Raw genomic sequence first — 57,671 nt, forward strand, 5'->3', positions numbered from 1 at the left:
GATCTGCTGCAGGATTACCGTCACCTGGGTCTGACCCTGGGCCGGCACCCCATGGCCCTGGTCCGCCATCTGCCCCGCTTTCGCGGCTGCCGCCGGGCACGGGAATTGAAGCGGGGCCGGCCGGGGCAACTGATCCGGGTCGCCGGGCTGGTGACCAATCGGCAAAGACCCGGCTCCGCCAAAGGCGCGCTGTTCATGACACTGGAGGATGAGACCGGCAACACCAACGTGGTGATCTGGAATGCCATTCAGGAGCGGTTCCGCAAAACCCTGCTGCGCAGCCCTCTGGTGATCGTCAAAGGCACTCTGGAAATCAGTCCGGAAGGCATCGTGCACCTGATGGCGGGAGCCTTGATCGACGCCGGTGATGCGCTGCGGGAATTGAATATCAAGTCGCGGGATTTTCGCTAAGGAGGCAGCAAGAGTATCCGCCCCAAAGCAAAAACCCCCGCTCAATGAGCGAGGGTTTTTGTAGTGGCGTCCCCTAGGGGAGTCGAACCCCTGTTACCGCCGTGAAAGGGCGGTGTCCTAGGCCACTAGACGAAGGGGACGTATTTGGTGGAGCTAGGCGGGATCGAACCGCCGACCTCTACAATGCCATTGTAGCGCTCTCCCAGCTGAGCTATAGCCCCAGATTGTGACCACCGGTATGTGCGTCCCGTGTGGTGCGGCGTATTCTACCCAGGGGCCCTATCCTGTCAAGCACTTAGCGGCGGTTTTTCACGGTTTTTGCCCCGTCTGTTCATCCCTTGGTCAAATTGCCGGAATCTTAATCGGCCTGGGATAACAGCCCCGCATAGGCTTTCTCCAGCTTCTTGGTTTGCTTCTTGGAGACCCCGCCCAGCACCTCCACCGCGTGCCGCAATCGCGCCCGGCTGATATCCGCGCCCAGCAACCCCATGCTGTCCACCACCGAGAAACTGGCACTGGTGCCGGCGATGGCCACGAACACCGGAAACAGGAAGTCACGGATTTTCACATCCAGGGCATCCGCCAGGACTTTGGCGTCGGCGAACAGATTATCCCGGTTCCAGCTGCGCTGGGCCTCGCAGGACCAGAGGAAAAACTGCAGCCATTCCTTCATATCCTCGGTGCTGTACTGCTTATGCTCGAAATCCTGTTCACTGATGGTGAGCATCCCGGAAAAACAGAAGCCGGCCTTGTCCACCACGTCACTCAGCGTTTCCACCCGCTGCTTGATGTGCGGCAGCACCTGCATCACGTAGTCCCGATTGAAAGCCCAGCCCATCAGTTGTTGCAGAAACTGTTCATCGGACAGGTCCCGCAGCCACTGGCCGTTGAGCCAGCTCAGTTTCTCCACGTCGAACACCGGCCCGCCCAGGGACACGCGGTTGATGTCGAAAGCCGCTTCCATCTCACTCAGAGAGAAGCGCTCACGTTCATCGGGCATGGACCAGCCCATGCGACCGAGGTAGTTCACCAGCGCTTCCGGCAGGAAGCCCATGCGACGATAGAAATTGATACTGGTCGGGTTCTTGCGCTTGCTGAGCTTGGATTTGTCCGGATTACGCAGTAGCGGCATGTGGCACAGCACCGGCATATCCCAGCCGAAATACTCATACAGCAGCTTGTGTTTCGGCGCGGAGTTCAGCCATTCCTCACCACGCAGCACATGAGTGATGCCCATCAGATGGTCATCCACCACATTGGCCAGATGATAGGTGGGCAGGCCATCGGATTTCAGCAGGACCTGCGCGTCGGCCAGGGCCCAATCCAGTTCCACGGTGCCGCGCAGCATGTCCTCGATGGCGCAGCGGCCATCCTCCGGCACCCGCATGCGAATCACGTAAGGCGCCCCTTCCGTTTCACGGCGGGACTGTTCGGCTTCATCCAGCTCCAGATCACGGGGTTTCAATGCCCGGTTTTCACCGCTCTCCTTGATCCGGGCACGTAACGTGTCCAGTTCCTCGGCGCTGCGGTAGCACTTGAAGGCGTGGCCGGCCTGAACCAATTGCTCGGCGTACTGACGATAGATATCGCCGCGCTCACTTTGGCGGTAAGGCGCGTGAGGGCCACCGACGTCCGGCCCCTCGTCCCAATCCAGCCCCAGCCAGCGCAGGGAATCCAGGATCGCCTGCTCCGACTCCGCGGTGGAGCGCACCTGGTCGGTGTCCTCGATCCTGAGAATGAACTGACCACCGTGCTGACGGGCAAAGCAACGATTGAACAAAGCAATGTAGGCGGTGCCCACATGGGGATCGCCGGTGGGGGACGGGGCTACCCGGGTACGAACGGTCATGACAACTCCACGGCCGGAAAAAGGCGGCATTATACGGCATTTGCCGGCACGCCGACATGCTATTCACCCGCCGCGGGCCGCTCGAACAGCGCCTTCCCCATTTGACAAAAAACGGCAACAGGAGGACCTTTTTGTATCCGGTCCGTCTGATAATCAATCCATACTGGCCGGCTTTGACGCTGTTACTTTCTTCGCCGTAATCAAGGAGGGCCTGAAATGAAAGTACTACTGACCGCCGCGCTGCTGGTGCTGGCACCGTTCGCCACCGCCATCGAGCGCACTCCCGCGCCGCCCGAAGCCGAAGTGTATTTCATCACGCCGCAGGACGGCGACACCGTCTCCGGGCCGGTCACCGTGAAATTCGGTCTCAAAGGCATGGGCGTGGCCCCCGCCGGCGTCACCCAGGACAACACCGGGCACCACCACCTCCTGGTGGATCTGAAGGAGGCGGTGAACGAGGATCAACCTCTGCCCAGCAATGACAACGTGCGCCATTTCGGCGGCGGCCAGACCGAAACCACGCTGGATCTGCCACCGGGCGAACATACCCTGCAACTGATCATGGGCGATGCCCGACACGTGCCGTTCGAGCCTTCCATCACCAGCGAGGAAATCACCATCACGGTGAAATAAATCGCTGCCGCGGCGGGGCATTCCACCTCGCCGCAGTATTCCTTTCTCCGGGGTCAGCGCAACAGCAGGTGCGGCACCCTCGCCTCTCGCAGCATTTCATTGGTGGTACTGCCCAGCAGGAATTCCCGGATACGGGAATGGCCGTAAGCCCCCATCACCAGCAGCTCGATACCATGCTCCTGTTGATAACGATGTAATGCCGGCTCCACCTCGCCTTCCAGGATGGAAGTGAAGACCTGATGACCGCCGGCGGACAAGCGTTCCCCGGCCCAGGCCAGTTCTTCGTGACGGGCATGCTGGCCATCATCAACGGTCACCAGATGACAATCCAGACCACGGAACAGCGGACTGGCGGCCAGCATTTCCACCCCCTTGCGGCAAGTATCACTGCCATCGAACGCCAGCATGATCACCTCGGGTTCGGCGAACGTCTCGGGCACTACCAGTATCGGCCGGTAGACCGCTCGAACCACCCGCTCCACGTTGTCCCCCACTTTGGCGGACGCCCCCTGATGCTCGGTGCCCTGCCGCCCGATCACCAGCAGACGGGTCTCGTCCTGAAGCGCCAGCAGGCTTTCCAACAAGTCCCCATGGCGTTGCTGCAACTCCGGATCGTCGATGCCTTTGTCCATCGCCCGGGCCTTGGCCGCGTCCAGCATCAATTTTCCCTGCTCCATGGCCACCCGGTTACGGCGGGCATCCAGATCGGCCAGCTCTTCCATCAAATGTTCACGGGCGCCCAGGCTCAAGGACCCGCTCAAGTCCGTGGGCGTGCTCGGATAACGTTGCTGGTCAAGCACATGCAGCAGCTTCAGCGGCGCGTCCAGGCGCCGGCTGGCCCAAACCCCGGCATCGCATACCGCGCTGGCGGCCACTGACCCATCAATACAGGCAACGACTTTGCTCATGTTGTTTTCCTCAATGTCCGCCCATCAGTTTTTCCACGGCGTCCGGCTTATCGTGTACCGCGTATTTGTCCACCAGAGTGGCACTGGCCTCATTAAGGCCGATCAGCTCCACATCGGTGCCTTCCCGGCGGAATTTGATGATCGCCTTGTCCAGAGCACCAATGGCGGTGATATCCCAAAAGTGGGCCCGATGTACATCGATAACCACTTTCTCCAGGGCCTCACGAAAATCGAAAGCGTCCAGGAACTGTTCCGATGAGGTGAAAAACACCTGCCCCACCACATGATAGGTACGTTCGCCAGGAGCGTCCTGTTCCGAACGCACATAAAACACCCGCCCGACTTTATTGGCGTAGAGCAGCGCGCTCAGCACCACGCCAACGGCAACACCCAGGGCCAGGTTATGAGTGAGCACGGTGACCACCACGGTGGCCAGCATGACGATGGTGCTGCTGGGCGGATGGCGGCGCAGGTTCACCAGCGATTCCCAACTGAATGTACCAATGGACACCATGATCATCACCGCCACCAGCGCGGCCATCGGAATCCGTGACACATGATCGCCAAGAAACACCACCAGGATCAGCAACACCACACCGGCCACCAGCGTGGACAAGCGGGTACGGCCACCGGATTTCACATTGATCATGGACTGGCCAATCATCGCGCAGCCGGCCATGCCGCCAAAGAAGCCGGCGACGATATTGGCGATGCCCTGCCCCTTGCACTCGCGGTTTTTATTGCTCTCGGTGTCGGTCAGTTCATCGATGATGGCGGCGGTCATCATCGACTCCAGCAGCCCCACTATCGCCAACGTCAGGGATACCGGGAAAATGATCTTCAGGGTCTCCAGGGTCAACGGGATATCCGGTAGCAGGAATACCGGCAGGCTATCCGGCAGGTCGCCCTTATCCCCCACGGTGGGGACGTCCCAGCCCAGCGCCACGCACAACACGGTAAGACCGATGATGCAGATCAAGGGCGAAGGCACCGATTTGGTCAACAACGGAAACAGATAAATAATCCCCAGGCCGCCGATGACCAACGGGTAGACCAGCCACGGCACGTCCACCAGTTCCTTGAGCTGGGCCATGAAGATCAGGATCGCCAGAGCGTTGACGAAGCCGGTGATCACCGACCGGGACACGAATCGCATCAATTGTCCCAGCTTCAGAAAGCCAGCAACGATTTGCAGCACCCCGGCCAGAATCGTCGCCGCCAGCAGATACTGCAGGCCATGCTCCTTGACCAGGGTCACCATCACCAGCGCCATGGCGCCGGTAGCGGCGGAAATCATGCCGGGCCGGCCACCGGCGAAGGCGGTGACCACGGCAATACAGAACGATGCGTAAAGACCCACTTTGGGGTCTACCTCGGCGATGATGGAAAAGGCGATGGCCTCGGGGATCAGCGCCAGCGCCACGACAATGCCGGCGAGCACGTCCGCGCGAACATTGCTGAACCAATGCTCTTTAAGGGAAGCAATCATTAACGGAAAACCCCATGTACGTATGCAAAAAACAACACCACAAAAGGCGGCAACAAAAATTGCCTGAAGCAATTTGGGCATAAAAACAGGCGATAAATCGCGAATACGGGACAACGGTCCCGCGGGAACCAGGAAGTTCCGGGGATGAACACCGTCGGGCCGGCGCGAGAAGCACCTGCCGGGTGTCGGAAGATCCGCGCGCTAGGGCGGAGTCAGGCCATCAAGGATGGCGGAGGAATGCGAATGAAACATGAAAATCAGACATTACCCGTCATGGAAGGCGGCGCAGTCTACCAGCCCGGGCCGGTTATTCCCACCTCGGATCCGGTTTTGTCTCACACCGGCACCGTGCGATAATGCGTGCCCTGCTGTCGTTGTTACCGTCCCATGCTCCCATCCCAACGCCTCGCCCCCGGTCCCGACCGGCGCCTTTCGGTGGCGCCGATGATGGACTACACCACTCGCGACTACCGCTATCTGGCGCGGCTGATCAGTCGTCACACGCTGCTGTACACGGAAATGGTGGTGGCCCAGGCGGTGATCCATGGTGATCGCGAGCGGCTGCTGGGCTTCGATGACGCCGAGCACCCGGTGGCGGTGCAACTGGGCGGCAGCGATCCGGCGCAGCTGGCGGAAGCCGCGCGTATCTGTGCCGACTATGGCTACGACGAGATCAATCTGAATGTGGGCTGCCCCTCGGACCGGGTGCAGCAGGGCAAGATCGGCGCGGTGCTGATGGCGGAGCCGGATCTGGTGGCCCGCTGCGTGGAGGCCATGGCCCGGGTCAGCCCGGTGCCGGTCACGGTGAAGACCCGCATCGGTATCGATGATCAGGACGACTATCCGTTCCTGCAACGCTTCGTCGCCCGCATGGATTCCGCCGGCTGCCGCAGTCTGACCATTCACGCCCGCAAGGCCATCCTCAATGGCCTGTCGCCGAAGGAGAACCGGGAAATTCCCCCGTTGATCTATGAGCGGGCCTACGCCATCAAGCAGGCCTTCCCGCATCTTGAGGTCATTCTCAACGGCGGCCTGCGCGATCTGCCCTCGGTGCTGCATCATCTGGATCAGGTGGACGGCCTGATGGTGGGACGGGAAGCCTACGGCAACCCCTGGTGCCTGGCCGGTCTGGACGCCACCGTGTTCGGTGATCCCGCACCACAACCGGATCGCCATCAGGTGGCACGGGCCTTCCTCCCCTATCTGGAGCAGCGCTACGCTGGCGGCTGTCATCCCAAACATGTGCTGCGCCACGCCCTGAATCTGTTTCAGGGCCTGCCCGGAGCCCGCGCCTACCGCCGTCATCTGAGCGAGAACATGCACAAAGCGGACACCACCCCGAAGGTGTTCGAGGATGCGCTGGCGCTGGTAGGCTAGGTCGGACGCCGGACGATGAACAACCTACACCCTCCGCTCTCGCCAGCATAAAAAACGGTTATCCATATCCGCCAGGGTCCGAGACACGGTGTTCCAAGCAACCTCTAAAAAATACCTCGTCATCCCGGGCTTGACCCGTACGTCATCCCGGGCTTGACCCGGGATCTCCCTCTGGAGGGCGCACCACTTCGTAGCGGGAGATGCCGGATCGAGTCCGGCATGACGTTTTTCAGAGGTTCCCTAAAGCGTCAGGCGTCCGGCCGTTTTCCTACTGGCAAGAACCTTCCCGGGTTCTTATGCTCTAATGCTCACTCACTTTTTTGGTTAACGGGACGGATCATGGCGAATCAGCGGCAGCAACTGGAGCAATGGACCACCGTGGTGGCGGACACCGGCGATATGGAGATGATCGCCGCTCTCGCCCCCTGTGACGCCACCACCAATCCCTCTTTGCTGTTGGCGGCGGCGCGGGACAGCCGCTACCAGTCCCTGCTGACCCAGGCCCGGAGCCTGGCCACGGAAATGGGCCGCGGCCACGACCTGACCTGGTGCAGCGACGCCTACGCCTGCCTCGCCGGGCAAGCGGTGCTGGAGCATGTTCCAGGCCTGGTTTCCACCGAGGTCGACGCCCGCCTGTCCTTTGACACCCGCGCCACGGTGGAGCGGGCTCGGCGGCTGATGGCGCTGTACCGGGAACTGGATGTGGATCCGGATCGCATCCTGATCAAAATCGCCGCCACCTGGGAAGGCATCGAGGCCGCCCGTATCCTCGAAGAGGAAGGTACCCGCTGCAACCTGACCCTGGTGTTCTCCCTGGCCCAGGCCCTGGCCGCCGCCGAGGCCGGCACCACACTGATATCCCCGTTCGTCGGCCGGATCCAGGACTGGCACGTCAAACGCGGCCTCGACATCCAGCACATCGACGACGATCCTGGCGTGCAGTCGGTATGCGGCATTTTCCGCACGCTCAAGGCACGGGGACTGGAAACCATCGTCATGGGCGCCAGCTTCCGCAACGCTGATCAGATCCGCGCCCTGGCCGGATGCGACCGTCTCACCATCAGCCCGGCCCTGCTGGAAACCCTGGCCGCCGATGAGAATCCGCTGACCCAGGCTCTGGACGCCGCCGACGTGGAACCGGATGAAGACTGGACACCGATCAGCGAGTCGGGTTTCCGCTGGGCAATGAATCAGGATCCCATGGCCAACGACCTGCTCAGCGATGGCATCCGCCGCTTCGCCGCGGATCAGGTCGCGCTGGAAACTTTGTTAAGCGAGGAGGAACGTGCCGCGTGAATTGGATTGCCCGCCTGTTCGAACCCCAGACCACCCGGGAACCGGTAACGGAGCTGGATTTGCACCGGGCCGCCGCCGCCCTGCTGCTGGAAGTGGCGCGCACCGACGGCCGCATTGATGATCGCGAAAAACAAAGCCTGTTCAAGGCGGTGCGCCAGCGCTGGCAATTGGACAGCGACGAACTGGAAGAGATTGTCGCCGAGCTGCATGAACGGGTGGAAGGCGCCACCGATCTGTATGAATTCACCAGTCCGTTGCGCGAACATTGGGGCCCGGAACCCCGTGCCCGTTTGATCGAGGACATGTGGGCCGTGGCCGCCGCCGACGGCAAGGTGGACGTGTACGAAGAGCATCTGATCCGCCGGGTGGCGGACCTGCTCTACGTGTCTCACGGCGATTATATTCGAGCCAAACTCGCCGCCACCGGCGAACAGTGATCCGCGCGGATCACCATTGCGGTTCCGATTCCGCTCCCTGCTCTTCTGACGGCGCCGCTTGCCCTTCGGCTTTCGGCGCCGGTCCCGGCACCCGGCTCAGTCCTTCCCCCTTCATGCGCTGGTTAATGTAGAAATTACGGATGAAGGTGTAACGGTCACCGATGATGTTACCTTCCAGATCCAGCAGATCGGCGCGCAGGTCCACCGCGTACAGGGCGGCGATTGCCAGACGATGGGTGTCGTCTTCCACCATGTAACGGATCGGGTTCAGGTAAGTTTCCGGCCAGATACTGACCCCATCCCGCACCGTGGACGGCCCGAAGAAAGGCAAGACCAGATAAGGGCCCGAATTCACTCCCCAGCGCGCCAGCGTCAGCCCCAGATCAGTCTTGTGTTTGGGGATATCCAGCTCCGAAGCCACATCGAACAAACCGGCCAGACCGAGCGTGGTATTGACCGCGAAGCGGCCAAAATTGTCCCTTGCCTGCCCCCAACGCCACTGCAGAATATTATTCAAACCACTGGTGGCATCACCGAGGTTGGAAAACACGCGGGTAATAGCATCGTCCATCCACTGCGGGGTCACGAAACGATAGCTCTTGGCCGCCGGTTTCAAAGCGTAGCGGTCAACGAACTCATTGAATCCGAACATCTTGCGGTTGAAGCCCTCCCAGGGATCAACCTCTTCCCAGTCCATGGTGGGACCGGCAAAGGGATCATCCAGGTCACCAGAACCGGGGCCGGCCCAGTCATCACTGCCTTCACCCCAGCCATCATCCGCGGCCGGGGCGCTTCCCCCCCAATCCTCCCCGCCATCAGTGGCAGGCTCGGCGGGCAAGGCGTCCGGAGCGTCATCAACGGCGCTTTCCACCGTGCTTTCCACATTACCGCGTTCGGCGTCGGTGGCACTCACCGCTTCCGGCGGCGCCAACGGCGCCCGGGCTTCGCTGTTATCCCGTGGCGTCTGCGCACACCCAACCACCAGGCCAGCGAAAGCCAGCAGAATCCATTTACGCACAAGCAATCCTCTGTTCGTTGGTGAGCGCATTATAGGCACGTCGGTGCCATCACTCCCAGGATCGGATCACAGCCCCTGTCAAACCGGACAAGAGCCAAACCGGACAAGAGCGCGATTCAGCGTGCTCCCAGGATCATGTCCTTGCCGCGCAGCTGCTCCAGCAACTCAACGGCGAAACCATGCAGCGCACTCTGGTCGGCAAAGTTCAACTCTTCCGCCAGTCTTGTCAACACAGCCTCGCCCTGCTCTTCAGGACAGGCGGCCATCAATTGCAGCATGCGGGCGGTGGCGGGGTTCAATTCGGTGAAGCGGACCCGATCGTCCCGATCCCGGTGAATAAGCAGCCACACCGGCTCGACCAAGGGCTGATCAGGACGATAATCCGGACCAATCCGGTGGACCGGGAAGCGATATCCCTGCAGTACATGCAGAGGATTGAGCACCGGCACCCCCGCGAGCAGATCGCCATCGGGATCATAGCCTCGCTGGGGAATCTCCTCGGTGGCGGTATCGAGGACCACCTCCATCCACTCGTAATGGGCCAGTTCCGCCAGATAAGGCGGGTCCTGGGGATCGGGCTGATACTCCCCGGCCAGGAAAGCAACGAATTCGCCGGGGATTTGCAGAAAATAGGGGGAATGGCTGCGGTGGCGATGAAAAAAAGCGCGCACCAGAGCCCGCCAGCGGTCTTCCGGCAAGACGCCGTGCAGGACCGGAAAGCCCTGGCTCAGGATGCCCTGCACATTATTGAAAAAGAGGTCGCGGTATACCGCGAGCCGGCGATCCTCCAGCCCCTCCGGTGCCGCGTGCCGGTCCGGGTCGCGCAGATGGGCGGCAAAACGCCGCTGCACGGCAACAAAATCCGGCTCGCTCATGCGGAGCTCCTGTCCGGCTTCCGGGCCTGATCTTCCACCTGCCGCTGGGTATCGCCGATACGGCTCAACTCCGCGAACAGGGTATCGTTGTCGGGAAAGTTGAAATCCCGCTCCAGCAACGTCGGCAGCACCCCAAAGCGTCGATAAGCGTGTTCCAGCAATGACCACACCGGCTCGATCACGGCGCTGCCGTGGGTATCCACCTTGAGATCCTCGGCCTCGTCGTAGTGACCGGCGATATGCACATAGCAGATCCGCTCGCCGGGCAGGCCATCGATGAAGCTGTACGGGTCGTAACCGTGATTGATGCCGTTCACATAGGCGTTGTTGACGTCCAGCAACAGACCGCAATCGGCCTCCTCGAGCACCGCGCGAATGAACTCCAGCTCGGTCATTTCCGCGGGACCGCCGGGGGGCGTGTAATAACTGACGTGTTCAATACCAATCGGGCGTTCAAGAAAGTCCTGCACCCGCCGGATACGATCGGCGACGTAACGCACCGCCTCACCGGTAAACGGTATCGGCATCAGATCATAAAGATGGCCACCGTCACTGCAGTAGCTCAAATGTTCGGTATAACAGCGGATTTGATGTTCATCGAGAAACCGTTTGATCGCGGCCAGCAGCTCGAAATCCAGCGGATGGGGTCCACCCAGGGACAGGCTCAGACCGTGGCAGACGAACGGGAAGCGTTCGGTGAAACGACGGAATTCCCGGCCCAGGCGACCGCCCATGGGGATCCAGTTTTCCGGCGCCACCTCCATGAACTGGAACGGCACGGTCTCGCATTGGGAAAGCGGGCCCATCAGGGCCCGCCGCAATCCCAGGCCGATCCCGTGGACCGGGGCAAGGGCTGTCATCATGGCACTCTTATATGAGGGGATTGGGGATCAGGCGGCTCCGCCGCACTTCCCTTCGCCGCATTTGCCTTCGGCGCCTTTCTCGCCTCTGTCTCCCTTGTCACCGCCACAGCTGCCCTCGCCTTTCTTGTCGCCGCCACAACGGCCTTCGGCGCCTTTTTCGCCGTGCTTGTCGGCCAGCTGATAGCCCGCTCCGAGATCGGAGGCGGCGAACGGATTTTCAACCGCCTGGGCGGTCACCGGCAGGGACATCGCCGATGCGACAAAAGCGGCGCCAACGGTGGCCGCCAGAGGACTGAGTTTATTGGCTTTAGCCATGTCATCTTCTCCTGATTCGCTGATGGGGTCGAAACACCACCGAGACCCGGAATGGCCCGGTTCATGATTTCGACACTATAGTGATGCACGGCGGGAGTAAACGTTACATGAAGATATGATATCCGGGAGCAAACGAGGGCCGGCCACCTTGGGGAAAGCGCTCCTGCATCGGGTACTGGCACCGAGGAGCCGGCCGGCGACGAAGCCCGGTGCCCGTCAAAGCTCGGATTTCAGACTGTCGAAAGCGTCCCGCAAAAAACTGGCCGCCGGCTTTCTCTGCCCGCTCTGCTCCCTCCAGGCCTGCAGCGCGAGTCTCATCGCACCGATGGAAACCATTGCCACCATGCGCAGTGCCGCCCGGCGCTCGGGTTGCCGCCAGACTTCGCACAACGTATCGAAAAGCACTTGTTCCTGTTGCGCGTAATAGGCCTGTTTACGCGTGAGAAGCGCCTCGCTTGAGCGCATCAGATTGTCGACGGCCGTCATCTGCTCAGTGGTATAACGCTCAATGTGCTTCACCATCACATCGCGGACAGCATCAAGCGGCGGCACATCGGGGGATGTTCTTAGCAGATCGGCATACAGGCTGGCGGAATCGACGTCACGCCAGAACAAGATGATGTCATCCTTCGATTTGAAGTACGAAAAAAAGGTACGGCGCGAGATGCCGGCTTCCGCCGCGATAGCGTCCAGCGTCGTGCCCTCGTAACCATTGGCGAGGAACAGGCGTTGTGCGGCTTCGGCGATGCGCTGACGGGTTTCTCGGCGTTTGCGTTCCCGCGGGCTCTCCGTGGGCACGGGTTTCACGGCAGGAGTATTTGCTGACATTTCGATGGCCTGTTGCAAAAATGCACCAAGTGCATTATAAGTTGCACTAAGTGCATAAATTAATGCACCCAGTTTATCTTTCCCACTCTCAGCCAGGCAAGCGCCATGACCCATTGGACAGTCTCCGACATTCCCTCTCAACGCGGCCGCACGGCGGTCGTCACAGGAACAGGCGGCCTGGGATTCCAGGATGCGCTGGCACTGGCCCGTGCTGGCGCCAACGTCATCATAGCAGGCCGAAACCCCTCGAAAGGGCGCGCGGCCGTGGATCAGATTCGGCAAAGCGTTCCCGGCGCGAGCGTGCTTTTCCAGGCACTGGATCTCGCCAGTCTCGACTCCATCGAGGCCTTCGCCGACGAACTGCGAAACTCACGCGACAGTCTGGAGCTGCTGATCAATAACGCGGGGGTAATGATGCCACCGAAACGACAGCAAACCGAGGATGGGTTCGAACTGCAATTCGGCACTAACTATCTCGGGCACTTTGCCTTGACCGTCCGGCTTCTGCCGTTGCTGTGCAAAGGCAACGAGCCGCGTGTCGTCAGCCTCTCAAGCGTCGCTGCCCGCAGCGGCACGATCAGCTTCGAGGATCTGCAAGCGCAGCGGAACTACAAGCCAATGCCCGTTTACAGCCAATCGAAACTGGCTTGCCTGATGTTCGCTCTTGAATTACAACGCCGTAGCGATGCCGCCGGCTGGGGTATCCAGAGCATCGCCGCCCATCCCGGTATTTCGCGCACCGAACTGCTGCCCAATGGCACCGGCGCATGGAGCGCTCCGGCTCTGGCTCGTCGTTTCCTGTGGTTCCTGTTCCAGCCGTCGGCACAGGGGGCATTGCCGACGCTTTTCGCCGCGACGTCGCCACAGGCTCAGGGTGGCGTCTATTACGGCCCGGACAAGTTCGGTGAAATCCGCGGCTATCCCACTGTCGCCACAGTCCCTCCGCAAGCACTGGATATCAGCGCCGCGGAAAGGCTATGGAACGAGTCGGAACGGCTGACCGGAGTCACTTTTCCCATTATTGAAGAAGCTCGGGGAGCCGATAACCTCTGAGCAGCCTGTTCCCGGATTCAGCCTAAACCGGATCGTTATAACGACGGTTCAGCTTGCGCATACCACCGATCCAGCGGTCGTAGTCCGCGGTCTTGTTGCGCATGTATTCCAGCACTTCCGGGTGCGGCAGAACCAGGAAAGTCTCCTCCTGGATCGCTTTCAGGCAAGCCTGGGCCACCGGTTCCGGCTCCATCATGCCATTGATACTGGCGACGCCATCTTCCTTGCCCTTGGTCATGGCAGTGCGCACCGCCTGCGGGCACAGCACCGATACCTTGATGCCGTCATCGCCGTAGGTCAGCGCCAGCCATTCGGCCAGCCCCACGGCGGCGTGTTTGGTCACCGCATAGGGAGCGGATCCCACTTGCGACAGCAGCCCGGCGGCGGAAGCCGTGTTGAGCAAATAACCGCCGCCACGGGCGGTCATCTTCGGCACCAGGTGCCGCGCCGCGTAGACGTGGGCCATGACATTAATGTCCCAGATTCTCTGCCAGACGTCGTTGCTCACTTCCGGCCCGCCGCGGGTGGAGATGCCAGCGTTGGAGCAGAACAGATCAATCGGCCCTTCGTTGGCTTCCACCTCGTCGATCAACGCCTGGATCTCACTTTCCTCGGCGACATTGACCCGCCGGCCGATACCGCCGATGGCCTCGGCGGTGGCCTGGGCGCCTTCGCCGTCCAGGTCGGCGCAGATCACCCGCTTGGCGCCGGCCGCGGCGAAACACTCCGCCAGCGCGCGACCGATGCCACCGGCGGCGCCAGTGACCACAACTATCCGGTCTTTAATTTCCATGCCTTTGCTCGCTGTTTGTTATTTGAAAAGGACCCGACCGGAATCGGGCCCGCTCAACCTCAGGCCCACATATGCGTACCGCCGCAGACAGTCAGCGCCTGCCCGGTCATGTAACGGCTGGCGTCGGAGGCGAGGAATACCGACAGACCGCTGAAATCCTCCGGTTCACCCAAACGGCGCAGAGGAATCTGCGAATTGGCACGGGCTTCCGCTTCCGGATTGTCCCACAGCGCCTTGGCGAAATCGGTGCGCACCAGGCCCGGACAAATGGCGTTGGCGCGAATACCTTGAGGGCCGTATTCCAACGCCAGGTTACGCACCAGGCCGATCAGCGCCAGTTTCGAGGTGCCGTACAAACCCAGCGTATCGGAAGGTTTGTAGGCGCCGACGCTGGCGGTGAACATCATCGAACCGTTGCCCTTGGCGACCATGTCCGGTGCCACCAGACGCGCCAGCCAGAGGTTGGCCTGCACGTTGGTTTTCATGGTCTTTTCGTAGGCGTCGTCGGGAATCTCGGAAATCTTGCCGTAGAAAATATTGACCCCGGCATTGCCGACCAGAATGTCCACCGGCCCGGCAAGCTGGTGGGTTTTCTCCACCAGCGCTTCCAGTTCTTCCTTGCGGCCGGCGTTGGCCGCCACCGCGTGCACCCGTTCCGCGCCCACCGCCTGATTGATATCAGCGGCGGCCTGATCGAGGGTCTCCTGCTTGCGCGCGGAGATCACCACGGTGGCACCGTGGGCGGCGAGGGCTTGCGCCATCGCCTTACCCATGCCCTTGGAGGCGCCGGTCATCAGCGCCACCTTGCCGCTCAGGTCGAACAGTGAGGTATCGACCATGACATCAGCCCCCGGATTGGTTGTAGCGGGTGACCTCGTTACGGGCGATGACGTTGTGATGCACTTCATCCGGGCCATCGGCGAAACGCAGGGTGCGCTGCTGCATGTACATTTCGGACAACGGAGACCATTGGCTGATACCGGTGGCACCGTGGATCTGCATGGCCTGATCGATGATCTGGCAGCACTTCTCCGGCACCATCGCTTTGGCCATGGATACCCAGATACGTGCTTCCTTGTTGCCCATCACGTCCATTGCCTTGGCCGCCTTGAGCACCATCATCCGCATTGCCTCGATTTCGATGCGGGCGCGGGACACGGTTTCCATGTTCTTGCCCAGATCGAGGATCTTCTTGCCAAACGCTTCGCGGTTGAGGCCACGTTCCATCATCAGATCCAGGGCTTTTTCCGCCGAACCAATGGAGCGCATGCAGTGGTGGATCCGGCCCGGGCCGAGACGAACCTGGGAGATCTCAAAGCCGCGGCCTTCGCCCCACAGGATGTTTTCCTTGGGTACCCGCACATTTTCCAGCTTGATGTGCATATGACCGTGCGGAGCGTGGTCGTGACCGAACACGCACATCGGCCCAACGATGTTCACCCCGGGAGTATCCATGGGCACCAGGATCTGCGACTGCTGACGGAACGTCGGCGCGTCGGGGCTGGTTTTGACCATACAGATCATGATCTTGCAACGCGGATCGCCGGCGCCGGAAATGTAGTATTTCTCGCCGTTGATGACCCACTCATCACCGTCCAGCACCGCACTGGTTTCGATGTTGCGGGCATCGGAGGAGGCCACTTTCGGTTCGGTCATACCGAAACAGGAGCGAATCTCGCCATTGAGCAACGGCTTGAGCCATTTTTCTTTCTGTTCCGGAGTACCCACGCGCTCGAGCACTTCCATGTTGCCGGTATCCGGGGCGGAACAGTTCAGGGTCTGGGACGCCAGCGGGTTCTTGCCCAGCTCGAAAGCGATGTAGGCGTAATCCAGGTTGGACAAACCTTCCCCGGTTTCCGCGTTGGGCAGGAAAAAGTTCCACAGCCCATTGGCCTTGGCCTTGCTTTTCGCTTCTTCCAGCAGTTCCAACTGGCCCGGCGCATGACTGAAGCGCTCGGCGCGACCTTCACCGAGACGGTGGTATTCCTCGGTGATCGGATCAACATTCTCACGAATATGTTTTTTTACCGCGTCCAGCAGCGGCTGCGCCTCTTCGGACATGGCGAGATTGTTCAGATTGGTATCGTTACCCATGGTTTTACTCCTCGATGTAATGGGGGGGCGCGATCAGCGATTCTTCCACTGCGGCGGGCGCTTTTCCACGAAGGCATTGACGCCTTCCTTGAAGTCCTCGGTATGGCGCAAATCCTCGATCACCTCGCGGCTGTACGCCAGACTTTCCCGCAGACGTTCCAGTTCATCCAGATGATTGAGAACCCGTTTGGTCGCCTTCACCGATGACGGCGATACGGCACAGATTTCCTCGGCCTTGGCCAGGGCCGCGTCCATCAGTTCATTTTGCGGATAGACCGCATTGACGAAGCCCAGCTCCTTGCCCTCGGCGGCGCTCGCCTGACGGCCGGACAGCATCATTTCCACCGCCTGTTTGCGGCCGATCTGCCGGCTCAGGCGCTGTACGCCGCCGGCGGCGGCGAACAAGCCGACCTTGACCTCCGGCAAAGCGAAGCGAGCAGTGTCGGCGGCAAGCAGAATGTCACAGCACAAGGCGGTTTCGAATCCTCCGCCCATGGCAAACCCGTTCACCGCGGCGATCAGCGGTTTTTCCAGATCGAAACGCGTCGACAGGCCGGCGAACCCCGTGGGCGGTGGCGTGCCCTTGCCGCCCTGGGCGGTGTACTTGAGATCGTTACCGGCGGAAAACGCCTTGTCGCCGGCCCCGGTGAGCACCGCCACCCACAGATCATCGTCGGCGGCAAAGTCGTCCCATACCTGGGACATCTCATTGTGCATGGGCGCATGCACGGCGTTATACACTTCCGGCCGGTTCATGGTCACGATCAGAATGGGACCCCGTCGTTCGGTGTTGACAAATTCATAAGCCATGTCAGTTTCCTTGAGCGGCGGTCGCCGCCGTACTTTTGTTGGTATCAGGCTTGCTGGTATTAGACTTATCGGTATCAGAGTGGCCGCTATCCTGCATGGACAGGCAGGCGGCGCGAATCGCGCGCCGGTCGATCTTGTCGGTGGCGCCACGGGCCAACGGACCGTTCTGCCACCAGAACCGTTCCGGCACTTTGAAATGGGCAAGGTGTTCGGCGACGCAGGCCTTCAATTCCGCCTCGCCCACCGTGCTCTTCTGTTTCAACGCCGCCCCCTGTTTCAACACCACAATGGCACCGACGATCTCGCCCAGGCGCTCATCCGGTACCGAGAACACGCAGGCTTCGGCGACCTCGGGGTGCTGATACAAAGCGTCTTCCACTTCCAGGCAAGCGATGTTCTCGCCGCCGCGAATGATGATGTCCTTTTTGCGGTCGACGATATAGACCAGGCCGTCTTCATTGGCCCGGGCCATGTCACCGGTGTACAGCCAGCCATCACGCATGGCCGCGGCGGTGGCTTCCGGCTGGTCCAGATAACAACGCATGTTGGCGGCGCTGCGTACCAGCAACTCACCCACCTCGCCCGGCGGCAGCGGCCGGTCCTGCTCATCGACGATGCGCATCTCCTGCAACGGCGGCGTCAGGCGGCCAGCCGCTTCCGGATTCTCCACATAGGGGTCACCGGAAATAATAATGCCGAGCGCGTTGGTCTCGGTCATGCCCCAGCCGGAAGCAATGCTGGCCGCGGGAAAGGCACTGGCCAAACGTCCCACCTGGGCGGCCGGACGTTTGGCGCCGCCACCGCCGATGAACTCCAGCGACGGCAACGGTTGGTCCAGACGCCGGGCGACCTCCATCAATTCCGCGGACTGGGTCGGCACGCCGACGAAACGGGTCACCTGCTCGGCGTTAATGATGCGAATCGCCTCCTCGGGATCCCATTTGTACATCAGGTTCAGGGTGGCCCCGGCGGCCAGTCCCTGAATCAGATTCGAATTCAGGGCGGTGACATGGAACAGCGGCGTCACCACCAGGGAACAGGGCGGCCGCGTCGGCGCCGGCTGCTCCGGATTCATCAGCGCCGGCAGTAACCGCAACATGATCAATGAATAGACCGCCGAGACCAGCCCCCGGTGAGTCAGCACCACGCCTTTGGGACGGCCGGTGGAGCCCGACGAGTACAACACCGCGAAATCATCGTCAGTATCGATCGGCACCGTCGGCCAGGACGCCTCCGGCACCCGCGCCAACAGATCCGAATAGTTGTGTTCGCCCTCCACATCACGAACCGCGAACAGCGCCAGCCCCAAGCGTTGCGAGAACGGTTCGATACGCCGGTAACGGTCGTTGTCGGCGAACACCACCCGGGCGCCACAATCCTCCAGCGCGAACGCCAGTTCCTCACCGGACCACCAGGCGTTCATCGGCACCACCACCGCGCCAACGGCGGTGATCGCCAATAGCAACAATGGAAATTCCGGATAGTTGCGCATGGCCAACGCCACCCGATCACCGGGCTGGACACCAAGCTCACTGAGGGCCCTGGCGAGCCGATTGACCTCGTTGACCAGACGCGGGTAGTCCCAGCGTTCGTCGCCATAGACCAGCACATCGCGGTCGCCGTAAACCGCCTCCACCGATTGCAGCACTTCGCGCAAGTGCGCCGGCGCGTTGGCGAAAACCGGATACCGTTGTCCGCGAATGTCCGCTTCGGTAACAGCGAAACGTGGATCCGTGCTGGTGATATGATCCACCGCCTGCTCCAGAGTCAGCGCCGGCGTATCGGTAGCCGGAGCCCCCTGGGCGGCGGTCTGGTCATTGTCCCATCCTGACATTTTGTTGTTCTCTCTCTGCTCTCCCGGAGGGGCCCGTCCGCATCCCGCGGCCCGAAGGTCGCGGGCTGACGTTTGTCAGGGAAACGCTACGGCGGATCCGAAGGTGATGTCAAGCGTGACCCTTACACCCCGACGAAGAATCATCCGAATGCATTGACCCGGGCGCCGTCCGTTCCTAGTATCTCATCCTGACAAACGTCAGCCGTGCATGCCCAACCGGCGACACGGTGCCGTTTGGTATCGAGAAACAGGCGTTCAATCCCGATCGCCGTTCGATGCCTTATCGATTCAAAGGCTCCCTATTGGAAGGAAAGGGATATGAATAACAACGCCACCACCGCGGGCCCGCAGCTGGTCGCGCCCCTGCCCGCCCACCGCATCGACGCCGAGGCGCTGGCGCACTGGCTGCGCGATGCCTTGCCGGAGGCCGCCCAGGGCCTGACTGTCGAACAATTCCAGGGCGGCATGTCCAACCCGACTTACCTGATCACCAGTGCCAGCGGCAAACGCTACGTATTGCGCAAGAAGCCCCCCGGCAAACTGCTGCCCAAGGCCCACGCGGTGGACCGCGAGCACGCGGTAATGCATGCGCTGGCCGATACCGGGGTGCCGGTGCCGCACATGCTGGCCTACTGCGAGGATCCCGAAGTGATCGGCGCCGAGTTCTTCGTCATGGAGTTCGTGGAAGGGCGCATCATTCCGCCGCCCTCCATGGACCCGGTGGCCCGGGAAGAGCGCCCGGCCATTGCTCATGCCCTGATCGATACACTCGCGCAGCTGCACAGCGTGGACTGGAAAGCCGCCGGCCTTGAGCGCTTCGGGCGGCCGGAAGGGTATCTCAAACGTCAGACCGCGCGCTGGGCGGGACAGTACGAAGGCGCCAAGGAGGCGCTGCCGGCGGACTTCGACTATTCACAGATGGACTGGCTGCGGGACTGGCTGCTGGAACATACCGATGTGAGCAACGAGACCGCCATCGTGCACGGCGATTTCCGTCTCGGAAACATGATCCTGCACCCTGAAGAGTCACGCGTGATCGCGGTGTTGGACTGGGAATTGTCCACACTGGGCCACCCGTTGGCGGACCTCGCCTATCTGTGCATGCCATATCACACCTCAGGCAGCGAACCCGATGCCAGGGACCTGCTTGAAGCCGGTCTGCCGCCGGAACAACAATTGCTGGACCGCTATTGCGAACGCACCGGGCGGGACGGTATTCCGGAATGGCCGATTTTCATGGCGTTTTCCTGCTTCCGCAGCGCCGCTATCATCCAGGGGGTGGCGGCCCGCGCAGCCCAGGGCAACGTCAGCAGCGCCAGCGCCGATCCGATCCGGGATGGCGCCCGTGCCCGCCGGGTCGCGGAAGTCGGCGCCCGGATAGCACGCTCGCTCGGCTGATTCGGTAACCAACCATCGCGTTCCGTGGACCAACTCGCTGGCACGCACCACGCCACCCCCAAGGCCCGCTTAGCGGCCTTGGGGGGAAGACGTCAGAGCAACCACGTCATGCCGGACTTGATCCGGCATCTCCCGCTATATCTCCATCTCCCTGTCTCCCGCCGCCTTCTTCTCCGGAAAGCCCATTGCCCTCCAGAGGGAGATCCCGGGTCACACAACGGTGCTTAGAGCACCGTTTGGACGCCCCGAAGGGCGCCCCGGAGGGGGAGTTCAATGGCCTTAAGCCATTGAACTCTCCACCCCGGGATGACGGGTGGTTTGAAAGGCGTGTCACCCTCCGGGCTGTCGCTGCCGCGACGTCAAAAATCGCTCCCGGCGATTTTTTAAAACAGGTAAACATAGTCGACCTTCTTTTTAGTAGGTTTTTAATAAAAGGTCGCTTTTATCGCTTGAAATTCCGATTATCGGCGGTTTAACCTGACATACGTCAGGCGGACAACCCGAACCAGAGTCCGCGTAAAAAAAGCCCTTTTAAAACAAGGTATTCATAGGAGCACACAGCCCTGGCAAACAACCGGCGACAGTTACCTCGGGAGAGCTTTCACAACCAGCCGGCCGCCATATACAAATAGCTCAATAAAATGCACTCAATCATTAAAAAGTGAACTATTAGAGAACAATAAGGAGTCACCGATGAAACATCGTACCCTGAGCAGGGTGCTCGCCCCTGCCCTGTCCACCGCCCTGTTGATATCCGGCGCTGCTTTCGCCGCCGAAGGCAGCGATTTCGAATGGCCCCGGCTGCTGGTGATCGGCACGGCGGGCACCTCTTCCGCCAGCTTCGCCTCCACCAATGGCTGGACCCCGATCCTGCAGAAGCAAACCGGCACCGTCGTTCGCGCCGTACCGGAAGATAACGAGTCCATGCGTTATCGCCGGCTCACCGACCGGCGGGATATCGCCATCAGTTCCGTGTCCGCCGCCGAAATGCGTTTTCAGATCGAAGGCATTGGCGGCTACGCGACCACCAAACCAGTGCCACAACGGGTCCTCTGGCACCATAACGATACCCCTTGGGGTTACGTGGTCGCGGGCGACTCCGAACTGAAATCCTTGCAGGATCTCAAGAAAGGCGGTTATCGCGTGGCCAAGGGGATGTTCTCGCCACCGATGATCGCCGCCGTGACCGGTGCCCTGCCCGCCTTCATCGGACTCTCCGAGGAAGAAGCGGAAAAGACCATCAAATACGTGCCGGCCAGCAGCTACGCGGAAAACTGCCGTTCCGTCGTGGAAGGCAAGGCGGATGTGGCGTACTGCGCCCCGGTCAGTTCCGTGTTGTCGGAAATGGAAGGTGCGCCCGGTGGCATCCGCTGGCTGCCCTTGAACCAGGATAACCAGGAAGGCTGGGACGGTTATCTGCAACATCGGCCCATGCTGATCCCCACCAAGATCGAACTGGGTGTCTCCACCGCCCGCGGCGTGGACGGTGCCACCTCCAACTTCGTCTACTCGGTGCCGGCGGACACGGATGAAGACTTCGCTTACCACATGGCCAAATGGTTCCATGAATCCTACGACGCTTATAAGGGTTCCCACCCCATGGCCGCGCGTATGTCCCTGGAGCAGTTCCGCGCCTATCTGGACCGCACCCCCTTGCCAATACATGAAGGCACGGTGAAATACCTGCGTGAAATTGGCGCCTGGACCGAACAGGACGACGCCTGGAACGAGGCCGCTAAAACTAAAATGGATCAGTGGGTCAAGGCGCGCCAGGCGGCGATGGAAGAAGCCGCCAAGGCCGGTGTGAAAGCCGACTTCCAGAACCAGGCTTTCCTCGACATCCTGGACAAACACACCCAGGGCCTCGAAGGCTTCCGTTCCCGTCTGTAATGCTGCCCCGGCGTCGCGGCGATCCTTCGCCCGGCGCCGGACCGGCCATTTCCGTCCATTTCCTTACGCGAGCCGCACCTCATGAATCAGACCACTTCCCCACCGGAAGACGCCACTCCGCCCTCCGAGGCCACGCGCCTCGGCGATTTGTATTCCTGGCAAAGTCTGTTGTTCGTACTGCTTGTCGTCGGTGGCCTGGCCATCGGCCTGGTGTACATCTTCGGTATCACCTGGAATGGCGAGCGCCTGCTGGAAGGCCAGTACTACTGGTTGTTCATCGGCCTGTTCGTCGCCGCCGCCTTCATCGCCCTGCCCGCCCGGCGTGGGCAAAACAAGGTCCCGTTCTATGATCTGATCGCCGCCGCCGTGGCACTGGGTATCAGCGTGTTCTTTTCCACCCACGCCTGGGACATGGTGCAGTCCGGCTGGAATCACATACCGATGGGCACGGTAATGTGGCTGTTGATGCTGGAAGTAGCCCGGCGCAGTGGTGGCCTGCCGTTCCTGCTGGTGGTGGTGTTGCTGGGATCGTATCCATTGATCGCCGACCGGCTTCCCGGTCTGCTGATGGGCATTCCCTACGATTTTGATCGCATGATCGAGGCCCACATCTTCCGTGCCGAAGGCATGATGGGCATCACCACCAAGATCGTGGCGGAAATCATTCTCGGTTTCCTGGTGTTCGCCGGTGTGCTCATCGCCACTGGTGGTGGCGCTTTCTTTATCGATCTGGCCAACTCGGGTTTTGGCCGCTACCGTGGCGGACCGGCCAAGGTGTCCGTGGTCGCCAGCGCCTTCTTTGGCAGCCTCTCCGGCTCCATCTTCTCCAACATCGCCGGCACCGGATCGATCACCATCCCGACCATGAAAAAGGTCGGTTATCCCGCCCACTATGCCGGCGCCATCGAAGCCTGCGCGTCCACTGGCGGCGTGCTCATGCCTCCGGTCATGGGGGCCATCGCTTTCGTCATGGCAATCACCATCGGCGTGGACTACGCCACCGTCATGGTGGCGGCGATCATTCCCTCTCTGCTGTTCTATTTCGGCCTGCTGTTACAGGTGGACGCCTATGCCGCCCGGACCGGTCTGAAAGGCGTACCCCGCGAGCAATTGCCATCGGCCCGGGACGTGCTGAAACGGGGCTGGCCGTTTATTTCGGTACTGGTGTTTCTGATCTGGGGCCTGCTTTACATGCGTTGGGAATACTATGCGCCCTGGTACGCCTGCGTACTCATGGTGGCGCTCTCCTTCTTGCAGAAGGAAACCCGCATGACCCCCAGGCGGCTGTATGAAACCCTGAGGCAGATTGGCGTACTGGTGACGCAAACCGCCGCCATCATTCTGCCGATCGCCTTCGTGGTCAGCGCGCTCACCATCACCGGCGTCACCGGCGCTCTCACCTCGGGCCTGGTCAGTCTCGGTGGCGGCAATATTTTTCTGATTATTTTCTTTGGCGTCCTGGCCTGCTTCGTCATGGGCATGGCTGGCCTGGCCATCGTTGCCTATATCTTCCTGGCGGTGACGCTGGCGCCGGCAATCATCGACGTCGGCGGCCTCAACACCATCGCGGTGCACTTCTTCATTGTCTACTACGCCATGCTGTCGGTGATCACACCGCCGGTGGGCGCCGCCGCGTTCCTGGCCGCCACCATCGCCGGTGGGAAGCCGATGCAAACCTCCTTCACCGCCATGCGCCTGGGCGTGGTGATCTACTTCGTGCCTCTGTTTTTCCTGTTTCAGCCGGCACTGGTCTTGCAGGGCGATCTGACGCCGCTGATCTACGTGCTGCCTTCGATCATCATCGGCATCATGCTGATTTCCGGCGGCCTGGAAGGCTATCTGCTGGGCGCCGGTCGGGTACGTCCCTGGCTGCGTCTTCCGTTGATCGCGGCGGGTTTCGCCTTCAGCTTTCCGGGACTGATGACCACCATTATCGGTGGCCTCGCCTCGGCGGTGCTGGTGGCACTGGTCTGGAACGATAACCGCCGACTGGCACAGACCGCGTAATCCACCACAGCCAGAACCAAAGTGCCCGCGGCGTTCTTGCCGCGGGCACGGAAGGAGCTACGCACGCCATTCGCCAGCAGGCTGGCTCCCACAGATCATGCTACGAAGCCGCTGTGGGAGCTTGTCCGGGCGGCGGGCCGCTGCAAGCGAATGTGCTGCGTTGATTGGTGTCAGCGTCAGGCGCTGTCCTTGCCAGACGGATTGCCCGCCGGATTCTCCCGCGCCAACTGATCCAGCATGGCCGCCACCCCCGCGGACACCGTGCGCAGGATGACCTCATCATCCACGTCCTTGTTAAGCCAGTCCCGCATCGGTGCGAAAGCACCGAGAAAAATAATCAGATTGGCCAGCACTTCCGCGCGAGGGTCCTCCTCGGACAAATGTGCCCGTTGACGCAGACGCGCCGCCAGCCCTTCAATTACCGCCCGGTCACGAGCACGCATGGCGCGCCGATCATCCTCCTGTAGATACGGCACCGAACGGTAGATCAGCAGAGTGCCCCGGCGCTTCTTGGTCCAGGTGTCGTGCAGATAGTCCGCCACCGTGTCCGCGAACGGCGTGTCGCCGACATGATCCAGACGTTCGGCCAGCGTCGGCACATCCGGACGAAACCAAAGCTTGTTCAACAAACGCCGCAGAATGTCGTTTTTATTGGCGATGTAATCGTAAATACTGGCCTGGTTGACACCGGAGCGGGCACAGATATCGCGAATCGTGGTGGAAGCGAAGCCCTTCTCCAGAAACAGCTCCAGAGCGGCATCGCAAATTTGATTGCGGCGCGTCTCAATCAGTGTCGTATCCTGAACGCCATCAACCACGGCTTCCGCCAACTGCTCGCCGTTCGAGGTCTGCTTCGCGCCTCGTTTTTTATCCGTTGACAAGCGTTTTCTCCAAAAGAAATGAGGGTTTTTCGAGGTTAGCACAGCGCCCCGGGAGGCGGAAGAAAAGTGGCGGGCAAGCCGCCACGCCCCTACAACCCGGCCAGACACAAATAACGGGTTTCCAGGAATTCATCGATGCCGTACACCGAGCCTTCACGGCCAATACCCGATTCCTTGACGCCACCGAAGGGAACCGTCTCTGAAACGAAGCGCGGTGTGTTCACGCCGACCATGCCGTATTCGAGTTGCTCGTTGAGACGGAAAATCCGCCCCAGATCCCGGGTGTAGGCATAAGCCGCCAGGCCATAAGGGGTATCGTTGGCGAACCGGATCACCTCCTCTTCGTCACTGAACCGATATACAGGCGCCACCGGTCCGAAGATCTCGGTATTGAACACCTTCATTGCCGGAGTGACGTCACCCAGCACGGTTAACTGATAGAAGGTTCCTCCCAGACCGGCATCACCACCACCGCCGGTTACCACTGTGGCGCCCGACGAAACCGCGTCGTCCACCAGAGCCGAAACCTTTGCAAACGCCGCCGGATTGATCAATGGCCCCTGGGTCACGCCCTCCCTGGTCCCCTCGCCCAACGCCAGCGTTCCCACCGCCCGGGCAAGCCGTTCCAGGAAAGCATCGTAGACGCGCTCGTGCACCATGATGCGATTGGCGCAGATACAGGTCTGACCGGTGTTATAGAATTTGATGGCGATGGCGCCACGCACCGCCTCGTCCAGATCCGCGTCTTCAAATACCAGGAACGGCGCGTTGCCGCCCAGTTCCAGGCTCACTTTCTTCACCGTGGCCGCGCACTGGGCCATCAGTAATTTGCCCACCGCGGTGGAACCGGTAAACGACAGCTTGCGCACTTGCGGATTGGAAGTCAGCTCTCCGCCCACTTCCGCGCCATGGGACGCGGTGACCACATTGAAAACACCCACCGGCACCCCGGCGCGTTCCGCCAGCACGGCCAATGCCAGTGCCGACAGCGGGGTGTCCTCGGCGGGTTTGAGTACCACGGTGCAGCCGGCGGCGAGAGCCGGTGCCACTTTGCGGGTGACCATGGAGGACGGGAAGTTCCATGGGGTAATCGCCGCCACCACGCCGATGGGGTGGCGCGTTGCCCATTCACGGCGGCTGTTGTCCGCCGGCGGCAGAATGTCCCCCATCACCCGCATCGCTTCCGCCGCGAACCAATCGACGAAATTGGCGCCGGAAAGCACCTCCGCCCGGGCTTCCGCCAATGGTTTGCCCTGCTCCAGGGTAAGCAGCAAAGCCAGGTCGTCGGCATTATCAACGATCTCCTGGTACCAGCGGCGCAGAATCAGCATGCGTTCCCGGGCCGAACGGCGGCGCCAGTCCTTGAAGGCGACGGCCGCCGCTTCCACCGCGGTACGGGCATCAACGGCCCCCATATCCGGCACCTGAGCCAGCACCTCGCCACTGGCCGGATTCCTGACCTCGAAAGTAAGGCCGGAGCGCGCGTCGCACCAGACACCATCGATCAGTGACTGGTAACGCAGCAAAGTCGAGTCCTGAAGTTCCGCGGACATAGCCGTCTCCGTAAGTAAGGGTTGGTCAAGCCGACCTGAAGCGGGGTAAGCAAAATCGTCTTCACGGACGATGTCCCTTCCCGTCAACTTGCTTTATACGATATACAGCATACAAACACCCTGTCGGTGCGGCCAACCCGCATGACCGGCCCGCAATGACGTTACCTACAAGGACGCCTGCCATGACTGCAGAACAACAAAACGGTGTATCGGACAGTCGCCGCTTCGAATTCCAGGAGTTCGGCGGTCCGATCGCACCGCAAACCTACCAACTCCCCGCCCCCGCCAGCGACGAAGTGTTGCTCAAGGTCAACTACTGTGGCGTCTGCCATAGTGACGTTCACCTTCACGATGGCTATTTCGAATTGGGCGGCGACAAACGCCTCAACTTCGCCATGCCGCTACCGCTTACTCTGGGCCACGAGGTGATCGGTACCGTGGTGGCGGTGGGCGACCAGGTCACCGGCGTCAAACCCGGCGACCAACGTCTGATCTACCCATGGATCGGCTGCGGCAAATGCGGTGCCTGCCAGAAAGGCGAGGAAAACCTGTGTGTCACCCCGGCTCACCTGGGCGTGAACAAACCCGGCGGCTACGCCGATCACATCGTCGTGCCCCATTCCCGCTATCTTCTCGACATCAGCGGCCTCAACCCCGGCGACGCCGCCACCCTGGCCTGCTCCGGGCTGACCACCTTCTCCGCCATCAACAAAGTGCTGCCGCTGGCGGATGACCAATGGATCGTGGTGATCGGCTGCGGCGGCCTTGGCCAGATGGCTCTGCGCATCCTCCAGGCCATGGGCATCGGCAATGTGATCGGTATCGATCTGTCCGAGGAGAAACGCAAGCTGGCGCAAGAGAGCGGCGCCCGCCACAGCTTCGACCCGAACACACCGAAACTGAATCGGGTGGTGGCGGAAACCTGCCCGGGCACGGTGCAGGCGGCCCTGGACTTCGTCGGCAATGAGCAGACCGCCCAATTAGCGTTGAGCCTGCTGGGCAAGGGTGGCAAATACGTACCGGTGGGTTTGCACGGCGGCGAATTGCGTTATCCGCTGCCGATCATCACCAATAAAGCAGTGAGCATCATCGGCTCTTATGTGGGTACGCTGAAGGAACTGGAGGATCTGGTGGCTTTCGCCAAGGAAAAAAACCTGCCACCGATTCACATCGAGCACCGTCCGCTGGAAGGCGCGGCCCAAGCGGTGGAAGATCTGGAAAAAGGTCAGGTGGCGGGCCGGGTAATTCTCGACGCGGGGAGTTAAACGCCGGACGCCGGACGCCGGACGCCGGACGCCGGACGCCGGACGCCGGACGCGAAACAGCTTGGATTTTATCCTTTAAGCGTCAAGCGTCTGGCGTCAAGCGTCCCGCATTCTTTACTTCACCCGTTTGACCACCACACTGCCGATGGAATAACCGGCGCCAAAGGAGCAAATCACCCCTTTGCTGTCCACCGGCAGGTCGGCATTATATTTGTGGAAAGCAATGATGGAACCGGCCGAGCTGGTATTGGCGTACTCGTCCAGGATCACCGGCGCTTCCTCTTCGCTGGGATCACGCCCCAGCACCCGGCGGGCGATGAACTGGTTCATGCTCAAATTGGCCTGGTGCAGCCACATCCGGCGCAGCTCTTCCACCGGCAGATCCAGATCGTTCAAATGACCGCTGATCTGCTCGGCCACCATGGGGCAGACTTCCTTGAATACCTTGCGGCCTTCCTGGCGGAACAGTTTGTCGCGGGCGCCGATGCCGGACGGGTCGGCCCGATTCAGGAAACCAAAGTTGTTGCGGATGTTATTGGAGAATTTGGTTTGCAGGCGGGTGCCGAGAATCTCCCAGCGGTTGTCGCTGGTGGCGTCCTCGGCCCGCTCCACGATCACCGCGGTGGCCACATCACCAAAGATGAAATGACAGTCGCGATCCTGCCAGGCCAGGTGACCGGAACAAATCTCCGGATTGACCATCAGCACGCGCCGGGCGGAGCCATTGCGCACCGCGTCCACCGCCGCCTGGATACCGAAGGTGGCGCTGGAACAGGCCACGTTCATGTCATAGCCCCAGCCATGTTCCATGCCCAATGCCTGCTGCACTTCCACCGCCATGGCCGGATAGGCACGCTGCATATTGGAACAGGCCACCAGCACGGCATCCAGATCGTCGGCTGTCAAGTTGGCGTTTTCCAGTGCCTGCCGGGCGGCGTTGACGGCGATCTCCGCCTGCACCGACAACTCGTCATCGGACCGCTCGGGAATGTTCGGACACAGCCTTTCGGGATCCAGCACGCCTTCCTTGTCCAGCACATAACGCTGTTTGATGCCGGAGGCTTTCTCGATGAAACCGGTACTCGAAGGGCTCAGAGCCTCCAGTTCACCGGCCTCGATGGCGGCGGCGTTGCTCTCGTTATAGAGCTGCACGTATTGGTTGAACGACGCCACCAGCTCGTCGTTACTAATGGACTGCTGCGGGGTCCACAGCCCGGTTCCGCTGATCACTACGGATTGGGTCACTAACCTGTCCTCTCTGCAAAGGCGCACCGGGCGCCGCGACAGTAAATGATGTCATTATCCGGATTCAGCCCCGTGGGCGCAAAACCGATGTTTCATGAGCGCGCGAATCACTCTCCCTCCCCGGGGCCACGAAGCCGCTGTGGGAGCTTGCCTGCAAGCGAATGAGCTCCAGCCCCCCCCGGATTCGCTTGCAGGCAAGCTCCCACAGCGGCTTCGTAGTCCGGTCCGAGGGAAACCCCGCAGCGCCTCAGCAAGCTTCCCACTGCCGGTTCAGACGCTTGGCCGACACCGACATACGGGTACCCAGCGGCTGCGCGAACAGGCTGACCCGGTATTCCTCCAGCATCCAGCGGAACAGCACCAGCGGCTCAGGCAGGCGCCAGTGCGGCGTTTCCCCGGCCCGGCGACTGAACTTTTCCCAGAATGCCTCCAGTTCCGCCACCTGCGCCCGGTCACGCCCCAGCTGCCCGCCCATTTTGTCCAGACGTTGCTCGATGGCGCTCAGATAACGAGGGTACTCCGACAACCACTCAGCGGGCACGGACAACAGAAAATCCGTTTCGAACAGCACCGAAAGCTGCGTCTTCAAATCCCGGTGGGCATGGGCCCAGGCCAGAGGGAACCCCTTTTCCAGCCGCGCCATGATGCCACGATAGCAGGCGAACACCTCGCCCCAATGGCGAACGGCGCGTTCCGCCGCCGGTACGAAGTCGCCACGACCGGAGTCCAGGCGATGACGAAACGCGCTCTGATCGCGGACCGGCTCGGCATGAAAGTGGAAATGGTCCGCGGCGGTCCGCAACAATACGTGTTCCAGCGCCTGCCGCGCCATGGCACTTTTTTCACTTTTCAGTTTTTGCCAGCCAATCGCCGCGCCAGCCTGCCGTTTCAGAGACTTGATCTGATCCGGCAAACGCAACAACGCCAGGCGGGCACAGCCATGGCCATGGCGCCAGGCCGCTTCTTCGGCGTCATCGAAAAAATCCAGCCGGACCCGGTCTTCCAGATCCCGCAGTCCCGGGTAGCGGCGCAGTACAATACCGCCACGATTCTGCTCACGGCATTCCGGCACCTCGCCGAAATCCCATTCACGGCTTTCCTGTGACGGTGCTTCCTCGATCACTTCGCTGTGCGTCGGCGCCCGCCCCCGCAAGCGCTGGCGCAGATCCGTCGGATCGCGGCCTTCCAGCACCACCTGATCACCGTCCATCACGCGCAAATTCATGCGCAAATAATCCGGCAGCTGGTCCTCGCGCCATTCTTCCTGCTCCACCCGCACGCCGGTCATACGTTGCAATTCCCGGGTCATCACCGGCAGCAGCGGCTGATCCGGCGTCAACGCTTCCATCAGCGCATTGACATAATCCGGCACTGGCACGAAATGCCGGCGGCGCGCCTTGGGCAGACCGCGCAGCAGCGCCTCCAGCTTCTCCCGCAGCAGTCCCGGTACCAGCCATGCCAGCCGCTCTTCCGGAATCTGGTTCAACGCCGCCAGCGGTACCACCAAGGTGACGCCATCACGCTGGCCGGTGGGGTCGAAACTGTATTCCAGCGGCAGGTGCATGGCGTCCACCACCAGTTCATCGGGGAAAGCGTCGCGCTGCCATTGCGGTGTGCGGGAGAGCAGCACGTCGTCCCCCATGATCAGGGCCTGACGTTCCGCTTCCGAAGCGTGCTTGCGATACCAGGTCTCAAGATGCGTGAGGGTATGAAGCGAATCCGGCAACCGCTGGTTATAGAACTCGAAGCGAGTCTGCTCGTCAGCGAGAATGTCACGGCGGCGCAGTTTGTGCTCCATCTCCTCCAGCGCTTCCAATCGCTCCCTGTTGGTCTTGACGAAATCCGGCTCACGGCTGAGCTGACCGGCCACCAGCCCTTCGCGAATCATCAATTCCCGCGCCAGCTCCGGTTCCATCGGCCCGTAGTGCACCCGGCGCCCGGAGGCCAGAATCAGCCCGAACAGATTGACCTGCTCCCGTGCCATCACGCAGCCGCGCCGTTTTGACCAGTGCGGCTCATAATACTGCCGTTTCACCAGATGGCCGGCTTCCGCCTCGATCCAGTCCGGCTCCACCCTGGCCACGCAACGGGCGAACAGGCGGCTGGTTTCCACTTGCTCCGCCGCCACCAGCCAGCGCGCGCCGCTCTTCTTGCCAGCGGCTTTGCTCAGTGCCGAGCCCGGCCAAAGCAGCGGCTTGCGGTTGCGGGTGGAGAGCCACTCGCCCTCCTCGCCTCGCATCATCACGTTGCCGAGCAAGCCACTGAGCAAGGACCGGTGGATCGCTTGGTATTCCGCCGGGCTGTCATCGAGTGCCCAGCCTTCCTGTTTCGCCAGCAGCAGCAATTGGCGGTGCGTGTCCCGCCACTCGCGCATCCGTGACGGCGCCAGAAAGGTTTTCTTGAGCAGTTTCTCGAACTGGCCACGGCTGAGTTCCTCGCGCTGCTGTTCCGCCCACTGCCAGAGATTCCAAAACCAGAGAAAATCCGATTCCTTATCCTGGAACGGCTGGTGAGCCTGATCCGCCTGCTGTTGTTTTTCGCGTGGACGCTCGCGCGGATCTTGCACCGCCAGCGCGGCGACGATCGGCAGCACCTCGCGCAGCGCCTTTTTCTCCGCTGCCGCTACCAGCATGCGCGCCAGCGTCGGGTCCAGCGGGAAACGGGCCAGCTGTTTGCCCAGAGTGGTGGGCCCGCGCTCGCCATCCAGCGCGCCCAGTTCTTCCAGCAGGCGATAACCGTCGCGGATGAAGCGGCCGTCCGGCGGCTCCATGAACGGGAAGTCCTCCACCCGGCCCAGCCCCAGATCCGCCATCTGCAAGATCACCGCGGCCAAGTTAGTGCGCTGGATTTCCGGGTCGGTGAAGGCCGGACGGTTGATGAAATCGTCCTCGCTGTACAAGCGGTAGGCGATCCCCGGCATGATCCGGCCGCTGCGGCCGGAGCGCTGGTCGGCGCTGGCCTGGGATACCGGTTCCACCGGCAAACGCTGAACCTTGGAGTGAACGCTGTACCGGCTGATGCGTGCGGTCCCGGCGTCAATCACGTAACGGATGCCCGGCACCGTCAGCGAGGTTTCCGCCACATTGGTGCTCAGCACGATACGGCGGCCACGATGCGGAGAAAATACCCGTTGCTGCTCGGCGGCGCTCAGCCGGGCGTATAGCGGCAGCAGCTCAGTGTCACGGAAATCGCAACGCTTGAGATGATGGTGTACATCGCGGATTTCCCGTTCGCCACTGAGAAACACCAGCACGTCGCGAGCCACCGGGCGGCCGTCCCGGCGCTCCTCGCTGTCGATCCGCCGCAACACTTCTTCCACCTGCCAGCCCAGTTCCCGTTCTCCTTCCGGCGGGCAGTATCGAATATCCACCGGATAGGTGCGGCCGGACACCTCGAACACCGGCGCGCCGTTAAAATGATCGGCGAAACGGCGATGGTCGATGGTGGCCGAGGTGATGATCACCTTCAGATCCGGGCGGCGCGGCAGCAGTTGCTTCAGATAGCCGAGCAGGAAATCGATATTGAGGCTGCGTTCATGGGCCTCATCGATGATCAGCGTGTCGTACTGGCGCAGTTGCCGGTCATGCTGAATCTCGCTGAGCAGCATGCCGTCGGTCATCAGTTTGATCAGACTGTCCGCGCCAACCTGTTCGGCGAACCGGACCTTGTAGCCGACCAGCCCGCCCACCCGGGTATCGAGTTCCTCGGCCAGACGCGCGGCCACGGACCGGGCCGCCAGGCGACGGGGTTGCGTATGGCCGATGTAGCCGTCCACGCCCCGCCCCAGTTGCAGACAGATTTTCGGCAATTGGGTGGTCTTGCCGGAACCGGTTTCGCCGGCCACCACCACCACCTGATGATCACCAATCGCCTCGGCCAGTTCCTCACGGTGATGCACCACCGGCAAGTCCGGCCAGCGCAACTCGGACACCAACGAGGCACGCCGTTGACGCTCCGCCACCGAGGTCTCGATCGCCGCCGCCACCTTGGCCCGCGCCGCGTCATTGGGACGGCGGCGCAAGCCTTCCAGGCGCTTGCGCAAACGGCCGCGATCGGCGCCGCGCGCTTCCTCAAGACGACGCTGTAAATCCTTCAGGGAAAGGTCAGTCATAATTCACGAATTCGGAGAGAGATCGCGGTCCTTTTCGGTATGAAAAGGACCGCTGGTGTCTCACGGTCGAGGGCCCATTCGCTTGCAAGGCAAGCTCCCACAGCGGCCTTGTAGTCTGGCTTTCTGTGGGAGCCAGCCTGCTGGCGAATAGGGCCTCCGGTGTCGGGTATTCGCTTGCAGGCAAGCTCCCACAGCGGCTAAAGATCACCTTTTTTTCGCTGTCAACTGTCAACTATCAACTGTCAATTGTTATTCAGCAGCCACGCCCGGCCCTTATCGGTGAGCCCGCCCTGGGCCAGGGTCAGGTACGCGGTGGAGGCTTCCGACGGCGCCAGGGTGACACGGAAGCGCAGCAGCTCGTCGCGGCGGAACACGTGAACCTCCACGACCTCGCCTTCCTGATAACCCTGTAAACGGCTGTCCAGGCCGGCGGCGTCGGTTTTGATGCCGTCCACGGCGATGATCACGTCGCCGGCGGAAAGCCCCGCGGCCATCGCCGCGCCTTGCTCGTACACCACCTGCACCCGCGCACCGAGCGGATCGGCGGCGGCACGCAGGCCAAGATGCACCGGTGCCGGGCCTTTGGCCGGTTTACCACCGTTGTCGCCATGGCCACCGGCGGGCCGCCAATGCAACACCACCCCGCGCGCGGCCAACAACGGCGCCAGAGGCAGATCCTCGGTGCTGTACAGCGCCAGTTGGAAGAACTCATCCAGGCTCTCGCCCAACAGTTCCTCGGCCAGGGCCTGAATGCCCTGCTCGGGCACGCCGCCGCTGTCTTCGCCGTAGCGTTGCCATAGCGCACGCATCAGATGATCCAGCGTCACCTGTTCATCACTGCGCTCGCGCAGGGTCAAATCCAGCGCCAGGGCCACCAACGAGCCCTTGGCGTAATAACTCACGATGGCGTTGGGCGCGTTCTCGTCCTGTTTATAGAAGCGTGTCCAGGCATCGAAACTGGACTCGGTCACGGTCTGCTTGAGCCGCCCTTGCCCGCGCTGCACCCGGGTCAGCGTCTGGCCGATCAATTCCAGATAACTCTCCGGTGAAATCAGCCCTGTGCGTGCCAGAGCCAGATCATCGTAGTAACTGGTGATACCTTCGAACGCCCACAGCAATTCGGTATGCACCTCCTGGCTCAGATCAAAAGGCGTGAACGCCTCCGGTTTGATCCGCTTGATGTTCCAGGTGTGGAAGTATTCGTGGCTGCACAGTCCCAGGTAGCTGCGATAACCGTCGCGCACCTGGCGAGGCCCGTCGGTGGGCATGGGCAAATCACCGCGCGGACTCATCAGACTGGTGGAGTTGCGATGCTCAAGACCGCCATAACCGTCAGTGACCAGGGTCATGAACAGATACCGGTCCACCGGCGCCGGTTCACCGAACAGCTTGATATGGTGCTCGCAGATCGGCTTCAGGTCCCGGCACAGGCGCTCCAGATCAACGCGGAAACGGCCGGTGAGCACCACATCATGGGGTACGCCGCAGGCCTCGAAACGGGCGTGTTCAAAGTGCCCCATCTCCACCGGATAGTCGATCAGCGCGTCATAGTTGTCCGCCTGGAACACACCGAAATCCAGCTCCGCGCCGGATAACCGCGGCATGCCCGTGGCCAGACGCCAGGTGGCGAACTCCGCTCCCGCCGGCGCCAGAATAGTTACTTCACAGGGCTGATCCTCGTGCCCCATGGCCGCCAGGAACACGCAGGGGCCGTTAAAGTAACCGTGGGTGGTATCCAGATGGGCGCCACGCACCGACAGATCCCAGGCATAGACCCGGTACGTCACGGTCACCGGACCGTCCACCGGCGGCAGTTGCCAGGTCTGCTTGTCGATCTTGGCCACCGCCAGCGGCCGATCTCCGGCCCGGGCGTCCAACGACACCACATGTCGGGCGAAATCGCGGATCATATAACTGCCGGGGATCCACGACGGCATCGTCAGGGCCTGGCCTTCCGGCGTCGGCCGGTCCACGGTCAGGGTGATTTCAAAAATATGGGCCTGCGGATGGACCGGGCAAATCTGATAGCGAATCAAGGTTGCTCCCGAATAGCGAAACAAGGACGGCGGGAAAACCTCATGATACAGGCCCGTCTTGACGAAACCAAAGGGATGCCGCATGTTCGTGCCACTTACAGGGGGTCACCATGTCCAAACAGCTGTTGTCCATCACCGCCATCGACAATCATGTCATCGGGGTCCATCACTGGCCGGCGCAGGATGCCGCCGGCACACTGGTCTGGCTGCACGGCATGGCGGAACATGGCGGCCGCTACGGCGCCCTGGGGGAAACCCTGAGTGAACACGGTTGGAACCTGTATTGCCCGGACCATCGCGGTCACGGCACCAGCATCGACGACAACGCGCCTCGGGGACACTTCGCCGATGAGGACGGTTGGGACAAGGTCATCGGTGATATTCTGCAGGTGCTGGAACACGTGAAGCCGGACCGGGGGCCGCTGGTGCTGGGCGGGCACAGCATGGGCTCATTCCTGGCCCTGGCCGCCGCCGAACAGGCCGCGGAGCAACTGGGCGGCCTGGTGTTGTGCGGCAGTGACAGCCATTCCCCGTGGTTTTACCGTGCCATGACGCTATTGATGGGCTGGCAGCGCCGCCGCCATGGCGCTCGTGGCCACAGTCCCCTGGTGCACAAGATGACCTTCCAGACCTGGGCCGCCAGCATCGCCGATGCCCGCACCGAGTTCGATTGGCTCAGCACCGACCAGGATCAGGTGGACGCCTACATCGCTGATCCCGCCTGCGGCTTCGAATGCACCACCAGCACCTGGCTGGCGCTGATCTCGGCGCTGGCGCAAATCCAATCCGGCGAGCAACTGGCGCGCCTGCCCTCCCTGCTGCCAATACTGCTGCTGGGCGGCCGTCAGGACCCGATGAGCAATAAAGGAAAAGGCATGGACCGCCTGGAACACATCCTGAAACGCCGCCACCAGCACCTGGAACGGCTCGACTGCCCTTCCGGCCGCCACGAAATCCTCAACGACTACTGCGCCCCGGAAGTGCGGCAGACGCTGCTGCAGTGGCTGGCCAACCTGTAATAGTGAACAGTGAATAGTTAATAGCTCGCGGCATACGCCGATGCGATCTGAAATCAAAGAGACCGCGTTCAAACCATGGGAATGGCGTCTTTGCTCTTAAAGAAGCAAGTCCATGGTCGCGATGAAAAATTGCTGGTACGCAAATGATATTTGCGGATACGCATTTCTATCTTTTCGCTATTAACTATTAACTGTTCACTATTCACTGCTTTTCTGTTGCACTCAAATACCCCAGGTAGCGGGCGCGGATATCGCGCACGTATTGCACGGTTTCCTGGCCCCGCACATAGCCGTAGCGGGCCTGACGGGCGTAGCGAGGGTGGGACAGCAGCGCCATGGCCTCCTCCACATTGCCAAACCAGCGATCGGGATCCTTGCCAAGCCGCTGGGCCAAACGGCGCGCGTCTTCCACATGGCCGAACCCGGCGTTGTAGGCGGCCAGTCCGAAGTAGGTTTTTTCCGCCAGATCCAGACGAGCCGGGAAACGGCCCTCCAGCCAGTCCAGGTAAGCGACGCCGGCGCCAATGCCCTCGGCCGGGTCGGTCAGGTTCTGGTAGCCCAGTTGGCGGGCGGTCAGCGGCATCACCTGCATCAGCCCTTCGGCGCCGGAAAACGACCGCGTTAGCGGATCAAAATGGCTTTCCTGATACATCTGGGCGGTGATCATCAGCCAGTCGAAACCGTGCTTGAGCGCATGCTCGCGCACCAGGTCATCGTAGGGCGAGATCGGCTTGCCCGGCTCCACCCTTTCCGCGGAGTGGGAAGCGCGTGCGGGCTCAGCCAGGAAATAGCGATCAAAAGTGGCACGATACAACTGCCCGTCGCGCACCCGTTTAATGTAGTCATTCAGTTGATGGCGCAGTTGCGGCTGATTCTCCCGCACCCCCCAGGCGATCTGCCGGGGTTGTCGCAGGGTCCACAGCACTTTCAGGTCATCCCGGTAACCCTGTTCCATCGCCACCAGGTGACTGTCGGCCATGGTCAGATCCAGCTCCCCTTTGGCCACCCGGTCCATTAAGATTTCGCTGGATACGTTCTGGCGCACCTCGATTTCCACGCCGATGCCGTCGTTCTGTAACGCGCGCAGCGTTTCCACGAAGGCGCTTCCGGCCGCCACTGTCACCTTTCGCCCGGCAAGCTCCGACAGATCCTCGAAGGGCGACGCCGAGGCCGGCCCAACGATTTGTTCCCGCACCTCCAGATAAGGCTCGGAGTAATGCCACCCCTTCCCGTGCCGCGCCGGCGTCACACTCATGGAAGCGGCGATCACATCCCCCTCCCCGCTTTCCAGAGCGGCCAGCATCTGCGTCGGGCTGTCACGCACTATCATGCGCAGACGCAGGTCATAACGCTGAGCGAAGTCGCGGATCAGGTCGTAGTCGAACCCCATCAGTTCGCCACGCCACATGAAGTAACTGGCCGGGTTGTTCGAGGTAATCACCCGCAGCACGCCGCTATTAAGGATGGCGGGCCAGTCACGGCGCTCATGGTCCTGTTGCGACGCCTTGATACGATGCGCGACGATGTAACGGTTCACCGCTTCACGCAGGTCCGGGTTGCTTTTACGCACCGCCCAGGCAATCGCCCGCCGCGGCTGCACCACCGGTCCGGCGCGCAACTCCGGATAATCAATGGACAAGGCCTTGAACAGCGGCTCGTCCATGATCACCGCGCCGTACTGGCCCCGCATTATGCCGCGCAGCAATTCGTCCTCGGACAATTCTCCGCTGACTCTGTCCACTTCAACATTGTCGTAGCGGCGAGCCAGATTCTGAGCGGTTTCCAGGTAGGCAGTGCCGCGCGGCGCGGCGATGGTGAGCGGCCCCAGGTCCGCTAATGCCATGCCGACCCGATCCGTCGGCAGTACCAATATTTCCTGTACCACGGCCAGCGGCGTGCAGAACGACAGCCGCTCGCGGCGCCGGTCGGTACGACTGTAATGGGTAACAATGAGATCCGCCTGGCCAGCGTTGAGCATCACCGACAACTCGGCGAAATCATCCGCGTACACCCAGCGTGGCTTCAATCCCAATGATTCGGCCAGGGCCTCCGCTTCACGGCGGTATTCGCTGGTGGGCACGCCCTCCCAGACGAATTCCTCCTCGGCATCGAAGCGCGGCGCCAACAGCCGCAATACGCCGTGCTCGCGAATTTCCGCCAGATCACCGGTTTCGGTGTAATTACGAAAAGGACCATCGGTGGAATCAGAACATGCCGTCAGCCCCAGCAGACAAAGCCATAGCCAAAACCATACGCGCCCTGCTCGGTGCATCCCGCTCTCCCACCACTGTTACTGTCACCCGGAAACATCAAGCCAGTGTTAAGTAGGCCAGTATCGCCGATACCGGGATCCGGATCACACCGTGAACGGGAATTCAGCCGGCATTTTACTTTTTTTTCGGAAAAGCGGAGTCTCCCCCCAACAGACAGAACTACGAAGCCGCTGTGGGAGCTTGCTTGCAAGCGAATGATCTCTCGACAAAAAGATTCGCTTGCAAGCAAGCTCCCACAGCGGCTTCGTAGTGCTCTCTGAGTTTATGGGCAAGAGGCAGGAGGGAGAAGTCAGCGACAAAAAAAGGGGCGCTTTCGCGCCCCATCAGTTCGCCTGAAAGGAGAAAGTTATGGATCAGAGATCAGGATCGATACCCACGCAAGCGCGGTGTATCACCAACGATTTACCATCGAGCAGATCCGTGCCCACCAGGGAACCGTAGCGGATCCCTATGCTGTCGAACTGGAAGGAGCCATCCAGTTCCGTGGACAGGAACCGCTGGCCACCTTCACCCAACAGCCCCAGGAGATCCAGTCCCAGCACATTGTTATCCGCTTCCGCGGTGGCCACCAGCGTATCGCCCTCATAGAAGCGCAGGGTCGTGTTTTGCAGCAGGTCCAGACGCAGAATCGACTCAGGAACGGACACCACGAACCCGGCCCGGTTGCCTCCGGTGATGGCAGCGGCTCCCGCCACCTTCGCTTCGACGTTGCCAAGCAGGTTCAGGGGAACATTCAGTTCAGCGGCGGTCGCGTCGTCACCATCAATGATGTTCTCCGGATTCGACACACTGCAGCCCAGACAGGTCAGGCTGGCTGCTTCACTGGCCTGGTAACCGTCAGTGGCCAGCAGTGGCTGATAGTTGCTGATATCGTTACAGGTGAAGCCACCGTCGTCACACACGTCACCGATGCCGTCACCGTCACTGTCGGCCTGGTCCGCATTGGGGGTGTTCGGGCAGTTGTCCTCGTCATCGGGAACGCCGTCATTGTCAGTATCGGTGGGGTCGTCCACCGGGCAGCCGTTGTTGTCGGCGGGACCGGCCACATCCGGGCAATCATCGTGGCCGTTTTCCACGCCGTCGCCGTCGCGGTCGTCGTCACAGACATCGCCAATGCCGTCCTGATCCAGGTCAGCCTGGTCGGTGTTCGGCACGATCGGGCAGTTGTCCTGCTCATCGGGCACGTCGTCACCGTCCTTGTCACCGGTGCAGGCATCACCTACGCCGTCACCATCGGTGTCCAGCTGATCGTGGTTGGCCACATAGGGACAGTTGTCTTCCCCATTGGGGATACCATCGCCGTCGATATCGTCGTCGCAGGCATCGCCGATGCCGTCACCGTCGATGTCCGACTGGGTCGGGTTGGGCGTATTCGGGCAGTTGTCCTCGCCGTCATCGTAGCCGTCACCGTCACTGTCGTTGTCGGTATCACAAGCATCACCCAGGCCATCACCATCGGTGTCCACCTGATCCGGGTTGTAATCCCACGGGCAGTTGTCATCGTCGTTGTCGTGCTCATCGCCGTCACGATCATCGTCACACACGTCGCCGATGCCATCCTGGTCGATGTCGCCCTGCTCGTAGTTCGGCATGTTGGGACAGTTATCCTCATTATTGGGGATACCGTCGTTATCGTCGTCCTGGACGTTGGGGGTGGGGTCACCTCCACCGCCACTGCTCCCACCACTGGCTTTACAGCCGTACAGGCCGCCGAGGCCGAGCACGGCCACCAGCAGCAGCAGGCTGATCGTTTTTAAACGTGACATCTCGAGATCCCTCCTCTTACTACTCAGTCACATGGAATTCAACGCGGCGGTTCATAGCGCGACCGGACGCGGAATCGTTATCGGCAATGGGCTGGCTTTCGCCATAACCACGGGCCGAGATACGGCTGCTATCCACACCTTCGCGAACCAGATAGCTGCGTACGGAATCGGCGCGCCGCTGGGACAAACCTTCGTTGTACTGAGCGGAACCAACGCTGTCGGTATGGCCGGCCACTTCCACGCGGATATTGTTGTTTTCCGCGGTCAGCGAGCGGGCAATGCGTGAAACCAGCGGACGGGAGGAAGCGGTGAGTTCAGCGGAATCGAACTCGAAGTTGATGTTGTTGAAGGTAACGGTCTGGTTCACCAGCAGACAGCCTTTGCCATCCACCTTGGCACCCGGCATGGTATCCGGACACTGATCCAGGTTATCCGGCACGCCGTCGCCATCGGAATCGATCACCGGCTGCTGTACCGCCACCTGCTTGGTTTCCACCCGGGTTTTTTCCACCACTTTGGTGTAACCCATGGGTACTTCCAGACCCAGGGAATAGCGGTAATCACCAAAACCACCGTCGCCGGCGGAATCACCGGTACCGTCAAAATCGTTATACAGGTAACGGGCTTCGGCACGGACCTTCAGGCCGTTGTTGAACAGCGGCCCGGTCACCGCGCCCAGACCGGCGTTGGCGTGGAAGTCCCAACCATCATCGTCGTCGATGTAGACGTCGTTATAGATACCACCAACGGCCATGACCAGATAAGGAGTGAAACCGGTACGGTCACCCAGGGTGAAGGCCAGACCGGTGGTTACCGGGTATTGATAGAAGTCCTGGCCGTTATCGACCTTGGACTCGATACCGTAGGCACCGGCCTCGGACTCCCACCAAACGTGATCATGCAGCTTGCGACCGTAGAAAATGGTGCCGCCCGCCCCGCGATCACCAACCTGCCAGTCGTCCTCGACATCGATGTAGTGCGCCATGCCACCGATGTACTGGTTGGGTTTTGCCTGTTCTACGTATTCACGTTCCTGAGCCACAGCGACATGGCTGGCCAAAGCCACGGCCATGCCCAGCGTGGACAGCTTCCAGATTGCTTTCATCGTCTTTCCCCCTCGGGTGTCAACGGGTTACAGTGCAATCATTGGAATAACTGTGGGCTTCAAAAAAAACAGAGATCCGGTGAAAACCGGTTGGAATAGTGTTGAGAATTTCTCTGTCCCATTTCACAACATCACAAAGTCGTATCGGTTTGTGTCGTTATGTACGCCACCCGGCTGAGGTGTTGCTTTAAGAGTAAGTTGCAGGTATTTTTAGGACTTTCGTGCCAAGAAAAATGATAATTACGCCGATGCGGTTTTTCCGCTCCCCCGCGCCATGACCTTTCGTCCGTCACGCCGCTTGTTGACCTTGCCCCGGCTGGTGCTGCTGGTGCTGCTGATCGCCATTGGCATCCTGATTCACACCGCCTGGCCTTTTTTGTTCTATCCCACCACCACCTTGAGCTTTGACATCCCGGCACCGCGGCCCTCCACCGTCCAGGGCGGTAATCTGGCCGGCGTGGCCGAAGTGGACATTACCCCGGCCATCGGCCTGCCCAAGTTCGGCTACTCCGCCTGGGCCCGCAGCGCCAATGGCTTTCGCACCCGCCTGAAAGCACGGGCCTTTTATCTGCATGGCGCCGGTCAGACGCCCATGGCCCTGGTGCAATTGGACCTGGGTGCCGGATCACTGCCGCTCCAGTACGCGGTAGCGGAACGTATCGCCGCCGCCACCGACATTCCCGCCCACGCCCTCAGCCTGCTGGTCACTCATACCCATTCCGGCCCCGGCCAATACCTGGGCAGTGACTTCTACAATGTGTTTGGCAGTCAAAGCCCCGGTTTTGACCCGGTGCTGTTCGACTTTCTTGCCGAGCGCATCAGCCAGGCGGTGATCGAAGCCTATCGCGCGCGCCGGCCGGCCCGTTTCGCCAGCGGGCAACGCGAGGTGTGGGGACTGACCCGCAACCGCTCCCTGGGAGCCTGGGCCCGCAATCACCGGATCCCGGAACGACAATGGACCGAGGAACGGGCACTGGAGGCGGTAAACCCGCGCATGAGCCAGCTGCGTATCGACCTGATGGCCGATGATGGCCGCTATTATCCGGCTGGCGCCCTGACTCTGTTTTCCATCCACGGCACCGCCATCCCCGCCTTTACCCGCCCCTACCATGCCGACGTCTGGCACTGGCTGGCGCAAGGCATCGAGCCCGCCGGGAAGCCGTTGCCCTGGCGCTTCGTGCACGGCACCGTCCAGGCCACCCACGGCGATAACAATCCGGCCTGGACGGCGGGGTTGCGCGGTGACCGCGAGGCTCGTCGAATCGGCACCGCCTTGGGGGAACAGGCCAACACCCTGTTCCAACGCCTGGGGAGTGAGCTGCGGGACGACCTGCACACCGCGGTGGCGAGCCGGGAATTGGACCTGCTCAAGCTCGACGAAGAACAGCGCCATGGCCTGTGTGAGCGCCCGATCATCGGTGCTGCCGTGGCCGGTGCCGCCAACGGCGATGAAGTGTTTCCGATTTCCTATTTGCCCTACCTGAAGGAAGGGTGGCCGCGCACCGTATTCACCAATGGCTGCCAGGGCGTGAAGCAATGGATGCTGTCCAAGCTGCAACTGGCTCTGGCGCCGGCCCGCTACCCTCACCGGGCCCTGTTCCAGGTGCTGCGAGTCAACGATTTGGTGCTGGTGGCCCTGCCCTGGGAAATCACACTGGAAAGCGGCAATCGGATCCGTGCCGCGGTCAGCGCGACCCTTCCGGATCCGGGCTGGACCGTGGCGATCAGCAGCCTGGCCAATGGCTACTTCGGCTACGCCACCACCGAAGCAGAGTACGGCGCTCAATATTACGAGGGCGGACACACCCTCTACGGCCCCCACACCGTGGATTTTCTCAGTGCCCAAAGCGCCCGTCTCAGCAACGACCTGTTCCAGCAAGGCAATCAAAACCAGCATCCGGGCCAGGCTACATTCGTACTGCGCAGTCACCGCTACTGGCCCGAGCCATCGCCTGAGCGCACCTGGTCCCGACAATGGCAGGGCGAGGCCCGTTATATGACGGGCGACACCACCCACGAGCCTTACTGGCGCTGGCGTTTTCGCGGTGAGCCAGCGGCGGCGCTACCACTGCACCAGCCGCTGATGGCGGTGGTGGATGAAGCCAGCGGCAAGGTGTTGGTGGACGACGACAGCGGCGATCTGCAGCTGTTGCTGGTGGAGGATCAGGGCGAGGACGGCGCGCTCTATGAAGTGCGCTGGTACACACCGTCGAAACCCGGCCATCCCGGGGACAGAGCCTTTCACATTCTCGCCGGTGCGGCGCCACGTCTGGTGTCCCCCATCTTCTGAAGCGGCTACACTGAGGTCATCTTAGTAGGCGCCCATAGGAGAGTGTTCGGTGAGTTTCCCTCGGTCCCGATTGTCACGTTTTCTCTTCCAGGCCCGGCGCTGGATCGCCGCGCCCACCGCCGTGCTGATACTGGCCGGTTGCGCCAGCACCACCGAAATCACCACCCGCCACAGCAATGACGAAGGCAGCGCGCCGGCGCGTTCCCTGCTGCTGGTGGCACAAAGCCCGGAGCCGGCCACCCGCCGCGTCTGGGAAGAGGTGTGTCAGCCCCTTTTCCAAAGCAATGCGCTGTCCGTGCATCTGGCCCATCAGGTACGGCCAGTGTGGTATGAAGATGGCGGCAAACAGGCGTTGCTGCGCTGGCTGCGCGATCAGCCCTACGACCGTGCCCTGATCGTCGACCTGACCGCCCTGCTGCTGTCGCCGCCCCGCATGACCGAGTCCCGGGACCTCAATCCAATGAACAGCGATATGCGACAGGAACCCACCTGGCAGATTGGTATCGGCGGCAAACTGGAAAAGCCCAAGGAACCGGACGCGCAACAAAGTTATGAAGCGGAGTTTTTCGACAAAAGCGGCCGCCCTCTGTGGACCGGCGTGGCGCGCACCCATGAAGCCAATAACCGTAAGGCCATCGCGCGCAGTCAGTGCCGCGCCCTGCATCAGGTATTGACGGATCGCGGCCTGATCCCCAAATAGGCGTTGGAGCCGATCCGCCACGAAGATGCGAACGAGAAGATGCAAACGAGGAGTCCCCGCAATGAGCGCAGTCATTCCCGGAACCAGTCTGGCCCTGCACCCGGAACGCTTCCCTGACCCCGCCGAGGCTCTGCCACGGGATCAGGACCCGGGTCGCGCGATCCTCGCCGGCGGCTGTTTCTGGTGTACGGAGGCGGTGTTTTTGCAGTTGGAAGGGGTTAATTCGGTCATCTCCGGCTACGCCGGTGGCGACGCCGAACACGCCAACTACGAAGCGGTTTGCACCGGCCGCACCGGCCACGCCGAAGCCATCGAGATCCGCTACGACCCGGCCGTGATCCGTTACGGCGAATTGCTCAAACTGTTCTTCGCCGTGGCCCACGACCCCACGCAAAAGGACCGGCAAGGCAACGACCGCGGCCCGCAATACCGCTCCGCCATCTTTTATCAAAGCGAACCGGAGCGGCAGGCCGCCGCCGCTTATATTCACCAACTCAACCAGGCCGGCGCCTTCATCGCGCCCATTGTCACCACCCTGGAGCCGCTGGACACTTTCCATCCGGCGGAGGATTACCACCAGGACTTCGCACGGCGTCACCCTACCCAGCCGTACATCACCCACGTGGCGCACCCGAAAGTGGAAAAACTGCGAACGGCCTTTCCCGACACCCTCAAAACCCCGGAGGCTGACTGAACATCATGAGTGAGCATTTGTCCCCCAGCGGCCACGATCTGACACCGCTGACCGACCAGGAAAAACAGCAACGAGCCGCCGCTCTCACCCCGGAAGAGCAACGCATCCTGCTCAATCAGGGCACCGAACCGCCGTTCTGCGGCGGGCTGCTGGACAATAAGGAAGATGGCGTCTACCACTGCAAGCTGTGTGACCTGCCGCTGTTCCACTCCGCCACCAAATTCGAATCCGGCACCGGCTGGCCGAGTTTTTATCAACCGGTGGACGACACCCATATTCGCCGCCTGGACGACCACAGTCACGGTATGATCCGCACCGAGATCCGCTGCGCCCGCTGCGATGGTCATCTGGGACATGTGTTCCCGGACGGTCCGCCGCCCACCGGCGAGCGGCACTGCCTCAACTCGGCGTCGTTGGTGTTCAAAGTCACCGAGGTATAATTCGCTAACACCGGGCTACGAAGCCGCTGTGGGAGCTTTGTCCGGGCGGCGGGCCGCTGCAAGCGAATCTGTCGAAGTGCAAAGTACCCTTCGCTTGCAGGCAAGCTCCCACAGCGGCTTCGTAGCGACGGACCGCGATCTTCCATGTTTAGTTTTACTATGCCCCCAGCCTTAGAAAATCCCGTTTGTCTCGGAACGGACGCTGCCCCAATATGGAACACGGCCTGATCAGCCGGCCTGCAGTCCAATAACAAAGGAGTCCGTTGTGCCCACGCCAACTCCAACGCCGCCTTCCCGCCTTTTTCCCGGCTGGTATGTGGTCGGAGGTGCTTTCGCCGTTACCTTCCTCGGCTTCGGCAGTGCCTATACCTTCAGTGCCTTCGTCGACGCGCTGCAAACCGATTTCGAGGCCTCGCGCGGCTCCGTGTCCCTGGTCTTTTCCCTGGCCGGTTTTCTCTATTTCGCTCTGGGCATCATCAGCGGCCCCCTTGCCGACCGCTGGGGCTCGCGAACCATGGCGATTATCGGCATGTTGTTCACCGGCGTCGGCTTGATGCTGGCCGGTCTGGCCCGCAACCTGATAGAGGTGTATCTGGCCTATGGGCTCGGCGTCGGACTTGGTGTCGGTTTTTCCTATGTGCCGGCGGTGGGCGCGGTACAGCGCTGGTTCTCCCGGCGCCGGGGCTTCGCTTCCGGACTGGCGGTGAGTGGTATCGGCGTCGGCACCCTGTTCATGCCACCCATCGCCGCGCTGCTGATCGAGTCCCTGGGTTGGCGTCAGAGTTACCTGCTGATCGGCGCCGTCACTCTGGTCCTCGGGCTGGTCCTGTCGCTGCTGATCCGGAACGACCCGCGTGACCACGGACTCTATCCCGATGGCGACCCGGCTCCGCCGCCGGGCACCGTCTCCGACGGCATGCAGGTCGGCGAGGCGATCCGCTCGAAGCGGTTCATATTGCTGTACGCCGCGGGACTGGTTGCTTCCTTCGGCTTGTTCGTTCCGTTCGTGCATCTGGTGCCGTATGCCCGCGATCATGGCATCGATTCCGCATCCGCCGCCCTGCTGCTCGGCGCGGTCGGCGTCGGCAGCACCGCCGGCCGTTTCCTGTTGGGCAGCCTGGCGGACAAATGGGGCCGTCAGGTCACCCTGATGGCCATGTTCATGGGCATGGCGCTGTCCCTCCTGATCTGGCTGTTTTCCCGGGACTTCTGGGGACTGTCGTTATTCGGCTTCGTGTTTGGTGTGTTCTATGGCGGCTTCGTGGCTCTAATACCGGCTCTGGCCATGGATTATTTCGGCGGCCGCCACATCAGCAGTATCATCGGCGTGCTCTACACCAGCGTCGCTCTGGGCACTCTGATCGGCCCCACCGCCGCCGGCTACATCTTCGACCTGAGCCACAGCTACACGGTGCCCATCCTTGCCAGTATCGCCACCAACATCCTTGCCGCCGCGATTATGACCCGGATCCCGAAAGTGCGATCCGTACCATCCTGTTCAACACCTGCTTTGGAAAAAGAAACATGAGCAACAACCAGAACGACCAGATCACCGAACGCCAGGCCGGCTTCCTGCCCGGCTACATGGGACTGGAATGGGACACCGCCGAGCCCGGCCTGATACGCGGACACTTCACCGTGGCCCGCCATCACCTGGCACCCAACGGCTATCTGCATGCCGCCTCGGTGATCGCCCTGGCCGACTCCGCCTGTGGTTTTGGCTGCCAGACCTCGCTGCCGGAAGGCGCCGTCAGCTTCACCACCGTGGAACTGAAAAGCAACTTCATCGGTACCGCCCGCGAAGGTGTGGTGACCTGCGAAGCCAAAGCGGTCCACCTGGGCCGCACCACGCAATTGTGGGACGCGGAAGTGCGTCACCAGGACAGCGGTAAGGTCATCGCGCTGTTCCGCTGCACGCAGATGGTGTTGTACCCGAAACCATGAACCACCCGGGGAAGCCTTGTCGGCCTCCCCTTGCCTCCACCTCCATTCCTGCTAAACTACCGCGCCGTTACAGGTCCATGCCGGAATAGCTCAGTCGGTAGAGCAACTGATTCGTAATCAGTAGGTCGGAGGTTCGATTCCTCTTTCCGGCACCATCTTCCGGCACTATCCGCCCCCCTCGCAGTCCGCTTCAATCCCGATTCCCTTGATTCGAATAGCTGCGGTGCGGCCTGGACGCCGATGATGATCCGTGTCAGGCGGCACTCTCACCGTGCTTTTTGTGACGGCGTTGCCAGTCGCTCAGATCATCCATGAGCGCCGCTTCCAAAACCTGTGCCGGTGCTCTTGTGGCCGCCAGCGCGTCGCGTTGCTCGCGGTATACCGAGGATAGTGCTTCCGTGGGGACGTCGTTCCCTTCATCGTTCATCCGCCGCCGCAACGCCGAAAAGAGCGCCGGCTCCGGAGTCCGCGTCAGTAAACGCTCCCGGTCGATATCCTCAATGGCGTGTTCCTCGGCCCAGAACATCACCGCGTCCCGCCAGACCATGGAGTACGGAGCGTGCTCGAAAGTGAAGCGCCGATCCGCTTGCGGACGCCCCAGCACATCCGGGTTACGCTCCACGGAGAAGGCCGGAATCCAGTCGTCTCCGGACGCATAAAAGGCGGCGGTGAGCCCATGAACCCCCAGGCCGCGCCCCGGCCGTGTGTCGGGGTGATCGCTGGTCACGAATCGCTGATAGTGCCGTTCCCGTTTCTCGATTTTCCATTCCAGGTCCATTCCCACGGCGCTTAACCACTGGTATTGGATCCATAGGTTGGATTTATCCTGGGATGACGCTGTCCGGGTGGAAAACGTCGCTTTTCTGGTATGACCGTCGATACGGGCCGTCACCAGGAACCCGACGAAACCGCGCGGGTGTTCGTCTGGGGCAAAATACTCAATCATTGACGTGATGGTCCTCGTTACATCACCCGCCTGGATCACACCAGGGCAGGCGACAGACTGACGATTCAACCGCGTCCCAGCGAATGAAGCCTCCTTTATCGTGAACGGTAGTGTAGTGCATCTCGGGCAGTCTTTACGTTCCCTTTAAAGCCCCGTTTACGTTTTTACACGCTTTTTTCACATCAAATGCCACTTTCGCGTTCAGTTTCCCCTCAGATTGCCTTTCTTCCGGGTAGCAAGCGCTATCGGTCCTTGAAAGCATCGGTGGGAACGCCAAATCGTTCGGAAAGGGCACAAATCTGGCGCCAGTTGAGCGTTCGTCTGCCGGACAGGATGGAAGAAACCACGGACTGAGCCCCGATTTCCGGCAACTGGCTCTGGTTTACCCCGTGCTCCCGCATGAGGTAACGCAGCACATCAATGCCCGCGACATCAGACATTGGGCGGTGTGTTTCATCGTAGGCCTTGATGACATCACCCAGGCGCGCCGCCAGGCTCGCCAGGGAGTGCTGTTCATCGTCCCCAATGGCGTCAAGCAGTTCATCCAGAGCTTCGACCTTGGCATCGTAATCCGCCTCGCTCTCCGGCTCGTCAAGCAACGGAGCAATGTGGGCCCAATGCATGGCGGCTTGATCAAGAATGGCAGTCATGGATCACTCCTTCCATTGACCCTTGTCATACTCGCGGTGATCGAGAATGGCGCGAATGTAGACCCGTTTGAAGCGGTAGTGAACGACGGCGATCAAACGGATCTTGTTGCCGCCGATGTCGAACACATGATGACGCCCCACTTTGTCGGTCGCTGGGAAGATGCTCTTCATCGCCGCGAAGTCCTTGGGCTCGCTGGCCTTCATCAGTCGGTACCATATATCCAGCGCCGTGGCTGCCCGCGGCCATTTCTCCTTGGCCTCCCAGATTCGCTTCTGTGTGATGATGTGCATGATCTTCCTTGAAGCTACGAAACCACATTATAGCAAACCGCTATATTTGGCAAGATGCTCAGCCACTGAACTCTCCATCCATGGAGCATTGGAACATCAGAGTTCTCTAACTGGAGTAATTGGGGTCAGGCTAGCAAACGAGCAAGGGATGTCTGTAGGAAATCGTCGCGCCCCACATGTGTTCGCGATTACAAAGCGGGAGTCCGAATCAAGAGGAATTCGCCCCGATCACGACCGGTGGTGGACATAATGCCGTTCGCGGCTTTCCTGGCGTGCTTTCACGTCGATGGAATACTCCGCCGTCGGCCTGGCCAACAGCCGCTCGATGCCGATCGGCTCACCGCTTTCCAGACAGTAGCCATAATCGCCGGTAGTCAGCCGGCGCAAAGCGCCGTCCACTTTTTTCAGCAGTCCGATGTTGCGCTCAATGGTCCTCAACAGATAGCGCCGGTCTTCCTCCGCACTGGCAAGATCAAAGTCGTCCGGTTGGCGCTCATCGGACTGCAGCGCCAGACGGTAAGTCGCCAGGTCCGCTTCAATCTCCTTTCTCATCGCCAGCAAACATTGCCGGAAGAACATCTGTTGCCGCCGGTTCATGTAGTCACGTTTGGGCATCCGCCGCAGCGCTGCTTCGGTCAGCGCCCGGGCCTGTTCGGCCGGGGCGGTGTGGTCAGGCATGGTGTGCTCCTGTTGGAAAGGGCGGTTGGTTTACTGAATGTTATGATATAACATAAATTAAACTCGGATCCGGAACCACCCTTGGAACCGGTCCAGCGCGCTCTTTCCTCGGGGGAGGAACAGAGCCCTTGCCGCTTGTTATCCATTTTCGGCGCCGCTGGCGCCCTTCGTGAGGCTCAGATGTTTCGACGTTCACTGGTATCCCTTGTGTCGCTCTCGTCCGCTGTCACCGCCAGCCCGGCCCTGGCCCTCGGCGAGGAAACCCAGCAGCGCCGCCAGCCCGCCACCCTGCCAGCCATTGTGGTTACCGCCACGGCCTCGGAGCGGAACGAAGCGGATACCCCCGCCAGCGTGTCGGTGATCGACGGCGATGATCTGCGCCAACGGCCCGTGCACGATCTTTCCGACGCGGTCCGGGATGCGGTCGGTATCGACGTGGAGAGCGTTGGCCTCGGCAGACGCGGCATCTCGATCCGGGGCATGAGTTCCGAACACACCCTGGTACTGATCGACGGCCAACGCATCAACAATTCCGCTTCCGCCATTGCTCACTCGGATTTCGAGCTGGGCTGGATGCCGGTGGACGCCATCGAACGGGTGGAAGTGGTTCGCGGGCCGATGTCGTCGCTGTACGGTTCGGAAGCGCTGGGTGGCGTGGTCAATATCCTTTCCCGTTCCGCCACCGATCAGTGGCGGGGATCGTTCAGCAGCCAGGCCCTGATCAGCGATCACAGCCTGGACGGGAACCACTATAAAGGCGGTTTCTACGCCGGAGGTCCGTTGGTGCCAGGAACCCTGGGAGTAAACGTCTGGGGTGAATACCGCCGTCGCGACGCCCTGCTCGACGCCGCCGACCCCGAACTCACCGCCCTGGACGAACAGCGCGCCACCACTGGCCATGTGGGTTTGACCTGGACCCCGGATCCCTATCAACGCATCGACCTCTCCGTGGACGCCGGCAACGAGGATCTGGAAGGCGTTCGCGCCGGCCCCTACCAATCCGACAATGAAGTGCAGCGCCGCCGTTATTCTCTCTCCCACCGGGGCGATTGGGGCTGGGGCAACAGTCAGGTCCGGCTCTATCGAAGCACCCTGGATCGCGAGACTTACCGCGGTGACGGCGCGGATACCACCGGCCCCAACCGGTTCACCGACACCGTGCTTGACGGCCGTGTGGGCTGGATCGCCGGGGGCTCGCACAAGCTCACCATCGGCAGCGAGGTGCGGCGCGAGGAACTGGAAGACCCCAATATCAACAGCAAGGGCAAGGACGACCTGACCCACTACGCCGCCTTCGCCCAGGACGAAATCTTTCTCGGCGAAAAATGGGAGCTGGTACTCGGCAGCCGCTTCGACCATCACCAGGACTTCGGCTGGGAAACCAGCCCACGCGCCTATCTGCTGTTCCACCCCACTGACCAGTTGACCTTCAAGGCCGGTGCCGGTCACGGCTTCAAGGCGCCAACCCTGAAACAGCTGTCACCGGAATTCGAATCCCGGGCGGCCATGGGCGGGCGCGGTATCATCCGGGGCAACCCGAACCTGGAGCCGGAGACCAACCGTTCCTTTGAACTGGGTGCCACGCTCACTCAGGACCGCTGGTCCGCCGGTGCCACCCTGTTCCACAACGACGTGCGCAACCTGATCGAAACCGTGCGCCAGCCGACTTGCTTCGAACCCGGTTACGTCTGTCTGGAATACGACAACATTGCCAAGGCGCGCCTGCGCGGACTGGAGCTGACCGCCGCGGTGGATCTGCTCGAACGCTGGCGGCTGGAAGCCAACTACACCTATCTGGATGCCCGCGACCGGACCAACGACGAACGCCCGGCCGACCGTTCCCGGCACCGCGCCAACACCACACTGATCTGGCGGACCACCGACCGGATCAGCACCCGTGTCCGCGCCGAGTACGTCGGTTCCCAGTATCGTTCCGACACCGAGCGCGACCGGCCGGATCACACCTTGCTGTACAGCTATGTGGACTACGCCTTCAGCCCCGGGATCAGCCTGCACGCCGGTGTCGAAAACCTTACCGACGAGCGCCTGGCCAATGACGACCCTGATCTCTACGACCGTGCCGACGAAGGACGGCGCTATTTTGTCGGCCTGACGGCCACATTCTGATGAGCGCACAGCCCCTGCACTATTTCCGGTTGCTCCTGACCTGTCTGCTGATCGGCCTGTCAGGAGCGGCCGCCGCCGAGCCATTGATACAGGTCTTTCACAACGATTTCGTGTCGGCGGAAAAATTTCAGCAGCTGCGAACCTTCGCCAAACAGGAAGGCATGGCGCTGCGGCACCTGAACGTGGAGACCAGCACAGCGGCCACAGTGCGGCAAGCGGCAAGCTCCGCCGCGCTGATCGTCCTGGACGTACCGCGCCCGAATGATCGCGTGATGGTGACGCAAAAGCTGGACGTCATTCCGGAGTACAGCGAACGCCCCCGCTTGATCATCGGTGGCGGCCGGCCCGGCTGGGAACAGTTACAGCCCCGCCACGGCGGCGTCCTGAGCGCCTTGTACGCCGCCGGAGGCGAGCACAATTTCCGTCGTTTCTTTGCTCTGGCCAAAGCGTTGCAAGGCGGCGCCCCCGCCCCGGCGCATCTGCTCGAGGCCCCCGAAGCCTTGCCCGGCAACGGCTTCTACCACCCGCGCGCGCCCCGTGTTTTCGAGCACATTGACGACTATCTTGGCTGGCATGACACACAGCGGCAGAGCCGGCCCGAAGGCCGGGTGGCGTTCCTGATTCACCGGGGCGTGGTCTCCGACCTGCTCACCCGCGAAGTGGATACCCTGATCGCCCGCAGCGAAGCCGCCGGTCTGCTGCCAATCGTATTCTGGTTCGACGCCGCCGGTTCGGAAGGGCTGAGCGACGCCCTCGGCAACGGGCGGGTGGATGTCCTGGTCAACCTCACTCACCTGCGTGACGGTAAGGCGCGCCGCCGGGATTTCCTCGCACTGGACATTCCGGTGATCCAGACATTGCGGTTCCGTGACGGGGAAGCCGGCGACTGGCCCGACGCCAAAAGCGGTGTGGCTCCACGTACTACCGCCGTGTTTCTGGCTACCCCCGAAGGCTGGGGCATCAGCGACCCCACCGTGCTTTCCGCCATCACCGGCGGCGTGGACGATCTGTTGCCGGCACAAACCGATGCGCTGATCGGCAAACTGCGCAGTCTGGTGGCACTGCGCCATACACCGGCGGCGGACAAGAAACTGGCGCTGATGTACTGGAATTACCCGGCTGGCGAGAAGAACCTGGGCGCATCGAACCTCAACCTTCCACGCAGTATTGTGTCCATTCAGACTGCCCTGACCGAGGCGGGATACTCGGTGGGTGAACCAGTGACCGAGCAGCAGGTGATCGCCGCCGGCCAGCGCATGCTCGGCGCTCTGTACGGCACGGTATCGCTGGACGAGTTGCTGGCCGAGGACATGGCCGCGCTGTTCCCCGTGGACGAATACCAGCAGTGGCTGGCGCGGTTGCCGTCATCACGTCGAGCCGAACTGAAGCGCGGCGGTGAACCCGAACGCCATGACGCTGTGCGGGAGGTGAACGGCAAGCTCTATTTTGTCATTCCACGCTGGCGGCTCGGACGGCTGCTGGTGATGCCGCAAATACCGCGCACCGGAGATCCATCGGCACATTACCATGACACCGACAGCATCCCCGATCCTCTCTATATGGCCGCCTATCTGTATTTGCAACGACAATACCAGGCCAACGCGCTGATCCATCTGGGCACCCACGGCACCCAGGAATGGCTGCCCGGCAAGGACCGAGGTCTCGCCGCCAGCGATTACCCCTGGCTGGCGGTGGGCGATCTGCCGGTGTTTTATCCCTACATTCAGGACAACGTCGGCGAAGCCATCCAGGCCAAGCGCCGTGGCCGCGCCGTCACCATCAGCCATCAGACACCGCCGTTCGCGCCGGCCGGGCTGTACGACCAGCTACGTGACCTGCACCATCTGATTCATGAATATCAGCAACTGGATCCCGGCATGGTGCGTGAGCAAGTCAGCGCGCGTATCCGTGAAGCCACCATCGACGCGCACTTGCATGAAGATCTGGGCTGGACGGCGCAACAGACCGAGCAGGACTTCGCCACTTTCCTGCAACAGCTGCACGATCATCTGCACGAGCTGGCGCGCGCCGCCATGCCGCTGGGGTTGCATACCTTTGGCGAACCCGCCAAGGACGAACATCGCATCAGCACTGTCATGCAACAGCTCGGCGAGCCGTTCTACACCGCCCTGGGAACGGACCATGAAGAACTGTTCGCCGTCGACCAGGATGACTTGAGCACCACTCTCCCCTATCAAACGGTGCGTCGTTTCCTCGACCCCGAAGCCTCGCAGGATACGCCCGATGACCTCGCGGACTTTGCCGGTCGAGCGCGGCAACTGAATCAGCACTTGATCAATACCCAAGAGAATGAAGCGCTGCTGGCCGGGCTGGAGGGCCGCTTCGTGCGGCCCGGCTCCGGTGGTGATCCGATCCGCAATCCGGACGTGGCCAGCGGCCGTAATCTGTACGCCTTCGAAGCCGACAAGATCCCGGCCCGGGCCGCCTACGACGCCGCCGGCACCGCCTATACACAACTGGTGCAGGCCTTCCGCGCCGAGCATGACGGCGCCTGGCCGCGCAAGCTGGCGTTCAGCCTGTGGGCTTCGGAGGCGATTCGTCATCTCGGCGTGACCGAAGCACAAATCCTGCACGCGCTGGGCCTGCGGCCGGTCTGGGACAGCGCCGGCCGGGTCACCGAGCTGGAGATCATTCCCGCCGCGGAACTGGGGCGCCCCAGAACCGACGTGGTGGTGCAGGTCACCGGCGTTTATCGCGATCAATTCGACAGCTTCATGCGGCTGCTCGACGACGCGCTGACACGGCTGGCCAAGCTGGACGAACCCGGCAATCCAATCGCCATCAACAACCGGCGCATCGCCGCCGCTTTGCGGCAACAGGGCCTGCCGGACGCCGAAGCGGAAGCCGCCGCGCGCCATCGGCTGTTCGGCAATGCCCCCGGCGAGTACGGCACCGGTGTGCCCGATCTGGCCCTGCGTTCCACCGAGTGGGAAGACGACGACGTCCTGGCACGGCAATTCCTCGCCAGCAGCCGCCACGCTTACGGTGGCCAAAGCTGGGGGGACAGTCCCGGGACGGCCAACCTGCTGGCCGAGCAACTGCACGGCACCGAGGCGGCGATCATGTCACGCTCGTCAAACCTGCACGGCGTGCTGTCCACCGACCATCCCTTTGAATTTCTTGGCGGCTTGTCGTCGGCCATTCGTCATCTGGACGGCAAGGCGCCGCAGTTATTGATCTCCGACTTGCGCGGCGGCGCCGTCAACACCACCGGCCTGGAACGCTTCCTCGCCAACGAATTGCGCGTGCGTTACCTCAACCCGCAATGGATCGGCGCCATGCAGCAGGAAGGTTACGCCGGCACCCTGGAGGTCCTCAACGCCACCAACAATCTGTTCGGCTGGCAGGCCATGGATCCCGACACCGTGCGCGACGACCAGTGGCAGTCGCTGTTCGACACCTATGTCACTGATACCCGCGACCTGGGTACCAATGAATGGTTCGAGCAGCATAACCCCACCGCTCAGGCACAGCTCCTGGAACGCATGGCCGAGGCCATCCGCAAGGGCTACTGGGACGCTTCCGAGCAAACCCGCCGCCAATTGGCGCAACGCTGGCAAACCCTGTCGGAACAGTTCGAAGTGGACACCGGCGCCGAGGTGACCCGCCGCTTCATCGCCGACATGGCGCGGGGCTTCGGGCTGAGCACCGGCCCCGCACCGGACAACGACGCCGCGCCCGACACCGATATGCCGGAACCCCGGGAAGCCGCCAATGCGCCCTCCCAAACCCTGGAGGGTCAGGTTCTGGAGCCGGTGGCGGCCAACTCCGCGCAGGACCATAACCGCCAATGGTGGGCGCTGTTGCTGATGTTGCTATTGATCGGCGCTGGCGGCCTGCGGCAAGTGCTAAGCCAACGCCATGCGCCGGGCTGACCCGGCGCCCGCTATCGACCCAGAAAAATTCGCCCCAAGAACCCTGACCAACAGAGACCTGCATGACCGCTTTCTCCGAAATCGAATCCCTGCTCTACGCCGTTTCCCGCCTGTTCCTGGCGCCCGTCATGGTGCTGATCGCCGCCGCCCTGGCCTACGCGCTGGTCATGTTTGGTGCCTTCGCCGTGGAAGCCTGGCAGCGCCGGCGGGCGAATCATCCAAGCGCGCTGTTTGCCTTCGCCCGGCAAGGTATCGGCCCGGACGAGGCGAAACGACAGCCGGCCAGTGACGATCTGGAACTGTGGATCATGAGGCGCTTGGAATGGCTGCGCATCGTGTCCCGCACCGCGCCCATGCTCGGCCTGATCGCCACCATGATCCCCATGGGCCCGGCGCTGTTGGCACTGGGGAATAACGACGCCGGCGCCGTCGGCAAAAACATGGTGGCCGCGTTTTCCGCCGTGATCCTGGCTCTGTTGGCGGCCAGCATCTGCTTTTTCATCCTCACCGTTCGCCGGCGCTGGTTGCTGCAGGACCTGCTCGAACTGGAACAGCAACGCCACCAGGAGGGGCGGCACTGATGCGCTTTCTGGACGACGAGGACGCCAACGATCCGATGCTCTCGGTGGTCAATCTGATCGACCTTTTCCTGGTCATCATTGGCATGCTGATGGTGGTGATCGCGCAGAACCCGCTGAATCCGTTCTCGCAGGACAAGGTGGTGGTAGTGGAAAACCCGGGCGAGGCCGACATGCGCATCACCATCAAGGACGGGCAGGAACTGACGCGCTACGAATCCAACGGCGAAGTCGGCCAGGGCCAAGGATCACGGGCCGGCGTCACCTACCGGCTCGATGACGGACGCATGATCTACGTGCCGGAAGAATGAACCGGACTATTCCGCCCGATACTGTTCCTTCAGCTCCGCCAGACGCTGCCCCGCTGTTTCGCTGAACGCATGATCATCGAACAGCGGCTCGCCCTCCGCGCCATCCAGTCCCACCACGGTGACACTGAACTGCGCGTCTTCGGGGACATCCGGATCGCCCCAGGGGCCAAAACGGCTCGGTGACAGGCTCCAGGTGGCTTTTTCTCCCGGCTCCAGACCACCGGGAATCTCGTAGCTGAAATCGTCCTCGAACCAGGGCACGCTGCGATCCGGGCTGATGAAACGCCCCTGGAAGTGCGCCCGGGACACCGGCTTATCGGTACCGTTCACCACCGACAGCTCAATGACCGGTTCCTTGCCGAACATCTTGCGGTCCTTCATGAAGAAATTGGCCGAGGCCACCTGAAATCGGGACAAGGCCGCCCGCTCCCGATCCGCTTTGGCTTTCTCCGCCTCCAGGGCTTTGATTTCTTCCTCCGCCTTGTCCCTGCGGGCCTGTTCCCGGGCCTGCTGAATGCGATCCGCCTGGGCGATCACCGCCTTGGCGGTCTTGCCATTCAGGGCGAGCCGCAAAATCTCTTGCACATCATCGGGATCGCCTTCCACGGAGGCAGCGAAATTCGTTTTATCGGAGACGATCACTTGCAGCGCTTGCTCGAAGCGGTCGGCCTGCTCCGGCGGCAAACCATCGCGG

General features: G+C 61.6%; 47 protein-coding genes and 3 tRNA genes (2 of these 50 cut by a window edge). 22 read left to right on the forward strand and 28 right to left on the reverse strand.

What is annotated here, in order from left to right:
- On the forward strand, nucleotides 1-411 hold the final stretch of the coding sequence (locus MA04_RS11740) for an error-prone DNA polymerase (protein ID WP_262460609.1). 2,724 nt of this gene lie to the left of the window's left edge; the window shows 411 of its 3,135 coding nt (coding positions 2,725-3,135); the start codon falls outside the window, past its left edge; it ends in the stop codon at nucleotides 409-411.
- A 64-nt stretch (nucleotides 412-475) separates the two neighbouring features.
- Here the strand turns inward: MA04_RS11740 and MA04_RS11745 are convergent.
- The 3 genes from MA04_RS11745 to gltX form a co-directional block, all read right to left on the reverse strand.
- Nucleotides 476-551: transfer RNA gene (locus MA04_RS11745), tRNA-Glu, on the reverse strand.
- A gap of 5 nt (nucleotides 552-556) precedes the next feature.
- Nucleotides 557-632 (reverse strand) — tRNA-Ala (locus tag MA04_RS11750).
- A gap of 137 nt (nucleotides 633-769) precedes the next feature.
- On the reverse strand, nucleotides 770-2,260 hold the full coding sequence (gene gltX, locus MA04_RS11755; RefSeq protein ID WP_262460610.1) for a glutamate--tRNA ligase: 1,491 nt from the start codon (nucleotides 2,258-2,260) through the stop codon (nucleotides 770-772).
- A gap of 216 nt (nucleotides 2,261-2,476) precedes the next feature.
- Here gltX and MA04_RS11760 point away from each other — a divergent pair, with 216 nt between their 5' ends.
- Nucleotides 2,477-2,893, forward strand: a complete 417-nt coding sequence (locus MA04_RS11760) for a DUF4399 domain-containing protein (RefSeq protein WP_080531027.1) — start codon at nucleotides 2,477-2,479, stop codon at nucleotides 2,891-2,893.
- Nucleotides 2,894-2,946: 53 nt separating this feature from the next.
- Here the strand turns inward: MA04_RS11760 and MA04_RS11765 are convergent, their stop codons facing one another.
- Both MA04_RS11765 and MA04_RS11770 read right to left on the reverse strand, forming a co-directional pair.
- Nucleotides 2,947-3,801 carry a universal stress protein gene (locus tag MA04_RS11765; protein ID WP_163127680.1) on the reverse strand — a complete coding sequence of 285 codons (855 nt, stop codon included), beginning with the start codon at nucleotides 3,799-3,801 and terminating at the stop codon, nucleotides 2,947-2,949.
- A gap of 10 nt (nucleotides 3,802-3,811) precedes the next feature.
- Nucleotides 3,812-5,290: a SulP family inorganic anion transporter gene (locus MA04_RS11770; RefSeq protein ID WP_262460611.1), complete on the reverse strand. Its 1,479-nt coding sequence runs from the start codon at nucleotides 5,288-5,290 to the stop codon at nucleotides 3,812-3,814.
- 387 nt (nucleotides 5,291-5,677) lie between these two features.
- Here MA04_RS11770 and dusA point away from each other — a divergent pair, with 387 nt between their 5' ends.
- The 3 genes from dusA to MA04_RS11785 all read left to right on the forward strand — a co-directional run bounded on the left by dusA (nucleotide 5,678) and on the right by MA04_RS11785 (nucleotide 8,400).
- Complete coding sequence (dusA, locus tag MA04_RS11775) at nucleotides 5,678-6,667, forward strand: tRNA dihydrouridine(20/20a) synthase DusA (RefSeq protein WP_262460612.1); 990 nt, start codon at nucleotides 5,678-5,680, stop codon at nucleotides 6,665-6,667.
- Nucleotides 6,668-7,006: 339 nt separating this feature from the next.
- A complete protein-coding gene (locus MA04_RS11780; protein ID WP_262460614.1) occupies nucleotides 7,007-7,963 on the forward strand; it encodes a transaldolase family protein in 957 nt (318 codons plus the stop codon).
- Complete coding sequence (locus MA04_RS11785; protein ID WP_022994259.1) at nucleotides 7,960-8,400, forward strand: tellurite resistance TerB family protein; 441 nt, start codon at nucleotides 7,960-7,962, stop codon at nucleotides 8,398-8,400. The genes MA04_RS11780 and MA04_RS11785 overlap by 4 nt, the downstream gene beginning before the upstream one ends.
- A 10-nt stretch (nucleotides 8,401-8,410) precedes the next feature.
- Here the strand turns inward: MA04_RS11785 and MA04_RS11790 are convergent, their stop codons facing one another.
- The 5 genes from MA04_RS11790 to MA04_RS11810 all read right to left on the reverse strand — a co-directional run bounded on the left by MA04_RS11790 (nucleotide 8,411) and on the right by MA04_RS11810 (nucleotide 12,413).
- Complete coding sequence (locus tag MA04_RS11790; RefSeq protein WP_240342838.1) at nucleotides 8,411-9,418, reverse strand: MlaA family lipoprotein; 1,008 nt, start codon at nucleotides 9,416-9,418, stop codon at nucleotides 8,411-8,413.
- A 116-nt stretch (nucleotides 9,419-9,534) separates the two neighbouring features.
- Nucleotides 9,535-10,293: an HvfC family RiPP maturation protein gene (locus MA04_RS11795; protein WP_262460616.1), complete on the reverse strand. Its 759-nt coding sequence runs from the start codon at nucleotides 10,291-10,293 to the stop codon at nucleotides 9,535-9,537.
- Entirely contained in the window at nucleotides 10,290-11,156 is an 867-nt protein-coding gene (locus tag MA04_RS11800; RefSeq protein WP_262460618.1) for an HvfB family MNIO-type RiPP peptide maturase, read from the reverse strand. The genes MA04_RS11795 and MA04_RS11800 overlap by 4 nt, the downstream gene beginning before the upstream one ends.
- 27 nt (nucleotides 11,157-11,183) lie before the next feature.
- A complete protein-coding gene (locus MA04_RS11805) occupies nucleotides 11,184-11,471 on the reverse strand; it encodes a hypothetical protein (protein WP_262460620.1) in 288 nt (95 codons plus the stop codon).
- A gap of 216 nt (nucleotides 11,472-11,687) precedes the next feature.
- The gene (locus MA04_RS11810; RefSeq protein WP_240342837.1) at nucleotides 11,688-12,413 is read right to left on the reverse strand and encodes a TetR/AcrR family transcriptional regulator; all 726 of its coding nucleotides are present in this window, start codon (nucleotides 12,411-12,413) and stop codon (nucleotides 11,688-11,690) included.
- Between MA04_RS11810 and MA04_RS11815 the strand changes: the two genes are divergently transcribed.
- The gene (locus MA04_RS11815; protein WP_163127666.1) at nucleotides 12,405-13,352 is read left to right on the forward strand and encodes an SDR family oxidoreductase; all 948 of its coding nucleotides are present in this window, start codon (nucleotides 12,405-12,407) and stop codon (nucleotides 13,350-13,352) included. The genes MA04_RS11810 and MA04_RS11815 overlap by 9 nt on opposite strands.
- 22 nt (nucleotides 13,353-13,374) lie before the next feature.
- Here the strand turns inward: MA04_RS11815 and MA04_RS11820 are convergent, their stop codons facing one another.
- The 5 genes from MA04_RS11820 to MA04_RS11840 are packed head-to-tail and all read right to left on the reverse strand — an operon-like array spanning nucleotide 13,375 to nucleotide 18,883.
- Nucleotides 13,375-14,145 carry an SDR family NAD(P)-dependent oxidoreductase gene (locus MA04_RS11820; protein WP_163127664.1) on the reverse strand — a complete coding sequence of 257 codons (771 nt, stop codon included), beginning with the start codon at nucleotides 14,143-14,145 and terminating at the stop codon, nucleotides 13,375-13,377.
- Between the two features lie 59 nt (nucleotides 14,146-14,204).
- Nucleotides 14,205-14,984, reverse strand: a complete 780-nt coding sequence (locus MA04_RS11825) for an SDR family NAD(P)-dependent oxidoreductase (RefSeq protein ID WP_022994267.1) — start codon at nucleotides 14,982-14,984, stop codon at nucleotides 14,205-14,207.
- A gap of 4 nt (nucleotides 14,985-14,988) precedes the next feature.
- Nucleotides 14,989-16,239, reverse strand: a complete 1,251-nt coding sequence (locus MA04_RS11830; protein WP_014994815.1) for an acyl-CoA dehydrogenase family protein — start codon at nucleotides 16,237-16,239, stop codon at nucleotides 14,989-14,991.
- Nucleotides 16,240-16,272: 33 nt separating this feature from the next.
- Nucleotides 16,273-17,049 carry an enoyl-CoA hydratase-related protein gene (locus tag MA04_RS11835; RefSeq protein WP_262460623.1) on the reverse strand — a complete coding sequence of 259 codons (777 nt, stop codon included), beginning with the start codon at nucleotides 17,047-17,049 and terminating at the stop codon, nucleotides 16,273-16,275.
- 1 nt (nucleotide 17,050) lies between these two features.
- A complete protein-coding gene (locus MA04_RS11840; protein ID WP_262460624.1) occupies nucleotides 17,051-18,883 on the reverse strand; it encodes a class I adenylate-forming enzyme family protein in 1,833 nt (610 codons plus the stop codon).
- Nucleotides 18,884-19,201: 318 nt separating this feature from the next.
- Between MA04_RS11840 and MA04_RS11845 the strand changes: the two genes are divergently transcribed.
- From MA04_RS11845 to MA04_RS11855, 3 genes are all read left to right on the forward strand, one after another.
- Nucleotides 19,202-20,281: a phosphotransferase family protein gene (locus MA04_RS11845; RefSeq protein WP_262460626.1), complete on the forward strand. Its 1,080-nt coding sequence runs from the start codon at nucleotides 19,202-19,204 to the stop codon at nucleotides 20,279-20,281.
- 693 nt (nucleotides 20,282-20,974) lie between these two features.
- Complete coding sequence (locus MA04_RS11850; RefSeq protein ID WP_262460628.1) at nucleotides 20,975-22,171, forward strand: TAXI family TRAP transporter solute-binding subunit; 1,197 nt, start codon at nucleotides 20,975-20,977, stop codon at nucleotides 22,169-22,171.
- Nucleotides 22,172-22,252: 81 nt separating this feature from the next.
- Nucleotides 22,253-24,178, forward strand: a complete 1,926-nt coding sequence (locus MA04_RS11855; protein ID WP_262460629.1) for a TRAP transporter permease — start codon at nucleotides 22,253-22,255, stop codon at nucleotides 24,176-24,178.
- Nucleotides 24,179-24,354: 176 nt separating this feature from the next.
- Here the strand turns inward: MA04_RS11855 and MA04_RS11860 are convergent, their stop codons facing one another.
- Together MA04_RS11860 and MA04_RS11865 are read right to left on the reverse strand one after the other, a co-directional pair.
- On the reverse strand, nucleotides 24,355-25,059 hold the full coding sequence (locus MA04_RS11860) for a TetR/AcrR family transcriptional regulator (protein WP_262460630.1): 705 nt from the start codon (nucleotides 25,057-25,059) through the stop codon (nucleotides 24,355-24,357).
- A gap of 89 nt (nucleotides 25,060-25,148) precedes the next feature.
- On the reverse strand, nucleotides 25,149-26,612 hold the full coding sequence (locus MA04_RS11865) for an NAD-dependent succinate-semialdehyde dehydrogenase (RefSeq protein WP_262460632.1): 1,464 nt from the start codon (nucleotides 26,610-26,612) through the stop codon (nucleotides 25,149-25,151).
- Between the two features lie 182 nt (nucleotides 26,613-26,794).
- Here MA04_RS11865 and MA04_RS11870 point away from each other — a divergent pair, with 182 nt between their 5' ends.
- Entirely contained in the window at nucleotides 26,795-27,877 is a 1,083-nt protein-coding gene (locus MA04_RS11870) for an alcohol dehydrogenase (protein ID WP_262460633.1), read from the forward strand.
- A gap of 114 nt (nucleotides 27,878-27,991) precedes the next feature.
- On the opposite strand, the gene MA04_RS11875 is transcribed toward MA04_RS11870, so the two are convergent.
- The 3 genes from MA04_RS11875 to MA04_RS11885 form a co-directional block, all read right to left on the reverse strand.
- Nucleotides 27,992-29,122 carry a beta-ketoacyl-ACP synthase III gene (locus tag MA04_RS11875; protein WP_022994277.1) on the reverse strand — a complete coding sequence of 377 codons (1,131 nt, stop codon included), beginning with the start codon at nucleotides 29,120-29,122 and terminating at the stop codon, nucleotides 27,992-27,994.
- A 247-nt stretch (nucleotides 29,123-29,369) separates the two neighbouring features.
- Complete coding sequence (gene hrpA, locus MA04_RS11880; protein ID WP_262460634.1) at nucleotides 29,370-33,233, reverse strand: ATP-dependent RNA helicase HrpA; 3,864 nt, start codon at nucleotides 33,231-33,233, stop codon at nucleotides 29,370-29,372.
- Nucleotides 33,234-33,475: 242 nt separating this feature from the next.
- On the reverse strand, nucleotides 33,476-35,269 hold the full coding sequence (locus MA04_RS11885; protein ID WP_262460635.1) for a M61 family metallopeptidase: 1,794 nt from the start codon (nucleotides 35,267-35,269) through the stop codon (nucleotides 33,476-33,478).
- Nucleotides 35,270-35,379: 110 nt separating this feature from the next.
- Here MA04_RS11885 and MA04_RS11890 point away from each other — a divergent pair, with 110 nt between their 5' ends.
- Complete coding sequence (locus MA04_RS11890) at nucleotides 35,380-36,288, forward strand: alpha/beta fold hydrolase (protein ID WP_022994280.1); 909 nt, start codon at nucleotides 35,380-35,382, stop codon at nucleotides 36,286-36,288.
- 202 nt (nucleotides 36,289-36,490) lie between these two features.
- Here MA04_RS11890 and MA04_RS11895 read toward each other — a convergent pair whose 3' ends face one another.
- From MA04_RS11895 to MA04_RS11905, 3 genes are all read right to left on the reverse strand, one after another.
- Nucleotides 36,491-38,560 (reverse strand): MltF family protein, encoded by a 2,070-nt coding sequence (locus MA04_RS11895; protein ID WP_262460638.1) that lies wholly within the window; start codon nucleotides 38,558-38,560, stop codon nucleotides 36,491-36,493.
- A 354-nt stretch (nucleotides 38,561-38,914) separates the two neighbouring features.
- Nucleotides 38,915-40,327, reverse strand: coding sequence for a thrombospondin type 3 repeat-containing protein (locus MA04_RS11900; RefSeq protein WP_262460640.1), 1,413 nt, complete (start codon nucleotides 40,325-40,327; stop codon nucleotides 38,915-38,917).
- A 19-nt stretch (nucleotides 40,328-40,346) separates the two neighbouring features.
- Nucleotides 40,347-41,432: an OmpA family protein gene (locus MA04_RS11905; RefSeq protein WP_262460642.1), complete on the reverse strand. Its 1,086-nt coding sequence runs from the start codon at nucleotides 41,430-41,432 to the stop codon at nucleotides 40,347-40,349.
- Nucleotides 41,433-41,706: 274 nt separating this feature from the next.
- Between MA04_RS11905 and MA04_RS11910 the strand changes: the two genes are divergently transcribed.
- The 7 genes from MA04_RS11910 (at nucleotide 41,707) to MA04_RS11940 (ending at nucleotide 47,655) form a co-directional block, all read left to right on the forward strand.
- The gene (locus tag MA04_RS11910) at nucleotides 41,707-43,722 is read left to right on the forward strand and encodes a neutral/alkaline non-lysosomal ceramidase N-terminal domain-containing protein (RefSeq protein WP_262460644.1); all 2,016 of its coding nucleotides are present in this window, start codon (nucleotides 41,707-41,709) and stop codon (nucleotides 43,720-43,722) included.
- A gap of 49 nt (nucleotides 43,723-43,771) precedes the next feature.
- The gene (locus MA04_RS11915) at nucleotides 43,772-44,422 is read left to right on the forward strand and encodes a hypothetical protein (RefSeq protein WP_262460646.1); all 651 of its coding nucleotides are present in this window, start codon (nucleotides 43,772-43,774) and stop codon (nucleotides 44,420-44,422) included.
- Nucleotides 44,423-44,483: 61 nt separating this feature from the next.
- Nucleotides 44,484-45,116: a peptide-methionine (S)-S-oxide reductase MsrA gene (gene msrA / locus MA04_RS11920; RefSeq protein ID WP_163127887.1), complete on the forward strand. Its 633-nt coding sequence runs from the start codon at nucleotides 44,484-44,486 to the stop codon at nucleotides 45,114-45,116.
- 5 nt (nucleotides 45,117-45,121) lie between these two features.
- The gene (gene msrB, locus MA04_RS11925; protein ID WP_233916858.1) at nucleotides 45,122-45,556 is read left to right on the forward strand and encodes a peptide-methionine (R)-S-oxide reductase MsrB; all 435 of its coding nucleotides are present in this window, start codon (nucleotides 45,122-45,124) and stop codon (nucleotides 45,554-45,556) included.
- Nucleotides 45,557-45,821: 265 nt separating this feature from the next.
- Nucleotides 45,822-47,084 (forward strand): MFS transporter, encoded by a 1,263-nt coding sequence (locus MA04_RS11930; protein ID WP_262460649.1) that lies wholly within the window; start codon nucleotides 45,822-45,824, stop codon nucleotides 47,082-47,084.
- The gene (locus MA04_RS11935) at nucleotides 47,081-47,500 is read left to right on the forward strand and encodes a PaaI family thioesterase (RefSeq protein ID WP_063140067.1); all 420 of its coding nucleotides are present in this window, start codon (nucleotides 47,081-47,083) and stop codon (nucleotides 47,498-47,500) included. The genes MA04_RS11930 and MA04_RS11935 overlap by 4 nt, the downstream gene beginning before the upstream one ends.
- Nucleotides 47,501-47,579: 79 nt before the next feature.
- Nucleotides 47,580-47,655 (forward strand) — tRNA-Thr (locus tag MA04_RS11940).
- Nucleotides 47,656-47,753: 98 nt separating this feature from the next.
- Here MA04_RS11940 and MA04_RS11945 read toward each other — a convergent pair.
- The 4 genes from MA04_RS11945 to MA04_RS11960 all read right to left on the reverse strand — a co-directional run bounded on the left by MA04_RS11945 (nucleotide 47,754) and on the right by MA04_RS11960 (nucleotide 50,065).
- Nucleotides 47,754-48,446, reverse strand: coding sequence for a hypothetical protein (locus MA04_RS11945; protein WP_163127881.1), 693 nt, complete (start codon nucleotides 48,444-48,446; stop codon nucleotides 47,754-47,756).
- A 242-nt stretch (nucleotides 48,447-48,688) separates the two neighbouring features.
- Nucleotides 48,689-49,096: a helix-turn-helix domain-containing protein gene (locus tag MA04_RS11950; RefSeq protein WP_063140069.1), complete on the reverse strand. Its 408-nt coding sequence runs from the start codon at nucleotides 49,094-49,096 to the stop codon at nucleotides 48,689-48,691.
- 3 nt (nucleotides 49,097-49,099) lie between these two features.
- Complete coding sequence (locus MA04_RS11955) at nucleotides 49,100-49,387, reverse strand: type II toxin-antitoxin system HigB family toxin (protein WP_063140070.1); 288 nt, start codon at nucleotides 49,385-49,387, stop codon at nucleotides 49,100-49,102.
- Between the two features lie 228 nt (nucleotides 49,388-49,615).
- Entirely contained in the window at nucleotides 49,616-50,065 is a 450-nt protein-coding gene (locus MA04_RS11960; RefSeq protein WP_205475493.1) for a TraR/DksA family transcriptional regulator, read from the reverse strand.
- 180 nt (nucleotides 50,066-50,245) lie between these two features.
- On the opposite strand from MA04_RS11960, the gene MA04_RS11965 reads away from it, so the two are divergent.
- The 4 genes from MA04_RS11965 to MA04_RS11980 all read left to right on the forward strand — a co-directional run bounded on the left by MA04_RS11965 (nucleotide 50,246) and on the right by MA04_RS11980 (nucleotide 56,977).
- Nucleotides 50,246-52,192: a TonB-dependent receptor domain-containing protein gene (locus tag MA04_RS11965; RefSeq protein ID WP_262460653.1), complete on the forward strand. Its 1,947-nt coding sequence runs from the start codon at nucleotides 50,246-50,248 to the stop codon at nucleotides 52,190-52,192.
- Entirely contained in the window at nucleotides 52,192-56,088 is a 3,897-nt protein-coding gene (cobN, locus tag MA04_RS11970) for a cobaltochelatase subunit CobN (RefSeq protein WP_262460654.1), read from the forward strand. The genes MA04_RS11965 and cobN overlap by 1 nt, the downstream gene beginning before the upstream one ends.
- Before the next feature lie 62 nt (nucleotides 56,089-56,150).
- Nucleotides 56,151-56,669 (forward strand): MotA/TolQ/ExbB proton channel family protein, encoded by a 519-nt coding sequence (locus MA04_RS11975; RefSeq protein ID WP_262460656.1) that lies wholly within the window; start codon nucleotides 56,151-56,153, stop codon nucleotides 56,667-56,669.
- Complete coding sequence (locus MA04_RS11980; RefSeq protein WP_262460657.1) at nucleotides 56,669-56,977, forward strand: DUF2149 domain-containing protein; 309 nt, start codon at nucleotides 56,669-56,671, stop codon at nucleotides 56,975-56,977. The genes MA04_RS11975 and MA04_RS11980 overlap by 1 nt, the downstream gene beginning before the upstream one ends.
- Before the next feature lie 6 nt (nucleotides 56,978-56,983).
- Here MA04_RS11980 and MA04_RS11985 read toward each other — a convergent pair whose 3' ends face one another.
- Nucleotides 56,984-57,671: the 3' portion of a DUF6694 family lipoprotein gene (locus MA04_RS11985; RefSeq protein WP_262460658.1), read on the reverse strand. The gene runs 128 nt beyond the window's last position; 688 of the gene's 816 nt are visible here — the last part of the coding sequence; the start codon falls outside the window, past its right edge; the stop codon is at nucleotides 56,984-56,986.

Source organism: Alloalcanivorax balearicus MACL04, assembly GCF_025532145.1.
GTDB lineage: Bacteria > Pseudomonadota > Gammaproteobacteria > Pseudomonadales > Alcanivoracaceae > Alloalcanivorax > Alloalcanivorax balearicus.

Coding starts and splice junctions, on each gene's coding strand:
- MA04_RS11780 (WP_262460614.1), top strand. CDS start 7,007: ATGGCGAATCAGCGGCAGCAACTGGAGCAATGGACCACCGTGGTGGCG.
- MA04_RS11810 (WP_240342837.1), bottom strand. CDS start 12,413: ATGGGTCATGGCGCTTGCCTGGCTGAGAGTGGGAAAGATAAACTGGGT.
- MA04_RS11820 (WP_163127664.1), bottom strand. CDS start 14,145: ATGGAAATTAAAGACCGGATAGTTGTGGTCACTGGCGCCGCCGGTGGC.
- MA04_RS11815 (WP_163127666.1), top strand. CDS start 12,405: ATGACCCATTGGACAGTCTCCGACATTCCCTCTCAACGCGGCCGCACG.
- msrB (WP_233916858.1), top strand. CDS start 45,122: ATGAGTGAGCATTTGTCCCCCAGCGGCCACGATCTGACACCGCTGACC.
- MA04_RS11890 (WP_022994280.1), top strand. CDS start 35,380: ATGTCCAAACAGCTGTTGTCCATCACCGCCATCGACAATCATGTCATC.
- MA04_RS11935 (WP_063140067.1), top strand. CDS start 47,081: ATGAGCAACAACCAGAACGACCAGATCACCGAACGCCAGGCCGGCTTC.
- MA04_RS11910 (WP_262460644.1), top strand. CDS start 41,707: ATGACCTTTCGTCCGTCACGCCGCTTGTTGACCTTGCCCCGGCTGGTG.
- MA04_RS11965 (WP_262460653.1), top strand. CDS start 50,246: ATGTTTCGACGTTCACTGGTATCCCTTGTGTCGCTCTCGTCCGCTGTC.
- hrpA (WP_262460634.1), bottom strand. CDS start 33,233: ATGACTGACCTTTCCCTGAAGGATTTACAGCGTCGTCTTGAGGAAGCG.
- MA04_RS11805 (WP_262460620.1), bottom strand. CDS start 11,471: ATGGCTAAAGCCAATAAACTCAGTCCTCTGGCGGCCACCGTTGGCGCC.
- MA04_RS11950 (WP_063140069.1), bottom strand. CDS start 49,096: ATGACTGCCATTCTTGATCAAGCCGCCATGCATTGGGCCCACATTGCT.
- MA04_RS11835 (WP_262460623.1), bottom strand. CDS start 17,049: ATGGCTTATGAATTTGTCAACACCGAACGACGGGGTCCCATTCTGATC.
- cobN (WP_262460654.1), top strand. CDS start 52,192: ATGAGCGCACAGCCCCTGCACTATTTCCGGTTGCTCCTGACCTGTCTG.
- MA04_RS11800 (WP_262460618.1), bottom strand. CDS start 11,156: ATGATGACAGCCCTTGCCCCGGTCCACGGGATCGGCCTGGGATTGCGG.
- MA04_RS11845 (WP_262460626.1), top strand. CDS start 19,202: ATGAATAACAACGCCACCACCGCGGGCCCGCAGCTGGTCGCGCCCCTG.
- dusA (WP_262460612.1), top strand. CDS start 5,678: ATGCTCCCATCCCAACGCCTCGCCCCCGGTCCCGACCGGCGCCTTTCG.
- MA04_RS11975 (WP_262460656.1), top strand. CDS start 56,151: ATGACCGCTTTCTCCGAAATCGAATCCCTGCTCTACGCCGTTTCCCGC.
- MA04_RS11850 (WP_262460628.1), top strand. CDS start 20,975: ATGAAACATCGTACCCTGAGCAGGGTGCTCGCCCCTGCCCTGTCCACC.
- MA04_RS11765 (WP_163127680.1), bottom strand. CDS start 3,801: ATGAGCAAAGTCGTTGCCTGTATTGATGGGTCAGTGGCCGCCAGCGCG.
- MA04_RS11760 (WP_080531027.1), top strand. CDS start 2,477: ATGAAAGTACTACTGACCGCCGCGCTGCTGGTGCTGGCACCGTTCGCC.
- MA04_RS11905 (WP_262460642.1), bottom strand. CDS start 41,432: ATGAAAGCAATCTGGAAGCTGTCCACGCTGGGCATGGCCGTGGCTTTG.
- MA04_RS11960 (WP_205475493.1), bottom strand. CDS start 50,065: ATGCCTGACCACACCGCCCCGGCCGAACAGGCCCGGGCGCTGACCGAA.
- MA04_RS11855 (WP_262460629.1), top strand. CDS start 22,253: ATGAATCAGACCACTTCCCCACCGGAAGACGCCACTCCGCCCTCCGAG.
- MA04_RS11895 (WP_262460638.1), bottom strand. CDS start 38,560: ATGCACCGAGCAGGGCGCGTATGGTTTTGGCTATGGCTTTGTCTGCTG.
- MA04_RS11830 (WP_014994815.1), bottom strand. CDS start 16,239: ATGGGTAACGATACCAATCTGAACAATCTCGCCATGTCCGAAGAGGCG.
- MA04_RS11825 (WP_022994267.1), bottom strand. CDS start 14,984: ATGGTCGATACCTCACTGTTCGACCTGAGCGGCAAGGTGGCGCTGATG.
- MA04_RS11865 (WP_262460632.1), bottom strand. CDS start 26,612: ATGTCCGCGGAACTTCAGGACTCGACTTTGCTGCGTTACCAGTCACTG.
- gltX (WP_262460610.1), bottom strand. CDS start 2,260: ATGACCGTTCGTACCCGGGTAGCCCCGTCCCCCACCGGCGATCCCCAT.
- MA04_RS11770 (WP_262460611.1), bottom strand. CDS start 5,290: ATGATTGCTTCCCTTAAAGAGCATTGGTTCAGCAATGTTCGCGCGGAC.
- MA04_RS11795 (WP_262460616.1), bottom strand. CDS start 10,293: ATGAGCGAGCCGGATTTTGTTGCCGTGCAGCGGCGTTTTGCCGCCCAT.
- msrA (WP_163127887.1), top strand. CDS start 44,484: ATGAGCGCAGTCATTCCCGGAACCAGTCTGGCCCTGCACCCGGAACGC.
- MA04_RS11955 (WP_063140070.1), bottom strand. CDS start 49,387: ATGCACATCATCACACAGAAGCGAATCTGGGAGGCCAAGGAGAAATGG.
- MA04_RS11900 (WP_262460640.1), bottom strand. CDS start 40,327: ATGTCACGTTTAAAAACGATCAGCCTGCTGCTGCTGGTGGCCGTGCTC.
- MA04_RS11945 (WP_163127881.1), bottom strand. CDS start 48,446: ATGATTGAGTATTTTGCCCCAGACGAACACCCGCGCGGTTTCGTCGGG.
- MA04_RS11840 (WP_262460624.1), bottom strand. CDS start 18,883: ATGTCAGGATGGGACAATGACCAGACCGCCGCCCAGGGGGCTCCGGCT.
- MA04_RS11870 (WP_262460633.1), top strand. CDS start 26,795: ATGACTGCAGAACAACAAAACGGTGTATCGGACAGTCGCCGCTTCGAA.
- MA04_RS11980 (WP_262460657.1), top strand. CDS start 56,669: ATGCGCTTTCTGGACGACGAGGACGCCAACGATCCGATGCTCTCGGTG.